Origin of the sequence: Pantoea wallisii, from assembly GCF_002095485.1 — a bacterium.
In the GTDB taxonomy this organism is placed as follows: Bacteria; Pseudomonadota; Gammaproteobacteria; order Enterobacterales; family Enterobacteriaceae; genus Pantoea; species Pantoea wallisii.
In genome coordinates this window covers 1-56,576 of record NZ_MLFS01000018.1, presented here as the reverse complement: position 1 = coordinate 56,576, position 56,576 = coordinate 1, and the positions used below count along the sequence as shown (strand labels likewise).

Below are 56,576 nucleotides of genomic sequence, written 5' to 3'. Positions count from 1 at the left end.
GGCAACTACTTACCGGAGCAGGTAATGAAGAGTGAAACCGGCCAGCAAACCGCGGCCGACCTGAATGATAAAGACGAGCCTATCTACCAGGCGTTGCTGAACGCGATTGTTGAGCATCAGCTGCCGCCCGGCAGCAAACTGCCGGAAGAGGCACTGTCGGAGGTGTTTGGCGTCAGCCGCACCGGCATCCGTAAAGTGCTGCAGCGCCTCGCCGCAGTGCAAATGATCACCCTCTCGCCCAGACGTGGTGCACATGTCGCCACACCGGGCGTGGCGGAAGCGCGCGATATTTTCGCTACGCGCAGCCTGCTGGAGTGCGCCAATCTGCCCGCAGTGCTAACGCATCTGCAGCCGCCGCACCTTGCGGCGCTCAGTCACTTAATTACAGAAGAGCAGCAGGCGCATGCGCAGAATGACGGCGCGGCGGCAATCCGTTTATCTGCGGCCTTTCATATTCAGCTGCAGGCGGTTTCCGGTAATCAGGTGCTGACAGAGATGGTCACGCGCCTGGCGCAGCGCTCTTCACTGGTTATCGCCGCCTGGGGAGCTCCGTGGCAGCGCGGCTGTCGCTGCGATCACCACGATCGGCTGGTGGATCTGCTTCGCCAGAGAGATCTTCCGACACTCACCGCGGCGCTGCAGCACCACTTCGAACATATCGTTGCCAGTCTGCACTTTGAGCGCAGTGGCGAAACCTTGCCTGATTTCACCCGACTGTTTGCCGGGCATAAAGGAGCAGCATCATGAGTCTGATCCAGGTGATCAACCCGAATACCAGCCAGGCGATGACCGAAACCATCGGCGCGGCAGCACGCGCTGTTGCGGCACCCGGCACCGACATCCTTGCGGTATGCCCGTCGCAGGGCGTGCCCTCCATTGAGGGACACTTTGATGAAGCCATTGCCGCAGTGGGCGTGCTGGAGCAGGTAAAGCTGGGTAAGGCACAGGGCGTTAGCGGGCACATTATTGCCTGCTTTGGCGATCCGGGATTACTGGCTGCGCGTGAGCTGGCGAGCGGGCCGGTCATCGGTATTGCTGAAGCGGCGATGCACACGGCCACGCTGGTGGCTACGCGCTTCTCGATTGTTACTACTTTGCCGCGCACGCTGGTCATTGCCCGGCATCTGTTACAGCAGTACGGTTTCACGCACCACTGTGCCGCACTGCACGCTATCGATCTGCCCGTGCTGGCCCTGGAGGATGGCAGCGGCGTAGCGCAGGAAAAAGTGCGTCAGCGCTGTATGCAGGCCAAACGTGAAGATGGCAGCGGGGCGATTGTCCTCGGCTGCGGCGGCATGGCCGCGCTGGCACAGGATTTAACCAAAGAGCTGGGCCTGCCGGTTATCGACGGCGTCAGCGCGGCCGTGAAGATGGTGGAGTCGCTGGTGGCGCTTGGCTTCGGTACCAGCAAACATGGCGATCTGGATTATCCGTTACAAAAACCGCTCAGCGGCGCATTTCAGCACCTAAACTAAGGGCAGGTTGAGGACTGATGACAGGAACTTGCAGAATGAGCGACGTATCTGAAAAGAAAGAGTACAGCTTCAACAAAAACTATCCGCGTGATTTAACGGGTTACGCGGGGCAGCCACCGCATGCCCAATGGCCGGGTAAAGCAAAGGTCGCGGTACAGTTTGTGCTGAATTATGAAGAGGGCGCAGAAAGCAGCGTGCTACACGGCGATGCCGGTTCCGAGCAGTTTCTCTCGGATATCATCGGTGCAGCAAGCTATGCCGACCGGCATATGTCGATGGAGTCCCTGTATGAGTACGGATCCCGTGCCGGTTTCTGGCGCATCCATCAGGAGTTTCAGCAGCGCGGCCTGCCGCTGACGGTGTTTGGCGTGGCGATGGCGCTGGCGCGTCATCCGCCTATCGTTGAGGCGATCAAGGCCGCAGACTATGACGTAGTCAGCCATGGCTGGCGCTGGCTTCACTACCAGGGCGTGGATGCCAAAACGGAGCGCCAGCATATGCAGCAGGCGGTGGACGTGCTTACCGATCTCTTTGGCAAAGCACCCACCGGCTGGTACACCGGCCGCGACAGTCCCAATACGCGGCGGTTAGTGGTAGAGCAGGGCGGCTTCAGCTATGACAGCGACTACTACGGTGATGATCTCCCCTTCTGGACGCAGGTCACCTGTCAGGACGGCACGGTAAAACCGCATCTCATCATTCCCTACACGCTGGAGTGCAACGATATGCGCTTCGCAACGCCGCAGGGGTTCAACACCGCGGAGCAGTTCTTCACCTATCTGCGCGATACGTTCGACGTGCTGTATGCCGAGGGTGATACCGCGCCGAAGATGATGTCGGTGGGGATGCACTGTCGTCTGCTGGGACGGCCGGGCAAGTTCCGCGCGCTGCAGCGTTTTCTCGATCACCTTCAGCAGTACGATGATGTGTGGGTTTGTACGCGGCAGCAGATTGCCGATCACTGGATTAAGACGCACCCCGCGCCAGAGGTGTAAGGGGCGGGTGTGAACCCGACCCCGTCAGGATAAGAGTAACGCCGCAGACAGGTTGAGCAGCTTTATGTCATCAAACTCACCTGCGCGGCGACAATCCGCCAGCCGCACGGCAACCTCACCCAGGTCTGCTGCTGGCGTCCGATTTTCTCTACGCCTTCGCGCGTAAACTCGGTGCTGCATACGGCGTAATCCTCGCCAAAGGTGGTTATCACCGTATTGCGTAGCGCACGTGCCAGCCCGTGCGACGGGCGCGCGGCGCGAAATGCGCGAATCGCCTCAATGCCATATAAATTTTCACCCGCACCAAGACGCACAGTGCGCGTATCGTGCCAGAACAGCGCATCCAGCGTGTCCACGTCATTACTCACCAGCGCCTGCTCATAACGGTAAAAAGCGGCGGTCACTTCAGCCACGACTGCAGGGCGATCAATCTGTTCAGGTGTCATCTCGGGCATCCGATAAAGTAGGTTGTGGCAGAGTCAGCCTCTGCTGTTGCAGAGCCCAGGCGGCACGCAGGGCCAGGTGCTCCTTAAATGGCGCGGCGATCAACTGCGCGCCGACAGGCAGACCGCTCGTCGTCAGCAATGGCACCGTACACACCGGTAAACCAAGGAACGATATCGGCTGGGTCAGCATGCCCATCGAGGCGCGCGTCGGCAGATCCTGCCCGTTAATGTGTATCGTCTCCTGACCTATCGTCGTGGCAGTACAGGGCGTGGCCGGAGCAATCAGAATGTCAAAGCGATCAAACAGCGGCAGCACCTGCTGTTGAAAGTAACGGCGGAAGCGCTGCGCCTGCAGATACCACGCGGAAGGGAGCATCGCCCCTGCAAGCAGACGCTCACGCGAATGGGGTTCAAACAGCTGCGGCGTGCGGCGCAGGGCGGGAAGATAGTGATTGCCACCCTCTGCGGCAGTCATGATAAACGCCGCTGAACGCGCCAGTTCTGCCTCGGGCAGCGTCACTTCTTCGATGGCGTTGAGCGCCTGCGCCACCGTGGCCACAACGGTTCGCACTTCATCGGTGCACCAGCGGGAGAAGAAGCCGCCAAGCTGCCCGCAGCGCAGACCTTCAGCGCCCTGAACCAGGGTCGTGCGGGCGGGCTGTACCGGCTGCTGCGCCTGGAACGCATCCTGCGCATCGGCACCCTGTAGCGCATCGTATACCAGCGTTAAGTCGTCGACCGAGCGGGCCAGCGGGCCGATATGATCGAGGCTGGCGACAAACGGATGGCTGCCGCTGCGTGACAGGCGGCCAAAGGTGGGTTTCAGGCCAAAAATACCGCACAGCGAGGCGGGTACGCGGATTGAACCATTGGTATCGGTGCCCAGTGAGAAGTGCACCAGGCCCGCCGCCACCGCAGCGGCCGATCCCCCAGATGATCCCCCCGCCACGCGGGTCAGGTCATGCGGGTTACGCGTTGCGCCAAAATGGGTGTTTTCCGTGGTAAAGCCGTAAGCGTAGGCATCCATATTCAGCATGCCGGTAAGCAGGGCACCTGCGCGACGCAGTCTGTTTACTGCCCACGCATCCTCTGCGGCGGGCGTGCGCGTACTGAAGAGTTGCGCGCCCGCTAACGTACTGTGCCCGGCAACATCGAACAGATTTTTCACCGCATAGGGAATGCCCGCCAGCGCGGGCAGGGTTTCGCCGCGCTGCCGCTGCACGTCAATCTGCTCTGCCTCCTGCAGCATGCGTTGAGCGGTGATCTCCGTCCAGGCATTGATGGCCGGGTTGTGTTGTGCAATAGCCTGCAGCGTCTGTTGCGCGACGTCACGTGCGCTGATCTCACCCCGGGCGAGTGCCTGTTGCAGTTGCGTAATCGATAGGGCGGCCAGCGTCATGGATGAAATACTCCCGCGACTTCCAGCCGATCATCCAGCGGTAGTGCCATCAGGGGTTGCGCCAGGGCGGCAATACGGTTGAACTGTATCTGCAACGCGGCGCGGCGCGTATCGTCCAGCTCCAGCGCCAGAATCTGCTCCATTTGCGCGATATACTGCGCCCAGTCTGGTTGTTCACTCATGATGTTCTCCCTTAAAAACCGGCAGCGCTGCCGTTACTGCGCGGATCGAACGCGCCTTCCAGCATGCCGTTAACGTGTCTGACAATGGCACCTGCGTGACCGACCACTTCGCTGAAGTCGGGCAGCAGCTCAACCTCATGGCCCAGCTGGCGCAGCCGCTCAACCGTTGCCGGCGCAATGCGGGCTTCCAGCTTGAGCGAATCTGAAGATTGCCCCCATGTGCGGCCCAGCAGCCAGCGTGGTGCGCTTACCGCCTGCTGCAACGGCAGGCCCTGAATAACGTGGCGGGTAAAAATTGCCGCCTGCGTTTGCGGCTGGCCGTCACCGCCCATGGAGCCGTATACCAGGGTGCGGCCATCTTTCAGGCGTGCGGCAGCAGGATTCAGGGTGTGGAACGGCTGTTTGCCTGGCGCCAGCGTGAGCAGATGATCCGGTTGCAGGCTGAATGCTGCACCGCGGTTTTGCCAGGTAATACCGGTGCCGGGTAGCACCACGCCGCTGCCAAATTCGTGGTAGATGCTCTGGATAAACGACACCGCAAGGCCACTGCTGTCCATGACGCCCATCCAGACGGTATCGCCCGGCCCGCGTCCGGTTCCCCACGGCGAGGCCTGCTCATCGCTTACCTGCGCGGCCAGCTCGTCAAGGTGAGCGGCATCCAGCAGCGACTGAATATCGATATTCACGTGACGCGGATCGGTGATATGCCGGTCGCGCAGCGCAAAGGCGCGTTTGGTGGCTTCTGCGATGCGGTGCACGGTTTGCGCTTCGTCCGCCTGCGCCATCTGCAGCCGATCGGTGATCCCGAGGATGGCCAGTGAAACCAGCCCCTGCGTGGGGGGCGTCATGTTCCAGATATCGCCTTCGCTGTGTGCCAGATGCAGCGGGGTGCGGCGGCACGCGCGATGCTGCTGTAAATCCTCCAGCGTAACCGGCATACCGAGCAGGTGCATTTCGCGCGCCAGATGGTGTGCCAGCGCGCCGCGATAGAAACTCGCCAGCCCCTGCTCGCTGAGCAGGCTCAGGGTGTGCGCCAGCGCTGGCTGAGTGAAACGGCTGCCGGCAGCGGGCACGTAACCATCGGGCAGAAACGTGGCGGCAAAACCGGGTTGATGCTGTAGCTCCTGCTGTTTAGCCGCAGTGGCCGCGGCCTGGGAGGCGGTGACCGGGATGCCATCGGCGGCATAGCGAATTGCATCGCGCAGCAGACGCGACAGAGGCAGGGGAGCGGCACCCCGTTCGGCCGCCAGCCTGAGCGCCTCCTCCCAGCCGCTCACCGTACCGGCAACCGTCAGCGCGGCTTTTGGACCGCGGTGCGGAATATGGCTCTCCCCGTGATAGAAGTCGCGATGCGCCAGCGCACCGGCAGCCCCGCTGGCATCGATGGCAATCGGGTCGCCGTGCGGCGGCACAATCAGCCAGAATCCGTCGCCGCCTAAGCCATTCATGTGCGGATAGACCACGGCAATAGTGGCAGCCGCAGCCACCATGGCTTCAATCGCGTTGCCCCCTTCGCGCAGCACCGCTAAGGCGCTTTCGCTGGCGAGATGGTGTGGCGTGACGGCCATCCCCATCGGGGCCATGTTGCTCTGAATCATAAGGCACTCTTGGTTAGTTAATGACGTTGCTGGCGATCGCCATGCATGGCCCTGTCCACACCAGCAGGCCACGTGTCTTTCGTAGGGTGCGCATTCATGCGCACCAGGAACCCGACTCACTTAAGCAAGAGCCGTTCCACTTTTTGCGACACGCCACGCGGGGACGATCTGTGCTAGCTTGTGATGAAACAAAAGTTACAGGACCCACCATGAAACAGCTTGATGAACGCCTTCGCAGCCACTATGCGCACCTGTCACCGCAGGAGCAGCGGATCGCCGACTTTGTGTTTGACCACTTCGACGACCTGATCAGTTACAACAGTGCAGAGCTGGCGCGGCTGAGCGGGGTATCGAAGGCGACGGTCAGCCGCCTGTTCAAACGGCTGGGTTATGAGAAATACAAAGACATGCGCGATGAGCTGCGCGTACTGCGTCAGAGCGGCATGCCGCTTACTGATAACCGCGACGCAGTGCAGGGCAACACGCTGTTATCGCGGCACTATAAGCAAGAGATGGCAAACCTGACGCAGTGGGTCAACAGCATTGATGCCCGGCAGTTTGGCGAGGTGATCCAGGCGCTAAGCACCGCCAGACGCATCTTTATCATTGGCATGCGCAATGCCTATCCGGTGGCGCTGCACCTGCGCCAGCAGCTGTTACAGGCGCGGGCACAGGTCCAGGTGCTGCCGCAGCCAGGCCAGACGCTGGGTGAAGAGCTGGTGGATATCACGCCGGAGGATGTTGTGGTCGTCATGGCCTTTCGGCGTCGTCCGCGCCTTATCCGGCCGCTGATGCAGCAGCTACAGCAAAACGGCGTGCCGGTGCTGGCGCTCTGTGAACCTCAGGCGCAGGGCATCATTAGCCTGGCTCGCTGGCAGCTGTGCGCGCCGCTCGACAGCGTCTCTGCCTTCGATAGCTATGCTTCCGCCATGAGCCTGATCAATCTGCTGGCAAACGCCCTTTTACACGAAATGTTGTCGCACGGGCGGCAGCGCATCCACCATATTGCCGATCTCTACCAGCAGCTTGATGAGCTGGAACACCGCTAATGGGCACCATTTTGGTGCTTTGCACCGTTTCTGCGCGCGTGCAATGACCGTGCTTCTTGCGGTTTAAACTCTGTTATTCCCTATTTCTCGCGGTGATTGCCGCGTCGCTTAACCATCGGCCCGGTTGGCACATTAGTTGCAAATCATTCGATCAGGAATCTTTTGTTTCATGTTCAACTCACCGGGGTGCATAATGAAAAAACGTTTACTGGCGCTGGCTGGCGCAGCATTACTGATGGTGCAGATCGGCAGTGCGATGGCCGACCAGCTGCAGGATATTGAAAAGCGCGGTGTGCTGCGCGTGGCCGTACCGCAGGACTTCCCGCCGTTCGGGTCGGTCGGTACCGATCTGCAGCCGCAGGGCTACGATATCGATATGGCGAAGTACCTCGCGCAGCAGATGAAACTGAAGTTGCAACTGGTGCCGGTCTCCAGCGCCAACCGCGTACCTTATCTGCAAACGGATAAAGTTGACCTGGTGATCTCCAGCATGGGCAAAAACGCGGAGCGTGAGAAGGTTATCGATTTCACCCGCGCTTATGCGCCGTTCTTCCTCGGCGTGTTCGGACCGAAAGGGGAACCGCTCAAAGATGCAGCCGCGCTGAAAGGCAAATCGATTGGCGTGACGCGCGGCGCGGTAGAGGACATGGTCCTGAGCGATGTGGCGCCGAAAGAGGCGCAGGTCAAACGGTACGAAGACAACAACACGACGCTGTCGGCATATCTCTCCGGTCAGGTGCAGTATGTGGCGACCGGTAACCTGGTGGTTGCGGCGATAGCCCGGCAGAACGCGGAAAAAGCGCCGGTGCCGCAGTTCATGCTGAAAGATTCACCGTGTTTCATCGGACTGAAAAAGGATGAGCCGGCGCTGAAAGCGCGCGTGAACACACTGATTGAGCAGGGCATCAAAGATGGCACGCTGAATAAGCTGTCTGAAACCTGGCTGAAAGCGCCACTGCCAGCCAGCCTCGGCGCATAAATCATGGCGCAACTTAACTTTGCCGAACTCTGGCCGCACTGGCCAGCCCTGCTGGCAGGACTGTGGATCACGGTTCAGTTGACGGTACTGGCAACGGTGGGTGGCGTCAGTCTCGGGATTCTGGGGGCGGCGCTGCGCAGTGGCCAGTCCGGCTGGGCCAGCCGTCTCTGGGGCGTCTATGTCGAGCTGATTCGTAACACGCCGTTTGTGGTGCAGCTGTTCTTTATCGTATTTGGCTTGCCCAATCTGGGGCTGAAACTCACGGCGGGCGAAGCGGCGCTGCTGGCGATGCTGATCAACCTTGGCGCCTACAGCACGGAGATTATCCGGGCAGGCATTCAGGTGACGCCAAAGGGGCAGTGGGAAGCGGGGCGCGTCTTAGGGCTGACGCGCACGCAGACCTTCCTGCGCGTGGTATTGCCGCCGTCGCTGCAGCGCATCTATCCGGCGCTGGTTAGCCAGTGCATCATCGTGATGCTCGGATCGTCGGTTGTGTCGCAGGTCTCGTACGAAGAGTTAACGTTCGCCGCCAACCTGATTCAGTCACGCACTTTTTTGAGTTTTGAAGTCTATCTGGTGACCACGCTGATCTATCTGGCGTTGTCGATAGCGATGCGACAGCTGCTGCTGGCGCTGGGTCGCAAATGGTTGGGAGCGCAGCCGGCATGACAACATTTACGGACTGGGACATTCTGCGCAACCTGCTGCTGGCAGCGCGCTGGACGCTTTTACTGTCGCTGGTGGCCTTTTTCGGCGGCACGCTGGTAACGCTACCGCTGCTGTTTTTGCGCCTGCTGAAGCGGCGCTGGCCGACGCGACTGGTGCGCGCCTATACCGAACTGTTTCAGGGCACGCCGCTGCTGATGCAACTGTTTCTGGCGTTCTTTGGTGTCGGGCTGTTTGGCATTGACGTCGCACCGTGGACGGCAGCCTCGTTAGCGCTGACGCTCTACACCAGCGCATTTCTGGTCGATATCTGGCACGGCAGCATCCGCGCGTTACCCAAAGGGCAGTGGGAAGCGTCACGCTGTCTGGGGCTGACATTCGGCCAGACGCTGTACCGTGTGGTGGCACCGCAGGCGGTTCGCATCGCTATCGCGCCTACGGTCGGCTTCGCAGTGCAGGTGATCAAAGGGACCGCGCTGGCCTCGATCATCGGTTTTATCGAGCTGACTAAAGCCGGCACCATTCTGAATAACGTCACTTATCAGCCGTTCAAGGTGTTTGGCCTGGTGGCGCTGGGCTACTTCCTGATGTGTTATCCGCTGTCGCGCTACAGCCAGTACCTGGAGAAAAAATTCAATGCCGCTCATCACCATTAATCAGGTCCAGAAGTACTACGGCGATAACCATGTGCTGAAAGGCGTCGATCTGGATATCGATAACGGCGAAGTGATCTCTATTATCGGGCGCAGCGGCTCGGGCAAGAGCACGCTGCTGCGCTGCATGAACGGGCTGGAGGGTTACCAGGAGGGCAGTATTAAACTCGGCGGCATGACCATCACCGACCGCGAATCGCAGGCGCGCGAAATCAGCCGCTCGGTCGGGATGGTATTTCAGAACTTCAACCTGTTCCCGCACATGACGGCGCTGGAAAACGTGATGCTGGCCCCGCGCCGCGTGCTGAAGAAAAGCGAGGCCGAATGCCGCGCGCTGGCCACGCAGATGCTGGAAAAAGTCGGTCTCGGTGAGCGCCTCAACTACGCGCCGGCCAATCTCTCCGGCGGCCAGCAGCAACGCGTGGCAATTGCCCGCGCGCTGGCGATGCAGCCCAAAGTTTTACTCTGCGACGAGATCACCTCCGCGCTCGATCCCGAGCTGGTCGGTGAAGTGCTGAAAGTGCTGGAGCAGCTTGCTGCCGAAGGCATGACGCTGATTCTCGTCACCCATGAAATGAACTTCGCCCGCGACGTGGGCGACCGTGTGGTCTTTATGCATCAGGGGCGCGTATGGGAGCAGGGCGACAGCAAAACGCTGTTTGCTCATCCGCAAACCGCTGAGCTGAAGCAGTTTATCTCGACCGTACGTCTGTAAACGAACAAGAAGGAGCCCCTCATGGATATCAGCCAGTTCTCGCAAATCAATCCACCACAACGCCTGCTGATGGGGCCTGGCCCGATCAATGCCGATCCACGCGTCCTGCGCGCCATGTCGAGCCAGCTATTGGGGCAGTACGATCCGGCGATGACGCACTACATGAACGAAGTGATGGCGCTGTACCGGGGCGTATTCCGTACGGAGAACCGCTGGACGCTACTGATTGATGGCACCTCACGCGCCGGTATCGAAGCGATTCTGCTCTCGGCCATCCGCCCGGGCGATAGGGTGCTGGTGCCGGTGTTTGGCCGTTTTGGTCACCTGCTGTGTGAAATTGCCCGCCGCTGCCGTGCCGAGGTGCACACCATTGAAGTGCCGTGGGGCGAGGTATTTACGCCAGATCAGATCGAGGATGCGCTTAAAAAAGTTAAACCGCGCCTGCTGCTGACGGTGCAGGGTGATACGTCCACCACCATGTTGCAGCCGCTGGATCAGCTGGGTGCCCTGTGCCGGCAGTACGGCGTGCTGTTCTACACCGATGCCACCGCATCCATTGGCGGTAACCCGCTGGAGACCGATGCCTGGGGGCTGGACGCGGTCTCCGCCGGCATGCAGAAGTGCCTGGGCGGCCCGTCCGGTACCTCACCGATTACCCTGAGCCCGCAGATGGAGGCGGTGATCCGTCGGCGCAAATGCGTTGAAGCGGGCATCCGCACGGCGGCGCATCAGGATGGTGATGATGAGATGATCTACTCCAACTACTTCGATCTCGGCATGATCATGGATTACTGGGGGCCGGAGCGGCTCAACCACCATACCGAAGCCACCACGGCGCTGTTTGGCGCGCGCGAGTGCGCGCGGCTGATGCTGCAGGAGGGGCTGGAGAACGGTATCGCACGGCACAAGCTGCATGGTGATGCCTTACTGAAAGGGATTCAGGGCATGGGACTGGAGACCTTCGGCAATCTGCAACACAAGATGAATAACGTGCTTGGCGTGGTGATCCCGACAGGAGTGAACGGCGATGCGGTACGCGCCCGGATGCTGGAAGATTTTGGTATCGAGATCGGCACGTCGTTTGGCCCGCTGCACGGCAAAGTGTGGCGTATCGGCACCATGGGTTACAACGCGCGCAAAGATTGCGTGATGCAGACCCTGAGCGCGCTGGAAGCGGTGCTGAACCATAGCGGCTTCCGGACAACGCAGGGCGCTGCGCTGCAGGCGGCGTGGGATCACTACGGGAGCCATGCATGAGTGTAAGCCTGATGAGCGCCTGTGAGGCGCAGTCGGCAGCAGCACGCGTCATGGCGCGCTGCGATGCGCTGGCCGCGATCAGTGAGAGCACCGACGGCCTGACGCGCGTCTACCTGTCGCCGGAGCAGCTGCGCGCCAACGCACGCGTTGCGGAGTGGATGCAGGCCGCCGGCATGACCACCTGGCAGGATGCGGTCGGCAATATCTGTGGGCGCTACGAATCTGCCGCGCCGGGCGCCGCGGCGCTGCTGCTCGGCTCACATCTTGATACCGTGCGCAACGCCGGACGCTATGACGGTATGCTGGGCGTGCTGAGCGCCATCGAAACCGTACAGTGGCTGCACGATCGCCAGATGCGCTTGCCGCTGGCGATTGAGATCGTCGGCTTTGGTGATGAAGAGGGCACGCGCTTCGGCATTACGCTGCTGGGCAGTCGTGGACTCACCGGCAGCTGGCCGCAAAGCTGGGTCACGCATCCGGACGGCAACGGCATTACCGTCGCCGAAGCGATGCAGGATGTCGGGCTGGATGCCGCGCAGATAGCGCAGGCGGCGCGTGCGGTTGAGGATATCGCCGCCTATCTGGAGCTGCACATTGAACAGGGCCCGTGCCTGGAGCAGGCCGATCTGGCTTTGGGGGTAGTGACCGCAATCAACGGCGCGCGTCGCCTGAATTGCTGCTTTACCGGTGAAGCAGGCCATGCCGGAACGGTGCCGATGACGCATCGTAAAGATGCGCTGACGGCCGCAGCGGAGTGGATGCTGTTTGTGGAGCAGACCACGCGAGAGCACGATCCGCAGTTGGTGGCCACCGTCGGCACGCTAAGCTGCCTGCCCGGTGCGGTCAACGTGATTCCGGGCGAGGTACAGCTGTCGCTGGATGTGCGCGGGCCGCAGGATGAAGCGCTGGAGCGCCTGCTCTCCGCCTTGCTGACGCAGGCTGAGGCGATTGCGCTGCGGCGCGGGCTGAGGTTTAGTGCGCATGAATACTATCGGATTGCAGCCACGACCTGCGATATCCGGCTGCAGCAGGCGCTAAGCCATGCGGTGGAAACGGTACAGGGGCGCAGCATTTCGCTGCCCAGCGGCGCCGGGCATGACGCTATCGCGATGGCAGAGCGCTGGCCGGTAGGCATGCTGTTTGTGCGCAACCATCGCGGGATCAGCCACCATCCGGCGGAATCCGTGCAGGCTGCTGATGTGGCGCTGGGCGTGCGGGCCTGGTTACAGGCCATCTGCGCGCTCGCGCAGGGCTAAAATCGGGCGGGATAATGTAAAGCGTCGCCGATGACAACGCTGCGCTTGAAAGACAGCATCTATCAAAACCTTCGGTTCATCCAAATATATTCTTTAACAAGGTGCGGTTATCTTAATCGCACAATGTGAAGCTAACGGAGCCGATAATGAGCACGCCAGAAAATAATGATAATGCAGCAGCGGCAGGAAAATGCCCCTTTCATCACGGGGCCTCTGAAGAGAAGAGCGTTTTAGCGCGCGGCGCGGGTAGCGGTACAAGTAACCGCGACTGGTGGCCGAACATGTTGCGCGTCGATCTGTTAAACCAGCACTCCAGCCGTTCTAATCCCCTCAGTGAAAATTTCAATTATCGCGACGAATTCAGCAAGCTGGATTACTCCGCGCTCAAAGCCGATATCCGTGCCCTGCTGACCGATTCCCAATCCTGGTGGCCAGCCGACTGGGGTAGCTATATCGGGCTGTTTATCCGTATGGCGTGGCACAGCGCCGGCACCTACCGCACCATTGATGGCCGTGGTGGCTCAGGCCGTGGTCAGCAGCGCTTTGCGCCGCTTAACTCCTGGCCGGATAACGTTAGCCTTGATAAAGCACGCCGCCTGCTGTGGCCGGTGAAACAGAAGTATGGACAGAAAATCTCCTGGGCAGATCTCTATATTCTGGCCGGTAATGTCTCGCTGGAAAACGCCGGCTTCCGTACCTTTGGCTTTGGTGCCGGCCGTGAAGATGTCTGGGAACCGGATATGGACGTGGACTGGGGCAACGAAACCGAATGGCTGGCGCACCGCCATCCGGAAAGCCTGGCCAGTGCACCGCTCGGTGCCACAGAGATGGGCCTGATCTACGTTAACCCGGAAGGTCCGGAAGCCAGCGGCGATCCTAAATCTGCGGCACCAGCCATTCGCGCTACGTTTGGCAACATGGGCATGAACGATGAAGAGATCGTGGCGCTGATCGCGGGTGGCCATACGCTGGGTAAAACCCACGGCGCGGCGGCGGCCAGCCATGTGGGCGTCGATCCGGAAGCGTCACCGCTGGAAGCGCAGGGCCTTGGCTGGAACAGCAGCTACGGTAGCGGTTCAGGTGCAGATGCCATCACATCGGGACTTGAAGTGGTGTGGACCCAAACGCCGACGCAGTGGAGCAACTACTTCTTCGAGAACCTGTTCAAATATGAGTGGGTACAGACGCGCAGCCCGGCGGGTGCGATTCAGTTTGAAGCCGCAGATGCCGAAGCAATTATCCCGGATCCGTTTGATCCGGAGAAAAAGCGTAAGCCGACCATGCTGGTGACCGACCTGACGCTGCGCTACGACGAAGAGTTCGGCAAGATTTCCCGTCGCTTCCTGAACGATCCGCAGGCCTTCAACGAAGCCTTTGCCCGCGCCTGGTTCAAACTGACGCACCGTGATATGGGGCCAAAAGCGCGCTACCTCGGTCCGGAAGTGCCGAAAGAGGATCTGCTGTGGCAGGATCCGTTACCGGCGGCGATTCATCAGCCTGTGCCGGATGATATCACTGACCTGAAAGCAAAAATTGCTGCCTCCGGCCTGAGCGTCAGCCAGCTGGTCTCTGTGGCCTGGGCTTCCGCTTCCACCTTCCGCGGTGGCGACAAGCGCGGCGGCGCTAACGGTGCCCGTCTGGCGCTGGCCCCACAGAACGGCTGGGACGTCAATGCCAGCGTTGTTAACGATGTGCTGCCAACCCTGAAAGAGATTCAGCAGGCGTCTGGTAAAGCCTCACTGGCGGACGTGATTGTGCTGGCCGGTAACGTGGGTATTGAGCAGGCCGCAGCGGCTGCGGGCGTGGCTGTGCAGGTACCGTTCACGCCGGGTCGCGTGGATGCGCGTCAGGATCAGACCGATGTTGAGTCGTTCAATGTGCTGCAGCCGCTGGCCGATGGTTTCCGTAACTATCGCCGCGTGAAAGGGGGCTCTTCAACTGAAACCCTGCTGCTGGATAAAGCGCAACAGCTGACGCTGAGCGCGCCAGAGCTGACGGTACTGCTGGGTGGCCTGCGCGTGCTGGGCACCAACTTCAACGGCAGCGCGCAGGGCGTGTTTACCGATCGTGTGGGCGTGCTGAGCAATGACTTCTTCATCAACCTGCTGGATATGCGTACGGCATGGCGCGCCACGGACGAGAGCGCCGAGCTGTTTGAAGGCCGCGATCGTCAGAGCGGTGAAGTGAAGTACAGCGCAACCCGCGCCGATCTGGTGTTCGGTTCCAACGCTATCCTGCGTGCGCTGGCTGAAGTGTACGCCAGCAGCGATGCGAAACAGAAGTTTGTGAATGACTTTGTGGCCGCATGGACCAAAGTCATGAACCTGGATCGCTTCGATCTGTGATGACAAAAGCCGCAGCAGCTCTGCTGCGGCTTCCACCGTTTTTAGTCCTCGCGAAAAGATTCAAACGGCAGATTAAAACGCTTAGCCAGCGCGGCTTTATGTTTGTCCGTCAACTTACGCTCCCCTTTTAATATGCGATTTACATAGGAACGCTGACCGATTTCGTTGACGAAGGATGATTGGTTTAATCCATGCTGATCCATCAATACGCGTAACAGCGCTACGCCGCGCGGTAAGGCGTTGATGCGGGCATTAAAAGCGGCGAACTCCGGGGCATTCTCTTCGTACTTTGCGACCTTGTCTGCCAGCATATCGATCAGTGGATGAGCAGGATGGTGTTCAATCAGGTACCCGACCAGTTCCAGCGCTTGCTCATAGTCAGACTTAGAGCGACTGCCGCCCAGTAACGGAACCGCTTTGATCAGATTATTTGAGGCCTGTATAGCTTCATTGATCATTCTTTATTCTCCCGATAAACCTTAACCAGCTTGTCATACTCTGCATGCGTAACGACATGTTTTATAAAAATTCTGCTGGCCATAAAATCCGCGAAAAACATCACCCTGAGATTATTGCCACCGACATTTATCACCCACCATTTTGCTCTATACTTCATGCGATCAAGACTTGGAAACCACGCCTTCAGTGCATCCGGATCGGCAAAGTGGTTACCGTTTAACGTTCTGTACGTTGCCTCTAATGCTGCTGCGTCATTAGGAAAACGCAGTGCCGCCTCATTGAACATCTTCCTTGAAATAACGTGCATCATTCCCTCGACATGTTCCAACCTGGAAACATTGTAGGCGAATGAGAGCGTGTTTCCAAGCAGGAAACATAAATCAGGTCAAGTTAACCGCGCCGGCTGACGCAGCTTGAAAATTAAGTCAGCGTAAACCCATCGGCATCGCGCCAGGCCGGGAAGCGCTCGCGGTAAGCCTGCAGCTCCTCCAGCGACAGCGTGGCATCCAGGCGCTCACGGGAGAAAGGCTCGCCGGCGGCCAGGATCTCGCCCTGTGGTGAGATAATACGGCTGTCACCGCTGTATTGATGCTGATTACCATCATGGCCCACGCGATTACAGCCCGCGACGTAAGCCTGATTTTCTATGGCGCGCGCCAGCAGCAGCGACTGCCAGTGCAGCGCACGTGGTGCGGGCCAGTTGGCGACGTAGAGCGCAAGATCGTAATCGTTATGGTTGCGGGAGAACACCGGGAAGCGCAGGTCATAGCAGATCTGCGGCAGAATGCGCCAGCCGCGCCAGTGAAACACTTCGCGCGTTGCGCCCGGGATATAGTGCTGGTGCTCATTGGCCATGCGGAACAGGTGACGCTTGTCATACTGATGCAGCGTGCCGTCCGGTTCGACCAGCAGGAAGCGATTAACCGCACCATCCGCAGTCTGGATGGCGGCGCTACCGCCGATCAGGGCATGGGTGCTTTTGGCATGGCCATGCAGCCAGGCAACAACCTCATCCTGCGGCAGCGAGCTTTCAGCAGCCTCCATGGCAAAGCCGGTAGTGAACATCTCCGGCAGCAGAATAATATCGCGCCCTTCAATGCCTTTCAGGACGCCATCAAAATGGCGCAAATTGGCCGGGCCATCCATCCAGCTCAGGGTTTCCTGCAGTACGGTAATTTTCAAAGCTGACATAAACGCTCCGCAGCGGCGTCAAGCGTCGCTTCCTGTTTGGCAAAGCACAGGCGAATGAGCTTGTGCGGGAAAGGTTCGGCGCAGAACACTGACAGCGGAATGGTCGCCACGCCCGCTTCGCGCGTCATCCACTGGCAGAAGCTAACGTCATCCAGATCGGAGATGGCGCTGTAATCCACCAGCAGAAAATAGGTCCCTTCACACGGCAATACGCTAAAGCGGCTGTTGGCCAGCGCCTGTGTCAGGCGATCGCGGCGCGCCTGGTAAAACGCCGGCAGCTGCCGGTAGTGCTCCGGTTCGGCGCGCAGCATGTCCGCGAGCGCCAGCTGCGCCGGAGTGTTCACCGAGAAAGTAAGGTACTGATGCACTTTACGGATCTCTGCGCTGATGGCAGCAGGCGCAATGCAGTAACCCACTTTCCAGCCGGTCATGTGAAAGGTTTTACCGAATGACGATACGGCAACGGCGCGCTGGCGCAGATCCGCATGCGCCAGTACGCTGGCATGCCCACGGGCATCAAAGCAGATGTGTTCGTAGACCTCATCGCTCAGCACATAAATCTCCTGCGCCGCGATAGCCTGCCACAGCGCATCGAAGTCGCTGCGCTGCCAGACAGTGGCGGACGGATTATGCGGTGTGTTCAAAATGACCAGCCGGGTTTTTTCGCTGAGCAGATGGCGAAACGCCGCCCAGTCCACACGAAAACCGGGCGGCTGCAGCGCAATGCGTTTCAGCACGCCGCCCGCCAGCTCTACCGCCGGCGCGTAACTGTCGTAGCTCGGGTCAAAGCAGATCACCTCATCACCGGTACGCACCAGCGCGGTGATCGCCGCATAGAGCGCTTCCGTCGCCCCTGAAGTAACGGTAACGTCGCTATTCACATCGGGCCGGTGGTCATAGCGCGCCGCGGTTTTATCCACGATAGCTTCGCGCAGCGGCAGAACACCGATCATGGGTGCATACTGATTAGCGCCCTGGCTAACGTGAAAGGCCAGGCGCTCCTGCAGATAGGCGGGGCCGCTAAAATCTGGAAAACCCTGCGACAGATTGATGGCGTTATGCTGGGTGGCGAGGGCGCTCATTTGGGTAAAAATGGTGGTACCGAGCGTCGGCAATTTGCTCTCGGGAATCAGGTTGGGCTGCGTCATCGTTAAATAGCCTTTAGCGCGAAGAGTATGGCGGAGTAACCCTGTGTTGCTGCCACTATAAACAGGATGTTAACATTTGGCAATCGAGACGCTTAGACGTCTAAACTGACCGTAATCAGGAGCTGACTATGACGCAACTTCATGACGTCGCCAGGCAGCCTGCGCTGGCAGGTGAAAAACTGGCGCAGGATCTGTTTGACCATTCAGTATGGCGCGCTGTGCCGCCGACGGTCACGCTGCCCGGTGCGCAGGCAGAGGCGCTGTTCTGTTTTGCCCGCGCCGCGCAACTGCAACAGGACAGGGCGCTGAGCCTGCGCATCGCCAGCCTGAAGCTGCACTTCCTGACGCACGCTGAAGCGCGCTTAGCCCATGGCGGTTACGGCCCTCTCGGATTTGATGTGGGCAGCGTGCTGGCGCATCTGTTGATCAACTACTGTAGTCTGCCCGGCTTACTGCCGCCGCGCGAAGCGGCAGATGGCCGCGAGCAGCGCTTAAGCGACGTCCATGCGGTGTGGGACGGCTTCGCCCACCGTTTTCAGGCGCTGAGTGCGGATACGCAGGCGGAGAGATTTGCCTGTCCGGGATTTATGGCGCTTTTCCTGCAGAAGGTTTGGGCGGATGCCATCGGTTACTGCGGCATCGCCTGGTACGCCATAGCGCAGCGGCAGAAGAGGTCAGGGATTTCCGCGAGATTGCGGATGACGCCATGCGCGCCGACTGTATCAGCAACAGCCGGACGCTGGGCTGCACCCTGATTCTGGCGGCGGAGCATATTGCGGATGCGGATGCACTGATTGCCCGTATACGTCAGGCGGGATAAAAAAAGCCTCCGGCTGGAGGCTTAAGCGGTATCAGGCAGCTTCACTGGCGCGCGCGCGGGATTTACTTTGCGGCTTCGGCGCGGCCAGCGCTTCCGGCGCAAAATCATCAACGTTAATCGCCTTAAGCCGGCTGGCCTCGGCGCGGGTCAGTACGCTGGCTTCAGCTTCATCAATCCAGCCCTCTTTCAGAGCACGCTGCGCCAGCGCATCCAGTCGGGTAAATGACAGGTGTTTTTTCTGCTGCTGGCACAGACGATCGTGGATGACTTCGGCCGCCATGACATCCTGCAGCGCCTGCTCCAGCTGACCGGCCGGGTTGTGCTCGCTCGGCGTCAGATACTGGCCACGGCCCAGACGGGTGCGCGTCGCGGAGGGCAGCTGCAGCAGTTTTGCCAGCTTGTGGTCCAGTTTATCGGATGGCGCCGGGCAGTGTTTGCCACCGGCAAAGATCACCATGCGCAGTGCGCCGGCCACGAAACGGTTCGGGAAGTTACGCAGCAGATCGTCCATCGCGACTTCTGCCTGATGCAGGGCATCCTGCACGCCCCAGTGCACCAGCGGCAGATCGGCTTCGTTACGGCCTTCGTCGTCGTAACGCTTCAGCGTTGCGGAGGCCAGGTACATCTGGCTCAGCACATCACCAAGGCGTGCTGAGATGCGTTCGCGGCGTTTCAGGCTGCCGCCGAGCACGGCCATAGAGACATCCGACAGCAGCGCCAGGCTGGCGCTCAGGCGGTTGATCTGCTGGTAGTAGCCGCGCGTGGCATCACGGGTTGGCGTGGCGCTGGTGCGGCCGCCGGTTAAGCCGAGCCACAGGCTACGTAGCGTGTTGCTGCCCACGTGGCCGATATGGCTGAAGAGTGCGCGATCGAAGGCGGCAAGATCGTTCTTCGCTGCGGCATTCATCTCCTCCAGCACCCATGGATGGCAGCGAATCGCGCCCTGGCCAAAGATAATCATGCTGCGCGTCAGAATGTTAGCGCCTTCGACGGTAATGGCGATGGGCGCGCCCTGATAGGCACGGGCAAGGAAGTTGTTCTCGCCCAGCATAATCCCTTTGCCCCCGGCGATATCCATTGCATCAATAATGGCGCGCTGGCCGCGATGGGTGCAGTGATATTTAACAATAGCGGACAGAACCGCCGGTTTCTCACCCAGCATAATGCCGCTGGTGATCAGCGTTGCCGCCGCATCCATCACGTAGGCATTGCCGGCGATACGCGCCAGCGGCTCCTCAATCCCTTCCATTTTGCCAATTGAAACTTTGAACTGACGGCGGATGTGCGCGTAAGCACCGGTCGCCAGCGCCAGGCTCTTCAGGCTGCCGGTGGCGTTTGATGGCAGCGTAATACCACGGCCAACTGACAGACACTCAACCAGCATACGCCAGCCCTGACCAGCCATCGCCGGGCCACCAATGATGAAATCAATCGGCACAAAGATGTCGTTACCGCGCGTTGGACCATTCTGGAACGGGACGTTAAGCGGGAAGTGACGCTTACCGATCTCCACGCCCGGCGTATGGGTAGGGATTAGCGCGCAGGTAATGCCGAGCGCTTCCGTCTCACCCAGCAGATGATCGGGATCGGAGAGCTTAAACGCCAGACCGAGCACGGTCGCAATCGGTGCCAGCGTAATGTAGCGCTTGTTCCAGGTTAAACGCATGCCGAGCACCTGCTCGCCTTGCCATTCGCCCATGCACACCACGCCGGTATCGGGGATGGCGCCGGCATCAGAACCCGCTTCCGGGCTGGTCAGCGCAAAGCAGGGGATCTCTTCACCGCGCGCCAGACGTGGCAGATAGTGGTTTTTCTGTTCGTCAGTACCGTAGTGCTGCAGCAGTTCGCCCGGGCCCAGAGAGTTAGGCACGCCGACGGTGATCGCCAGAATGCCGGACACGCCCGCCAGTTTTTGCAGTACGCGCGCCTGAGCATAGGCAGAGAACTCCAGCCCGCCGTACTCTTTTTTAATGATCATGGCAAAGAAGCGATGCTGCTTCAGAAAGGCCCAGAGTTCTGGCGGCAGATCGGCCATCTCATGGGTGATCTCAAAATCATTGGCCATACGGCAGGCCTCTTCCACCGGGCCATCCAGAAACGCCTGCTCCTCTTCCGTCAGACGCGGCTGTGGATAGTTGTGCAGCTTCTGCCAGTCTGGCTTACCGCGGAACAGATCGCCTTCCCACCAGGTGGTGCCGGCATCGATCGCCTCTTTTTCGGTGCGCGACATCGGCGGCATCACTTTTTGGAAGCCGTGCAGTGCAGGCTTCGAGAACATACTTTGGCGCATCGCCGGCAGGTTAAACGGTAGCAGGATAATCGCCAGCGGCAGCAGCAGCCAGGGCGTCCACAAGCCGGTAGCGGCCAGCGCAGCCGTCCACACAAGAAGTATTGCGCTGCTCAGGCGTAGCGAAACCTGATGGTAGAAGAGGGCGCCGATCAGTATCAGCGTCGCGATAATTGAGGCAAGCAACATAATGAACCGCTCCGTAAGTAGTAAGAGGTCTGACCTGTTATGAGGTTAGGTTTAGAGCAGCGGGCAGGATTTAGCAATCTGTTTACATCACAATTACAACAGATCTCACAAAAACGGGATGGCACAGGTCGGGACCCGCGGGCTAAGCGTTGGCGGCGCGCTTTTCCTGCGCACGGGCGCTTTGCGGCCTTGCCCCATTCCGTTAAACTTGCTGAGTCAATTTTTCCTCTAAAGGATATCCCTATGTATCAGGACATTATTCGCGCAGAACTTAATGAAGCAGCCGATACGCTCACTAAATTCCTGAGTGATGAAGCGAACATCCATGCTATTCAGCGCGCGGCGGTGTTGCTGGCTGACAGCTTTAAGGCGGGCGGCAAAGTCCTCTCCTGCGGTAACGGTGGCTCACACTGTGATGCCATGCACTTCGCCGAAGAGCTGACGGGGCGCTACCGCGAAAACCGTCCGGGTTATCCGGCCATTGCTATCTCCGATGTCAGCCATCTCTCCTGCGTCAGTAACGACTTTGGCTACGACTATGTCTTCTCACGCTATATCGAAGCGGTCGGTCGTGAAGGGGATGTGCTGCTCGGTCTCTCTACGTCCGGTAACTCCGCTAATATCATTAAAGCGGTAGAGGCCGCACGTGCGAAGGGTATGAAGGTGATCACCCTGACCGGTAAAGATGGCGGCAAAATGGCTGGCACTGCGGATATCGAGATTCGCGTACCGCACTTTGGCTACGCCGATCGCATTCAGGAGATTCACATCAAAGTGATCCACATCCTGATGCTGCTGGTTGAAAAAGAGATGGTTAAAGCGTGACGTGCTCCTCCCGCAGCGGCGGGAGGTTCTGATAAGGCGGTTGCTATGTGCGAATTGCTCGGGATGAGCGCCAATGTCCCTACGGACATCTGTTTCAGTTTTACCGGTCTGGTGCAGCGTGGCGGTGGAACCGGGCCGCACAAAGATGGCTGGGGCATCACCTTTTATGAAGATAAAGGCTGCCGCACATTCAAAGATCCGCTGCCGAGTTTTAACTCACCCATCGCCCGCCTGGTGCAGGAGTATCCCATCAAGTCGCACTCGGTGGTGGCACATATCCGCCAGGCGAACCGCGGCCAGGTGTCGCTGGAAAATACCCATCCGTTTACCCGTGAGCTGTGGGGGCGCAACTGGACGTACGCTCACAACGGGCAACTGAAAGGCTATCGTCAGCTGGAGACCGGCCACTTCCGTCCGGTCGGAGAGACCGATAGCGAAAAAGCATTTTGCTGGATCTTGCATAAGCTGGCTGAGCGTTATCCGCGTACGCCAGGCAACTGGCCGGCGGTGTTTCGCTATATAGCAGAGCTGGCGGCAGAGATGCGCGAGAAGGGCGTCTTTAACATGCTGCTGTCGGACGGCCGCTACCTGATGGCGTTCTGCTCAACCAATCTGTACTGGATTACGCGCCGGGCGCCGTTTGGTAAGGCGAAGTTGCTTGATCAGGATGTGGAGATTGATTTCCTGCAGCAGACCACACCCAAAGATGTGGTCACGGTCGTCGCCACCCAGCCGCTGACCGGCAATGAGACCTGGCACCGCATAGCGCCAGGCGAGTGGGCACTATTTTGTCTGGGTGAGCGCGAGGAATGATTTTGAGGCCGCGTCAGGTGTGCTCATCACCGGCGTGTTATTTACCGCATACTGACCGGTAGCCGTCACATTCACCGTTGGCGGCACGCGGTACTTCGCAAAGTACGCATAGCCCGGCTGCAGTTCACGCCAGAAGTTGATGTACGTTGAGTAGCGGTGACGCTGCATGTTGCTCTCGGTCATGCGGAACGGATAGATGTTAACCTGCACGTCCTGCTGGCCATTGCGCAGCGCGGCATTCACGTAGGTAAAGATCTCATCCATCGATGCATTAGTCATGGCGTAGCAGCCCACGGAGACACAATCGCCGTGAATCATCAGATAGTTACCGTTATAGCCTTTGGCACGATCGTACTGATTCGGGAAACCGGTATTAATTGCGCGATAAAAACGGCTATCCGGCTTTAACTGGCTCTGCTTCACGTTATAAAAGCCTTCCGGACTTTTAAAATCGCCCTGACGACGTTTAGGACCTAATCCGCCGGAAAAATTACAAATGCGATAGCTATCCAGCAGACGGAATTCATTACCGATTTTGCCGTACAGTTCCAGCGTACGCTCTTCCTTGAAGATCTGAATAAAAACAGGTGTGCCAAGTAATTGTTTCTTTAACTCTTTGCTCACCGGAGCCAGCGGTTGTGTCGACTCAGGATTGATTGCCCAGCTAAGGGCCGGCATAAGAATCATCGCAAGCAATAATGCGATTCTGCCCATTCTGTGTGTACCTTGAAGTGAAGAGGAACTCTGACGCAGCGCGTCGCTGTATTGCATTATCGGAAATATCCGCTACCGCAGCGCAACATTATCATTGTCTGGCTTTTAATCAAGCCGGAGTCCGGGAAAATGGCGCATTCTTAAAGAGAATACGACGACAAATTTGTAAACTTTAATCCGGCTCGCAACAATTATTGCCGAAGCAGTTTGCTGCTGTATACTTATCCAGTGTTTCGGAGGGCATATGCGCAAAATCATTCACGTTGATATGGACTGCTTTTTTGCAGCGGTTGAGATGCGCGATGATCCTTCGTTACGTGATATTCCCATTGCCATTGGGGGCAGCCGCGTGCAGCGCGGAGTGATCAGCACGGCTAACTATCCGGCGCGCAAATATGGCGTGCGCAGCGCAATGCCCACCGCAACCGCACTGCGCTTATGTCCTCATCTGCGTCTGTTGCCTGGCCGGTTTGATGCGTATAAAGAGGCATCACGCCAGATCCGCGAGATCTTTACGCGCTATACCCCCTTTATCGAACCCCTTTCGTTAGACGAAGCCTATCTGGATGTCACCGACAGCCCGCACTGCCAGGGCTCCGCCACGCTGATGGCGCAGGCGATACGGGCGGATATCGAACGCGAAACCGGGCTGACCGCCTCTGCCGGCATCGCGCCGATTAAATTTCTCGCCAAGATCGCCTCCGATCTCAACAAGCCCAACGGCCAGTACGTTATCACGCCCCAGGCGATGCCGGATTTTCTGCTGACGCTGCCGCTGAGTAAGATCCCTGGCGTGGGCAAAGTCGCGACCAAAAAGCTGGAGGAGATGGGCATGCACACCTGCGCCGATGTACAGCGGGCCGATCTGGCACAGCTCCTGAAGCGCTTTGGTAAATTTGGCCGCGTGCTGTGGGAGCGCAGCAACGGCATTGACGATCGTGATGTCATTGTTGAGCGCGAGCGTAAATCACTGGGCGTGGAGCGGACGCTGATGGAGGACATTCACCAGTGGGAGCAGTGTCTGGAAATTATCGATTTCCTCTATGCGGAGCTGGATCGCCGGCTGACGCTGATTCGTCCGGACAAGCAGATTGCCCGCCAGGGCGTAAAGCTCAAGTTCAATGACTTCCAGCAAACCACGCAGGAGCATGTATGGCCGGTGCTGAATAAAGAGGACATGATTGCGGTGGCGCGTAAAAGCTGGGATGAGCGTCGCGCCGGGCGCGGAGTGCGGCTGGTGGGATTGCACGTCACCCTGATGAACCCGCAGCTGGAGCGCCAGCTGCTGCTGGGGCTGTAGCGGCCAGCGTGGTGAGGCCGTTCCACCACGTCAGAGGGTGGAACGGCCGCCATTGCTGGCCAGCGATCGCTTAACTACGCGGCCTTACGCTTTTTCCGGTACCACGTTCAGCAGGGCGGTCAGCAGTTTCCAGTACAGACCGACGCTCTCAATATGGACCTGCTCATCCGGCGAGTGTGGACCGGTGATGGTTGGTCCGATAGAGACCATATCCATGTTCGGATAGGGCTTCTTGAACAGACCGCACTCCAGACCGGCGTGAATCACCTGAATGTTCGGCGTTTTGCCAAACAGCGCTTCGTAAGTCTTACGCGTCAGCGCCATAATCGGCGAATCCGCGTCCGGCTGCCAGCCAGGGTAGCCACCTTTCGGTGCCGTCTGTGCGCCAGCCAGTGCACCCAGTGAGGTCAGCGTCTCGACAACCCAATCTTTACCGGTATCGATCAGAGAACGGATCAGGCAGATGATCTCTGCATGGTCCTGCTCCATCGTCACTACGCCAACGTTAAGCGAAGTTTCAACTACGCCTTTTGCCACGTCGGAGTTACGAATCACGCCATTTGGCGTGCTGTTCAGCAGGTTAATGAAGCGATCGCGACTGTCAGCGGTCAGCGCCTGGCCCTGATGCGCCAGCGGCTCGCTCAGCACGCTTACGTTCTTCTCTTTAACGCCCAGCTCATTCTGCAGCGTAGCCTGGAAATGGGCGGCAGCCGATTTCAGCGCATCCACTTTATGGCTGTCGATCGCCAGCGTCGCGAACGCTTCACGTGGAATCGCGTTACGCAGCGTACCGCCGGTGAATTCGATCAGGCGGATATCCAGCTCGGCAGCGTGCGCCGCAAAGAAACGCGCCAGCAGTTTGTTGGCGTTGCCCAGGCCCAGATGAATGTCTGCGCCGGAGTGACCGCCCTTCAGGCCTTTCAGCGTCAGCTTCAGGGTTTCAAAGTTAGCGGGCACTGCTTCACGCTGCAGCGGCAGGGTGGTGATGAAGTCGATACCGCCGGCGCAGCCATGTAGATCTCACCTTCCTCTTCCGAGTCGGTGTTGATCAGGATATCTGCCTGGAGCCAGTCTGGCTGCAGGCCAAACGCGCCATCCATTCCCGACTCTTCGGTCATGGTCAGCAGCACTTCCAGCGGACCGTGCGTCAGCGTGTTGTCAGCCAGCACCGCCAGCGCAGACGCCATACCGATGCCATTGTCGGCACCCAGCGTGGTGCCGCGCGCTTTCACCCACTCGCCATCAACGTAAGGCTGGATAGGATCTTTGGTGAAGTCGTGTACCGTGTCACTGTTCTTCTGCGGCACCATATCAAGGTGCGCCTGCAGCGCCACCGGGGTACGGTTTTCCATACCTGCGGTCGCAGGTTTACGAATCAGGATGTTGCCAACCCGATCGCGCTCTACCCAGAAACCTTGCTCTTTTGCCCAGCCAACGACATATTCGGCCAGCGCTTCTTCATGGTAAGAAGGGTGCGGAATCGAACAGATTTTTGCGAAGATATCCCACAGCGGCTGCGGGGAAAGTTGAGACAATTCAGACACAACGCGTCTCCTGTGTCAGCGCGGCGGACATACCGCTCACACGCGGGTTTCCAGTGAAAGATCGCCGTCAGCACATCTGACGTGATGGGCCAGAGAATATCACTGTTTATCGCCGGGTGCGTCATCGGGCGCGTTAAAAACCTGCAACCAGTGTGACGGGTGCTGGTTTTTAACGCGTCAGATCCTTATAATCTCGCGCAACCTTTTCCCCCTTGCATATTTTTAAGCCAATTTTATTGGCCGGGATTCCTTTTATGAGCGAAAAATACGTCGTTACCTGGGACATGTTGCAGATTCATGCCCGTAAACTGGCCCAGCGCCTGCTTCCTGTGGAACAGTGGAAAGGTATCATCGCGGTCAGCCGCGGTGGTCTGGTTCCGGCATCGCTGCTGGCGCGTGAACTGGGTATTCGCTACGTTGATACGGTGTGCATCTCCAGCTACGATCACGATCACCAGCGCGAAATGAAAGTGCTGAAGCGTGCAGAGGGCGACGGTGAAGGCTTCATTGTTATTGATGATCTGGTGGATACCGGCGGTACTGCGCAGGCGATTCGCGACATGTATCCAAAAGCGCGTTTCTGCACCATCTTCGCTAAGCCTGCGGGCCGTGCGCTGGTTGACGATTACATCGTTGATATTCCGCAGAACACCTGGATTGAACAGCCGTGGGATATGGGCGTGGTGTACATCCCGCCGATTGTTAAAAATTAATTGATATATTGCAAACAACGCCCGGTTATGCCGGGCGTTGTGCTTTTTGCGCCTCGCGCCCGTCACCTGCGTGCAGTACACTCTTAGCCATTGCCGCGTCTGCCGCAGGAGACCTCTAACATGGCCGGGAAAAACCTCAGCGAAGAACTCTTCAAGCCCCGCTTCAAACACCCTGAAACCTCTTCTCTGGTGCGTCGTCAGCATCATCAGCCGGCGCAGGTACACAATGCGCTTGAAGGTGATACGCAGCGCAGCTGGTATCGCATGCTGAATAAGCTGCTGTGGGCGTGGCGCGGTCTCTCGCCGCAGGAGATCAGTGAAGTACTGGCGCGCATCGCCATCAGCCAGTTTGAACATACGGATGAGACGCTGCTCGATACGGTCATTGGCTACCGCGGCGGTAACTGGAACTACGAGTGGTCAAAGCAGGCGGCGCTGTGGCAGCAAAAAGCGCTGCAAAATGAGAACCACGATGAGGCCGGTCAGCAGTGGCTGCACGCCGCCAATCTCTTCAGTCTGGCGGCCTATCCATATATTAAAGGCGACGAGCTGGCTGACCAGGCGCAGGTGCTGGCGAATCGCGCTTATGAAGAGGCCACGCAGCGCCTGCCCGGTGAACTCAAATCGCTGACCTTTCCCATCAGCGGCGGCAGCCCGGTAACCGGCTTTCTGCACATGCCCGCCCAGGCACAGGCCCCGTATCCGACGGTGCTGCTGTGCGGTGGGCTCGACTCCCTGCAGAGCGATCACTATCGCCTGTTCCACGACTACCTCGCCCCGCGCGGTATCGCCATGCTGACGCTGGATATGCCATCGGTTGGCTTCAGCAGCAAATGGACGCTGAACCAGGACACCAGCCAGTTGCATCAGCAGGTGCTGCGTGAACTGAGTAATGTGCCGTGGATTGACCACACCCGCGTGGCGCTGTTTGGCTACCGTTTTGGGGCCAACGTCGCGACGCGGCTGGCGTATCTGGAAGTACCACGCCTGCGGGCGGTGGCTAACCTTGGGCCGATGGTGCACAGCGTCTTTGTCGATGCGCAGCGCCAGCAGCAACTGCCGGATATGTATATGGACATGCTGGCAAGCCGGCTGGGGATGGCGGTGACATCGGACACGAACCTGCGCACCGAGCTCAATCGCTACTCGCTTAAGGTGCAGGGTCTGTTAGGGCGCCGTACGCCGGTGCCCATGCTGGCGGCTTACTGGCCGAACGATCTCTTTAGTCCGGAAGAGGAGGCGCAACTGATTGCCAGTTCATCGGCCCAGGGTAAAACCCTGGCGATTCCGGGCACGCCGGTGTTCGCCAGCTTTGAGAAGGCCCTCAATCAGATTTGTGACTGGCTGGCGAAACAGTTGCAGGTTTGACTGGCAAAAATACAAAGCTCTGCTACAACTTATAGCCGGGAAAGTGCACGCTGCGCTCGTTTAGCGCAGCGCTAAGTTTTTTACGGTTATTTTGAGGGAGAGAATTAGCATGACGTTACCGAGTGGTCACCCCCGTAGTCGCCTGCTTAAGCGCTTCACCGAACTGGGGCCGTATATCCGCGAAGGAAAATGCGAAGAGACGCGTTTCTTCTTTGATTGCCTTGCCGCCTGCGTCAACGTCAAACCCGCGCCGGAGAGCCGTGAGTTCTGGGGCTGGTGGATGACGCTGGAAGCGTATGAAGATCACTTTACGTATGAATATCACTTCGGTCTGTTTGATAAAGACGGTGACTGGGGCGTTGCGACCATTAAAGGCAAAGAGAACAACGAAAAAGTGGAAAGCACGCTGCGTAATTTCCATGAACGCCTGAAAGCCATGCTGCATGAGCAGAAGCTGGATCTCAAACCCGCCGCCGGATTTAAAGAAGAGCCGGTCAAACTGAGCGCGTAATAGCCCGCTTCTGGCCCCCAATAAAAAAGAGCCGGTGATGAGCCGGCTCTTTGTTTACAGACACAGGGGGTAAATCAATCCGCGATACGCAACTTTGCGTATATCAGAACTGATACGTCAGACCAACCGCCACGACATCATCGTTATTGATGCCTAACGGGTTGTTGTCATCCAGCTGGTTAATTTTGTAGTCAACCATGGCTGACATATTCTTGTTGAAGTAGTAAGTCATCGCCACATCAACGTATTTCACGATATCCGCATCGCCAATACCTTCAATGTCTTTACCTTTGCTCTGAACATAGCCCAGAGACGGACGCAGACCGAAATCAAACTGGTACTGTGCAACCACTTCAACGTTCTGCGTTTTATTCGCCACGCCGCCGGTGATTGGCGTCATGTTGCGGGTTTCAGAGTAGGTTGAGGCCAGGTAGATGCTGTTCGCGTCATATTTAATGCCGGCGCCCCAGGCTTCGGCTCTCTCACCGCTGCCCAGACGGCCCGCCGTATCCTGCGAGTTGGTGCGATCGGCAGAGGAGATGGCGCTCATCAGACTGATGCCGGTATCGCCAAGGCTATAACCGAGTGACGCACCGTAACCGTCGCCGTTCTGTTTACCCGTCTCTGAACGACCGTTGGCGCTGGTGGCGTCATTTTTGCCCTGATACTGCAGCGCAAAGCGCAGGCCATCTACCAGACCAAAGAAGTTGCTGTTACGGTAAGTTGCCACGCCAGACGTACGGCCCAGCATATAGGTATCCGTGTAGGCGCTGTCGCCACCAAACTCTGGCAGGACGTCGGTCCAGGCGAGAACATCGTAGACCACGCCGTAGTTACGGCCGTAGTCGATTGAGCCATAGTTGCCGAACTTCAGACCGGCAAAGCCCAGACGGGTTTTGTTGCCGATATTGGCATCGGTGTTAGTCTCTGCGCGGTTGCCCTGGAACTGGTACTCCCACTGGCCGTAACCGGTCATCAGGTCGTTAATCTGCGTCTGGCCCTTGAAGCCTAAACGAATATAGGTTTTGTCGCCGTCAGCACCCGGGTTATCACTGAAGTAGTGCATGCCTTTAACGCGACCGTACAGATCCAGCTTGTTACCGTCTTTATTATAAACTTCAGCGGCTTGTGCAGTGGAGGCCAGTGCCAGCGCGGAAACAACCAATGCCAGTGTGCTCTTCTTCATTTGCTATCAATCCCAATGAGTAAAATTTGTTGTACCCGTGAAAGGGTTTGTAAAACAGGGGACTTTTTACCGATTGGCGATGAACTTTTTATGACAGTTTTTCTGTTTTCTTGTTAATCGCGAACTTTTGGTCTACCGCACTGTCCGGGGATTTTCGTGCTTTTCCCCTTGCTGCTGTTGGCTTCCTTGCTGACTCCTGATAAAACGTCCGTTCGCAGATTTTTTTCTTACATGGCAGGAAAAACATGAGTGGCAGTCAGACCCTGGTGGTCAAATTGGGGACCAGCGTCCTTACCGGCGGTTCACGCCGGCTAAATCGGGCGCACATGGTGGAGCTGGTTCGTCAGTGTGCACAACTGCACGCGGCAGGCCATCGCATTGTTATCGTTACCTCTGGCGCGATTGCCGCCGGGCGCGAACACCTGGGCTACCCCGAACTGCCACCGACCATCGCCTCAAAGCAGCTGCTGGCTGCGGTGGGGCAGAGCCGCCTGATCCAGCTGTGGGAACAACTGTTCTCTATCTATGGCATTCATATCGGACAGATGCTGCTGACGCGCGCCGATATGGAGGACCGTGAACGCTTCCTCTACGCGCGCGATATGCTCCGTGCGCTGCTCGACAACCACATTGTGCCGGTGATTAACGAAAACGACGCGGTAGCGACGGCAGAAATCAAAGTGGGTGATAACGATAACCTGTCAGCGCTGGCCGCCATGCTTGGCGGGGCCGACAAACTGCTGCTGCTGACCGATCAGCAAGGGCTGTTCACAGCCGATCCGCGCACCAATCCGGAGGCGGAACTCATCAGCGATGTGCACCAGATTGATGATGCGCTGCGCACCCTGGCTGGCGGCAGTGTCTCCGGTCTGGGCACCGGCGGCATGGCAACCAAGTTACAGGCGGCTGATGTCGCCTGCCGCGCGGGCATTGAGGTGATTATTGCTGCCGGCAGCCGTCCGGACGTCATCGGCGATGTGCTGAACGGAAAACCGGTCGGCACGCGTTTTCATGCGCAGCAGTCACCGCTGGAGAACCGCAAGCGCTGGATCTTTGGCGCACCGCCGGCGGGTGAGATCACCATCGATGATGGCGCACTCGCCGCCGTGCTGGAACGTGGCAGCTCGCTGCTGCCGAAAGGGGTGCGTGAAGTACAGGGCAACTTTTCGCGTGGCGAGGTAATCCGCATCCGTAACCTGCAGGGGCGCGACATTGCGCATGGCGTCACGCGCTATAACAGCGATGCGATGCGCATGATTGCCGGCCATCACAGTCAGGAAATTGGTGACATTCTCGGGTATGAATATGGCCCGGTAGCGGTGCACCGTGACGACATGATCGTCAGCTAAGGAGCAGATAATGTTAGAAGAGATGGGGAAAGCGGCGCGTGCTGCGTCGTACAAACTGGCGGAGCTCTCTACCGAACAAAAAAATCAGGTCCTGCTGACTATCGCTGAGCAGCTGGAAGCAGAGAGCGCGGCGATCCTTGCCGCCAATGAGCAGGATCTGGCCGATGCGCGCCAGAATAGCATGAGCGTTGCGCTGCTTGATCGCCTGACGCTAACGCCACAGCGCCTTGAAGGTATTGCGAATGATGTGCGCCAGGTGTGTCGCCTGGCCGATCCGGTCGGTCAGCTCATTGACGGCGGGATGCTGGATAGCGGCCTGCGCATCGAGCGGCGTCGGGTGCCGTTGGGCGTGATTGGCGTGATTTATGAAGCGCGGCCAAATGTCACCGTGGATATTGCCTCGCTGTGCCTGAAAACCGGCAACGCAGCGATTCTGCGCGGCGGTAAAGAGACCTGGCGCACCAATGCGGCGACGGTAGGCGTCATCCAGAACGCGCTGGCGAAACATGGCTTACCGGCGGGCGCAGTACAGGCGATTGAGAATCCGGATCGTGAACTGGTTAATCAGCTGCTGAAGCTGGATCGCTATGTCGATATGCTGATCCCACGCGGCGGCGCGGGGCTGCACAAGCTGTGCCGTGAAAATTCAACTATCCCGGTGATCACCGGCGGTATCGGCGTATGCCATCTCTATCTGGATGAAACCATGGAGACCGAAGCGGCACTGGAGGTGATCGTTAACGCCAAAAAGCAGCGGCCGAGCGCCTGTAATTCGCTGGAGACGCTGCTGATCCATCGCGATCAGGCGGATCGTTTCATCCCGGCTTTCCTGCAACGCATGGCACAGGAAAATATTCCCCTGCATGCCGACGCCAATATACTGGCGCTGCTGCAAAACGGGCCTGCCAGCGTGGTGGCGGTGCAGGCGGAGAATTACAACGACGAGTGGCTGTCGAACGATCTCAACGTCAAGCTGGTGGCGGATATCGATGAAGCCATCACGCATATCCGCGAGCACGGCACGCAGCACTCGGATGGCATTCTGACGCGCAGCATCCGCAACGCAAACCGCTTTGTAAACCAGGTTGATTCCTCCGCGGTATACGTTAACGCCAGCACGCGCTTCACCGACGGCGGCCAGTTTGGTCTGGGCGCTGAGGTCGCGGTCAGCACGCAAAAACTGCACGCGCGCGGGCCGATGGGGCTGGAAGCGCTCACCACCTATAAATGGATTGGCTGGGGCGACGATACGCTGCGCCGTTAATTTTCTCTCCCGCATAACAATGGGCATCGTCAGCGATGCCCATTTTTTGGCTTTCGATCCACTTATTTCCAGAGCTTTTTGATTTATTACTGTCATTAATGGCGCGTATGCCGCTTTTCACCCATTTTTTCCTGTAGGCGTGCGGCCCGACGCTACAGAACAATCCTGAAAACCCCTGTCAGAACAAGCTGTCAGGTATTCAATACTGGTTTCCACCAGACCGAAGAGGATAATGATCGTCCAGCTTTATTGATAAAAGCGGTTGGGTAGTAAACTGGCGGTAATATAAAATGAACTGGTAGCAAAAACGAAAATAACATTCAGTCTTTTACTGATGGCAGACTATTAACTGATGGTTAAAAAAGAGAGTACGAGACAAGCTTTTACTGCCAGGCTGATTGCCGCATGCGATAGCGCGGGAATTGTCGGACATGGACGGAACAAACAGGTTGCACAGGCACTGCAGAAAAGGGGATGCAGGATTTCAACGCCGGGGGTGTGGAAGTGGTTTAACGCCCAATCAATTCCGGATGATAACAACTTGCTGGCGCTCAGCCAGCTGTTAGATGTACGCGTAGAGTGGTTGCAGTTCGGGATGGAGAAACCGGATGCGGCGCTCGGCCAGCAACCGTTGGTCGATCCCCAGCACATGTTCCGCGTGGAGAGCCTGGATATTGGGCAGCGCAGCGCCCACGGCATTGCTGCGCGCGACGAACTGGTGGAGACCATTCAGGCGATTGAATATGGTCTGGATGAGGCGCGCGTGCTGTTTAACGGCCGGCCGGCAAAAAATATTCGCTTAATTGCGCTCAACAGCGACTCCATGGCGGGCACCTTTGCGCCGCGCGATCAGCTGTTTGTCGATATCAGCGTACACTGCTTCGACGGTGACGGTATCTACCTGTTTACTCTGGATAACCAGCTCTACCTTAAGCGGCTGCAGCTCCAGCATAAGAAGGTGGCGGTGATCTCCGACAACAAGCGTTATGAAACCTGGTATCTGACGCTGGACGAAGCGGCATCACTGCAGGTGATTGCACGTGTCATCATGAGCCAGGCACGCGATTACCAGATTCTTGGCTGACCGCGAAATGCGACAGGCAGTCAAAAAAATAATTTAGCTGAAATCATAAATTTAACTGATGGTAAATAAAAAATTAACCATTGGTGTTTGCCAATGCATTAGAACCTGTTAATAATTTGACCATGGATGGACAACATCACTGCTCATGGATGAGCCCGCTCTTAAACAATTGAGGCGCTGCACAAGCGCGAGACAACCCACCCAAAGTCAGTGGATTTTGGGATGGGGTGGAAACGCATCTTGCAGCGTCATCAGTTGTCCTCTGCCTTCATTTCTCTCTGCTTTCTCCTGGCCGTTATTTAACGGCCGGGCGAGCCGATTGCGAGTGATTTCAGTGGCACCACGGATGCTTCGGCCCTTGCCGGAACGCCGCGTTCGCCACCCCATCGCCAAAAACTCATTCACAGGAGGAGTTATGGCGATTATTCAATATGGCAAGTCAGTCTTCACAGGGAATGCACGCACCCGTCGCCACCGGCGACGCCAGTCGCTCAGCCGCCTGAAGCGCAGCATTGATAACGCATTAGGTATTGAGTGTGACGACGTAAATCTGCGCACCGCCGAGCGCATCTGTCAGCGAGAAATCCGCTCACGCGTGGACCGCGCTGTACTGGCACCCACCCGGGTTGACGCAGAGAGCGCAAGTTTCGATAACTGCTGTTTGCCCCACGTTCATCTGTACGCCGTGCGCTAAATCCTCTTTATCACTCCCCCAGTTCTGAACGGAACGTTTCATTTCTGCTCACTGTTTAATCTTGCTTGAGCGTTGCGCTTTGCTGGCGTGACGCCCGATGCGGGAACGATCAGGGGGCTTTAAGTGTTTGGGTTATTTACGCCGCCATTTTCAGACAGTTTCGCCCGTTAAAGGAGTAAGGATATGAGCCAGATTATTGCCATTCTGAATTTTGAAGAGGGGTATCGCGAAGCGCCTTACCTGGATACCCAGGGATTTCCTACCGTTGCGGGCGGTATTCGCATCGGGCCGAAGGGCGCTTCACTCAGTAATTACATCTTTCAGGTGCCACGCCGCGTCGGCGATGTGTGGAAGCAGTGCATCGTGGAAAAAAAAGTGCAGGAGATGAACCAGCGGGAGCTGGTCCGGCTGGCACTGAGTAAATGCAACGAGGCGCGCTGTGATGTGCTGATCAGCATGGCGTACCAGATGGGTGTTGATGGTCTGGCTATGTTCCGCAGCATGCTGACCGCCGTCACGCAGGGTGATTATGATGCGGCCGCCAACGCTATGCTGGATAGCCTGTGGGCGAAGCAGACCGCCGGACGCGCGCGGCGCCATGCGGAAGCGATGCGCAGCGGCACCTACGACATCTATCGGGGGCTGTTATGAACATGAAATGGCTGCTGTTCATTATCGCCGTGCTGGCAGCAATCATCCTGGTACTGCTGCTGCAGCGCTTTACCACACTGGAGTTTGTTAAACATGCGCGGCTGTTATTCAGAACCTGGTCAGTGTGGCTGGCTTCGCTGGGATCGATGCTCAGCGCCTGGGTACAGTCGTTCCCCTCATCGGCGCTGGATGCATGGACCGCGCTGCCCCAGGACGTCAAAGATATTCTGCCGCATAACTACCTCGGCATGATCGGCGCCTTTATGGTGGCGATGGGCGTGCTGGCGCAGTTTGTCCGGCAGAAAAGCCTTGCTGAACAGAAAAAAGTGCTGGAGGCAAAACCATGAGCTTTCTTCTTTCACTGCTCGGCGGCAGCTGGCACTGGCTGGCAGCTATCGGCGGGGTGCTTGCCGCGCTGGCGGCCAGCTATTTTGGCGGCAAAAAGATTGGCAAGGTGCAGCAGCAGGCCAGAGCCGATCGCGTAAACGCCGAGAAGACCGCGGCCCAGGCGGTAGCGGTTAATCAGCAGCAGCAGCAGCTGCGTGAGGAGGCCAAACGTGTGGAAACCAGCAACAGTAATCTTGATGATGCTGCCGCTCGTGACAAGCTGCAGCGGTCCAAATATCACCAACCCTGAGGCACCTGTCGTTATCGACTCTGCCTGTACGCTTTTCTCCCCGATTTACACCCACGGCAATGACGCCGAACGCATGGACATTCGTACCGTGCGCGCCATTAACAACCACAACGACCTCTGGGACCAGCACTGCAGCCAGCCGGCGCGGTAACGCTGTTCTCTCGCTTTGTATTGCAAACCTGAAAGGCCGAGGAGGCTAAAATGATCGAAGTTAACTCTTTCGCTGAACTGCGTACCACTGCACCTGCTAAAAACGGCGACCTGGCGTTTTTACGCCGCTATAACGCGGACTCCAACTTCCGCGGCGGCGGTGATTTTACCGGTTTTATCGGCTCCACCACGGCAGCCGATGACGGCGGTACGCTGGCGGTCGGGAACGGGTTCTACTGGAAACGTGTCATTAACGATCCCGCAGATCTCAACGTGTACCACTTCGGTGCTAAAGGTGACGGTTACGCCAATGATACCGACGCATTCACCCGCATGCTGGCGTGGACGCAAAACTACAGCGGCAACATTCGCGACCTGCCGGTACGCTTCCCGGGGGGCAAGTTCCTGATTAACCCCATCGATATCAGCGCCACTGAAATCGCCTTCTTCGGCTTACAGGGGGATGATGTGGATCTGGGTTCGCTGCCGCGCACGACTATTATCTCCAACAAGAGTGCCGATACGGTATTCAAGGTGAAGGCGCGTCGTACCGCGATCAAAGGCATCACCTGGCACGGTCAGTCGTCCGCCGACGTCACCACCAACAAAAATACCATTACCCCCGATCTCTGCACCAACGCGCAGCCCTTCTTCGAAAACACCTGCATCGAAGGCACCACGTTAAATATCTACTGTTTCCGCGCGCAAAATAGCGGCGGCACCGTGATCAAAGCGCTGGATACCCTCGACAGTAAGTTTGAGCAAATTTATACCCTGTGGACCTACGGGCGCGTGTTTGATATTGGCTGGTCAAACTCGCCGAACGGTAAGTGGGACCACTCCACCGCGATTGAGATCTGTAACTGTAACTTCCAGACCGGTTACGGCGATGCCACGCTCTATATTCCCCGCACCACACAGGGGATTATCCGCAACGTCTGGATTGAGCATACGCGTAATCCGGGCGATCTCTCTGATGGGGCCTGGAGCATCGATACGCTGAACATTGAGGATTGCGGTACGCCGCTCAACCTCAATAACGCGCGCGTTATCATGCGCCAGATCGGCCTGCAGTCGGGGGCCAGGATCTCCAACGATCTGGCTGGCACGCGCTGGCTCTCAACCTTTGATTACGGTTACCGCCGTGAAGAGCATCACGGTACGCTGATCACCGGTTCATTCCGCGCGGGTTACTACAGCGGGCATAAGGTTACCAATAATACCGATACCGACAACTGGTATCGCCTGGGGCAGCTGTTCTTCCCGGTGGCGAATCAGCAGTGGGTGATGGAGCTGATTGGTAAAGCTGATGCGACGCAGCCAACCGGTACGGCAGCTTCGCCGGTCAACGTGGCGGGGACGGGCAGAACCTTTATCAACCTGCAGCGGCTGGAGACCGTCTGGGCAGATGCCTACCACATGGGGCAACCCGCAGTACTGGATATGCGCTACAGCCGGGTGGGTACCACGTATGCGGTGGTATGGGTGAAACTGCGCGCCAACAGTGGCGATACGCTGATTAACCTGAAAACCACCGGTCCGACGCGGTTCGAGGCGGGTTCCTGCTCGCTGTTCCAGACCGATTTTTCGGTGGTGACCGATACCACCAAAATGGGCACGTTGAAACCCGCCGCACGCTTTGGCATGCACAATGGTGTCGCGGGCATTGGTGCCAATGAGAAAGGCGTACTTACCGTCGCGACGGCGGCAGGTACGCCAACCAATAAAACGGCCCCTTCGGGCTTTGTGCTGGTCAATATCAACGGTGTCGATCGTAAGCTTCCTTATTACGATTGAGGCCAGCACGTTTTTGGCGAGGCTGCGGCCTCGCCTTTTTTTTTGCTGCCACACAGGCGCAATGCCACCGGAAGTGCTGAAAAACACAGCACTTAATCCGCACTGGCTTGACTCAGCCGCACGATTTTTTTATGTTACTCCCCGCAGTTCCCGCCTCAATGCCGGTGTAGCTCAGTTGGTAGAGCAGCGCATTCGTAATGCGAAGGTCGCAGGTTCGACTCCTGTCTCCGGCACCACTCTGAAAAATCCTTTAAAATCATCAAACTAGACTAATTTATCAGGTCTGTTTTGACTACGTTTTATCAGGGGTTTTCTGACCAAATGTTGCCGTCATGGTTAACAGTGGCAATTGGGATGTCAGCATGTGACGGCTTGTAGTTACCAGGCTCAAACAAGCACTATCAACTTGAAGCCAGAATACTCTGCATACGTCTTTAAACATCTCCCAAGAACAGTTTGATCATACGCATTTAAGCCCGATGTGAGGCGAAGTACAGCCCTTAAACAGGTTAAAGGTGGTAAACGTACCTGCACACGAAATGCAGGCTCTACCAGCGATTCAGCCACGCTCCCGCAAGGGTACACGGTTATCCTGATAAGGTGTAATCACTCTGGACATTTGATGAAGTCGCTACGTTGCCTTGTTGTTAGTACCACCAACGGGCTTTATGGCTTCTATTGATTTTTTACAGACTTAAGTCAAAAGGATTAAACAAAGGTTTCTTAGAGGGCTTGAGTTTGCGAACCGTTACTTGAGATTCTTCTAAAATTTTGCTTCTTAATGAAGGATCTTCTGAAGGTGTATAAATCTCCTTATTCACTGCATTGAAGATACGCATTAGCTCCCTCCCTGCCCCTTGGTGTTTCAAACCCAAAAGTTCGGAGCTTAAAAGAGGCAGTTCTTTTACTCTTTCTGTATTGTGAAAGTAGTTACCTTTGGGGCCAAGGGTATCTATAGTCCGTATAATACGTAGCGCTTCTTTTTTTAAGTTCGAAAACGCTACCGCCTTCGATACAACTATCCCCATGTATCCCCCCGTAACCAAACTCATAATAAGATTAGTTAAGAATTCGGACATTTACTTTTCTCCAGAAAAGGGGGGCTATAAGCCCCCACATTGTTAGTGCAAGTAGCGGTCAAACATCCACTTGAACAAGCTACTTAACGCTACCCTGCAAACCCAAATAAGAGGAATCAGGTAGGGCTTAGGCTTGCCGTTTCGGTCATAGATAACTGATTTTGATCGCATAGGTTTTCCTTTTTGCGACTTTACAGTGAACCGAAGCTGCCATTACAATGACCTTGACGTGATCGTCAGTAAGGCAGTTCGGCAACGGACAACGCTTGTACTGATAGCACCTTCTGGTGCGGGTTAAGCTGGAAGCATGGCCGTGCTTTCCAGCTTTTCTTTTCATAGATACCTCATAAAGTTTTAAACCTCATTTCAGATAGTCTTTGCGTAAATCTTTTAATTTCATTGTCTCACAACTCCTGCTCTTGTCTATGAACATGCAAAATAGCTAAAAAAATTTTATTCACATGTTATTAAGTAGGGTGTGAGTCCTGAGTGCAAAAGCTGTCAATAACAGGGCGTAGGCTAGGCTACATGCACTTCTCAGACTATGTTAGTGAGTATTCTAATCAGCAATCTCTACTTCACAAGAGTTGATTTTCACGTAAATCACATATTGGAGAGAGTACGAAATTGCAACACCAGAAGCCGCAAGGCTTACACCTAGTGTCAATGAAGAAGAGGTTTTTTTTGAATTGATGATCGAGCGCGTATTTATTGCTCAGTAAATATTATTAAAAGAGAATTATTTAACAGTTTATGGCTGATCATAGTACTAAAAAAGCCTTAAAAATTTTCTAATCAGTATCAAAGGTCATAGCCGCCTTGCAATTCTGGCTTGCTGGAACCTCAATAGTTCAGGTTATGTCATGCCCTGTGTAAACGCATAGGGCAGATCTCCCATTCTCCACACGCTCAACATCAGTAAGCGTCACCTGCACGGCTGTCGCCTTCGCAGATACTAAGCACAGTAAAGTCGTGGCTATCATTTTATTCATTTCAAGTTCCCCCGCCGTGGGCGACTCTATAAGGCCATGCCTCCACTCTACAGCTGATCTGACCTGCACCCAGTATTGAATACAGCTTCAAAAAGAGAGGTGCCATAAACGGTAAACGTTATTCCGAAAATTTTAAAATTGAAGCGATTGAATAAGTTTTTGATTGTGCCTATTCCATTGCCCGCCTCGCCACCCGTTCTGATATCATTACGAACTCCATCTATTGCCAGGCAAAAGAAATCTCCTGGTTCATCAGACATTAAACGCTGTCTGAGCTTCGGCAACACCAGAAAGAACTTAAGCGGATTAGCGATGAGAGAAGCGTACTAATAAACCACGGCTTACTTCACACTGCCCGCTTTAGTTCACATCACTCACAAACCCCTTCAAACGTCGCAATCACCCGATCGATATGTTTCTTCATCGCCGCCCTGGCCGCTCTGGCATCGCGCTTCTCCAGCGCGGAGAGAATCGCGAGGTGCTCGGTCTCTGAAATGCCCGGCATATCGCTCGGCGTATAGTGCGCCTGCAACATGCGGAACATACTGCCGTAGCGATGGCCGAGCAGGTGGCCGATGATAAAGCCATAGGCCGGATTACCGCTCGCCTGTGCGATGCGGATATGGAATAAACGGTCGCCAGGATGGGTACGCGACTGCACGCGGTTATCCTCGCAGTTCTGCTGGTAGGCGGCGCGGATCAGCGCCAGCTCCTCTTCGCTGGCATGGACGGCAGCGAGTGCGGCGGCTTCCGGCTCAATCAGGCGACGCGCCTGCAGCAATGAAAAGGGCGGCAGCTCAGTGGAGAAGTCCAGTTTGATGCCTAACTCATCGTCCGTTTCCACCCACTGATTGCGGCCAGCCTGGGTCATTACCGGTTCCGGATTGCTCGGGCGCGCTTTCACAATCACCCCATTGCCCACCTTCACATCCACTAAGCCAATCACCTCCAGCGCGATTAATGCTTCGCGTACCGAAGCGCGACTCACCTGAAGCTGTTCAGCCAGTTCGCGCTCCGCTGGCAGACGGCTACCGGGAGGAAATTCATTGTTGTCGATAAGCTTGATGAGCTGGTCAGCTATCTGTCTGTAAAGCCTGGGGTTTTCCATCTTCTTTATCGGCATGGCACAGCTACCTGTTCGAATAAATTAAGTGACCAGATGCACAAAAAAACGTCAGAACGCTTGTCAATGTTACGTATTTGTCAATAAAACGTAATGCGTCAGCGACAAAGTAGCCAGCGTTATTTTGCCATCTCGCAGAGTTAAAACACACTCTTATTGGCCTGACCATTAGATCTTTGAACCAGAGGAGATGCAATGAATTTACACGGAAAACGCGTGCTGATCACCGCCGCCGGGCAGGGCATTGGCTTTGCCAGCGCCCGCTATTTTGCGCAGCAGGGCGCAGAGGTGATTGCCAGCGATATCAATACTGCGGCACTGCACGATTTACCTGGTATCCGTGCTTATCAGCTGGATGTTACCGATCGGCAGGCGATTCAGGCTGCGGCGCAGGAGATCGGCACGCTGGATGCGCTGTTCAACTGCGCGGGCGTGGTGCACAGCGGCAGTTTGCTGCAGTGCAGTGAGGCGGAGTGGCAGTTTGCGCTTGATCTCAATGTCACCGCGATGTTCCACATGATTCAGGCATTTCTGCCGGCGATGCTGGAGCAGCAGCACGGCTCAATCATCAATATGTCCTCGGTGGCTTCAAGCGTGAAAGGCGTGGCAAACCGCTTTGCCTACAGCGCCACCAAAGCGGCGGTGATCGGCCTGACGCGCTCGGTAGCAGCGGATTACATTCGTGACGGCATTCGCTGCAACGCGATCTGCCCCGGCACGGTGGATTCGCCGTCGCTGCGTCAGCGTATTGCAGCGCAGGCGCAGGCCGAAGGACGGAGCGAAGCCGAGGTGTATGACGCCTTTGTGGCGCGCCAGCCGATTGGCCGTATCGGCACGGCAGAGGAGATCGCCTGCCTGGCTGCCTATCTGGCCTCGGATGCCAGCGCTTATACCACCGGTACCGCACAGATTATTGATGGCGGCTGGAGCAACTGATACAGGAGTGAAGGATGAAATTAGTACGTGTGGGCGAGCCAGGGCAAGAGCGCCCGGCCATCGTCGATCAACAGGGTGAGCTGCGCGATCTGTCGCACTATATCGATGACATTGCCGGCGATACGCTGCTGCCCTCAACGCTGGATAAGCTGCGCCAGCTGTCACTCAACGAACTGCCGGTTATCAGCGGCCAGCCGCGCATCGGTGCCTGCGTCGGGCGCATCGGCAAATTTATCTGCATTGGTCTTAATTACGCCGATCACGCCGCCGAAACCGGCGCGGAGATCCCGTCAGAACCGGTGGTCTTCAGCAAATGGACCAGCGCGGTGGTGGGGCCGAACGATGCGGTGCGCATTCCGCGCGGCTCAGTGAAAACCGATTGGGAAGTGGAGCTGGGCGTGGTGATCGGCAAAGGTGGCAGCTACATCCGTGAAGAGGATGCGCTTTCACACGTGGCGGGTTACTGCGTGGTGAATGATGTCTCCGAACGCGAATACCAGATTGAGCGCGGCGGCACCTGGGATAAGGGCAAAGGCTGCGACACCTTTGGGCCAATCGGCCCGTGGCTGGTGACCGCCGATGAAATAGCCGATCCGCAGCAGCTGGATCTGTGGCTGGAGGTAGACGGCAAGCGCTACCAGAACGGTAACACCCGCACCATGATCTTTAGCGTTGCCCACATCATCAGCTATCTCAGCCGGTTTATGAGCCTGCAGCCAGGCGATGTCATCTCTACCGGCACGCCGCCGGGCGTCGGCATGGGGCAGAAACCGCCGGTCTATCTGCGGCCGGGACAGGTTATCCGCCTGGGCATTGCCGGGCTGGGCGAACAGCGCCAAATCACTGAGGGCAGCGAAGCATGACCAGACTCACGGCACTGCGCGTGGAAGATATTCGCTTTCCCACATCCGAACACCTTGATGGTTCGGACGCGATGAACCCGGACCCGGACTACTCCGCCGCCTATGTCATTATCGAAACCGATAATGCAGCGATCAGCGGTCACGGCCTGACGTTTACCATCGGGCGCGGCAATGAGATCTGCTGTGCGGCGATCCGCGCGCTGGAGCATCTGATTGTCGGGCGTCAGCTGGAGAGCATCACCGCCGATATGGGGCAGTTCTGGCGCGATATAACCAGCGACAGCCAGCTGCGCTGGATTGGTCCTGATAAAGGGGCGATTCACCTGGCGACCGGCGCGGTCGTCAATGCCGTGTGGGATCTATGGGCAAAATCGGAAGAGAAGCCGCTGTGGCGGCTGGTGGCCGATATGTCGCCGCAGGCGCTGGTGCGCTGCATCGATTTCCGCTACCTCACCGACTGCATCACACCGGAGGAGGCGCTGGCGTTGCTGACGGCGCAGCAGGCGGGCAAAGCCGCGCGTATCCGTCAGCTCGAGCAGCACGGTTATCCCTGTTACACCACCTCGGCCGGCTGGCTGGGCTACGACGACGACAAACTGCGCCGCCTGTGTCAGCAGGCCGTGGATGCCGGTTTCTCCCACATCAAGCTAAAGGTCGGGCGTGACCTTGAAGATGATATTCGCCGCGTGCGCATTGCGCGTGAGGTGCTGGGGCCGGATCGCCACCTGATGATAGACGCCAACCAGGTGTGGGAAGTGAAGGATGCGGTGAACTGGGTGCAGAAACTGGCCTTCGCGAAGCCGTGGTTTATTGAGGAGCCGACCAGTCCCGATGATATCGAAGGCCACCGCACCATCCGCCTCGGCGTGGCACCGGTGAAGGTAGCGACCGGTGAAATGTGCCAGAACCGGATAATCTTCAAGCAGTTAATCATGCGGGAAGCGATTGATGTCGTGCAGATTGATGCCTGCCGTCTGGGTGGCGTCAATGAGGTACTGGCGGTGATGCTGATGGCGGCAAAATATCAGCTGCCGGTGTGCCCGCATGCGGGCGGCGTAGGGCTGTGCGAGTACGTACAGCACCTCTCAATGATCGATTTTATCTGTATCGCGGGCAGCCACGAAGGCCGGGTCATCGAGTATGTCGATCATCTGCACGAGCACTTCCTGCATCCGTGCGACATTCGCGGCGCCGCCTATATGCCACCGACGGCGCCCGGCTTCTCAATCGAAATGCACCCGGCCTCCCGGGAGAGATACCGCTACCGCGCGCAGGGAGCTTAAGGTGCGAATCGACGCGCATCAACACTTCTGGCGCTACGAGGCGGCGCACTATCCGTGGATTAACGCGGCGATGACGCGGCTGCAGCAGGATTATCTGCCGGACGATCTGGCGCCGCTGCTGGCGCAAAGGCAGCTACAGGGCTCGATTGCGGTGCAGGCGCGGCAGTGTGTGGCAGAAACCCGCCAGCTGTTGCAGTGGGCGGAGCAGCACGCAGATACGCAGGTGGTGGGCTGGATCGATGTTACGGCGGCGGATCTGGGGGATCAGCTCAGCGCGTTACGGCATCCGCGGCTGCGTGGCTTCCGGCATCTGGTACAGGATGAGGCGGATCCCGCAGCCTGGTTACAGCAGGCGCGCGTGGCGTGCGGCATCGGGCAGCTCCAGAAGCATCGCTACGTGTGGGAGATGCTGGTGACCTGGCGGCATCTGGCGGAGACGACACAGTTTGCCGCGCAGCACGATCGTCACTGGCTGGTACTCGACCATCTCGGTAAGCCGGACATTGCCCGTGGCGCCCGCGTCTGGGGCGAACAGGTGGCGGCGCTGGCGGCCCTGCCACACGTGGTGTGCAAGCTGTCCGGGCTGGTTACCGAAGCGCCGCACGGATCCTGGCACAGCGCGCAGCTGCGGCCGTTTATCGAGGAAGCGCTGGCGCGCTTTGGTCCGCAGCGGCTGATGTTTGGCTCGGACTGGCCAGTGTGCCTGCTGGCGGCGGAGTACCACGCGGTGGCGCAGCTTATTGATGATGCGGTCAGTGCGCTGTCCGCTGACGAACAGGCCGCCATCTGGGGTAACACGGCGGCACAGGTATATGGCCTGACAGGAGAGAATAATGAATCTGTTTTTGCAGGATAAAGTGGTGATCGTCACTGGCGGCGGCTCGGGGATTGGCGCCGCCATCACCCATCTGCTGGCGGAAGAGGGCGCCATTCCGGCGATCGTCACCAACGCGCAGCCGGATGAGATGTGGCTGGCGAAGGTGCGCCAGCTGCAGCCGCAAACGGAGGTTTTACTGGCCGATCTGTGTGATGAACAGCAGTGCCGGCAGGCGGTTGAGCGCGTAGATCAGCAGTTCGGACGCCTCGACGGGTTGGTAAACAACGCCGGCGTTAATGATGGCGTAGGGCTGGAAGCGGGGCGCAGTGCGTTTGTCGCCTCGCTGGAGAAGAACCTGCTGCACTACTACCAGATGACGCACCTATGCCAGCGTGCGCTGGAGCAGAGCCAGGGCGCAATCGTGAATATCGCCTCGAAAACGGCCCTCAGCGGACAGGGCGGCACCAGCGGCTACTGCGCGGCGAAAGGTGCCATCCTGGCGCTGACGCGCGAGTGGGCAGTCTCGCTACGCAGCAGCCACGTGCGCGTTAATGCCGTGGTGCCCGCCGAAGTGATGACGCCGCTGTATGAACGCTGGATTAGCACCTTTGCGGACCCGCAGCACGAACTGGCGAAAATTACCCGGCGCATCCCGCTCGGTCAGCGCATGACCACACCGGAGGAGATTGCTAACACCGTAGTGTTTTTACTCTCATCGCGGGCATCGCATACCACCGGTGAGTGGCTAAGCGTGGATGGCGGCTACCTGCACCTTGATCGGGCGCTGTGATGAGCGGTGCCACGCAGTTCCACTATCTGGCGCTGGACCTGATCGATGCGCCCGAAAAAATTGCCGAATACCAGCGTCTGCATCAGCGCATCTGGCCGGAAGTGGCGGAGCATCTGCGCCAGCAAGGTATTGTCAGGATGGAGATCTACCGGCTCGGCACCCGACTCTTTATGGTGATGGAGGTGAATGACGCGTTTAACCCGCAGGATTTTGCACAGGCCTCTGCGCAGAATCCGCATATTCAGCGCTGGGAAGCGCTGATGTGGCAGTTTCAGCAGCCCACGCCCTGGACACCCGCAGGCGAAAAATGGGTGGCGATGGAGCAAATATTCTCTTTGCAGGACCAATAACCACACTGACCGACTGTAGCCCACGAGGATATAACCATGTCAACACAACGCGTTGAGACGCCAGAGAATATGGGCGTCGGGGGAACGATCAGCCTGCGCTGGGCGTTCATGCTGATTACCACGCTATTTTTTATGTGGGGCGTCTCATACGGCCTGCTGGATGTATTAAATAAACATTTCCAGGAGACATTAAACGTCACCAAAGCGCAATCGGGTCTGTTACAGGCGGCCTATTTTGGCGCCTATTTTATCGTTGCGCTGCCGGCCGGTTACTTTATGAGTCGTCACGGTTATAAAGCCGGCATCCTGGCGGGCTTATCGCTATACGCGATTGGCGCACTGCTCTTTGTGCCGGCGGCCATGATGAATAACTTCCCGGCCTTTCTGTTTGCCCTGTTTGTTCTGGCATGCGGGCTCGGCTGCCTGGAGACCGCGGCAAACCCTTATGCCACGATACTGGGTGATGTGCACGGCGCTGAGCGGCGGCTGAATCTGGCGCAATCCTTTAATGGCCTGGGGCAATTTGTCGGACCGATGATTGGCGGCACGCTGTTTTTTACCCACGCCAGCAGTGATGCCGCGCAAAATAGCGTGAAAATGACCTACGTGGTTATTGCGTTTGTGGTGATCGCGATTGCGCTTTTATTTAAACGTACCCCTTTACCGGATATTCGCGAAGCCGCCAGTGAGCATGTGCAGCAGCGTGGCGCAACTTTATGGCAGCAGAAGCACTTTGTCGGCGGCGTAATTGCGCAGTTCTTTTATGTGGCCGCGCAGGTGGGCGTGGGGGCGTTCTTTATCAATTACGCCACTGAACACTGGCAGGGTGTCACCAACCAAAGTGCGGCTTATATGCTCTCGATCGGGATGGTGAGCTTTATGATCGGCCGCTTCTTTTCCACCTGGCTGATGGGCAGAGTTAAGCCGGCGGTCATGCTGGCGCTCTATGCGCTGATCAATATCGTGTTATGCGCGATAGTGATGCTGGGTGCAGGCGATGTCTCGGTTATCGCACTGATCGCCATCTTCTTCTTTATGTCGACCATGTTTCCCACCATCTTCGCGATGGGGGTAAAAAACCTCGGTCATGCCACGAAACAGGCCAGCTCTTTTATGATCATGGCGATCGTGGGCGGCGCCATTATGCCCTACTTCATGGGGCTGATTTCGGACAACATCAGCACTGCCGTGGCCTACGGTCTGCCGCTGGTATGCTTTGGCGTGGTGCTGGTATACGCGCTGAGCAGCGTAAATCTGCATAACCGGCGTTCTGGCGGCCCGGTGGGATAAGGTGCACGGGATGCATCTTGCCTTATCCACCGGGCAGCGAAAGTCTACAGGTGGGCTGGATACGCTGCGGCAGTCGATGCTGTAAGGCTGCCGCAGCCCGAACAAGGTGCCGGGACCGGATCGCCACCCTGCTGATCCTTCGCCAGTAAACCTAAAAAATTTTTTTATTTTCCTTAAGAATCGTCTTTATTGCGTCGTCCTGAAAATGAGAGTTTTCTTAGTGCGGTGAGTGTGGAGATGATGGCAGTAAACTGGCAGACAATAGATAAGGTTGTATATATCAACCTGAATAAACGCAAGGATCGCAGGGTGCGTATCGCTCGTCAATTAAAAGCAATTGGCGTACCACGTGAAAAGATTGTCCGTTTTGAGGCTATTGAAGAAACGCCAGGCTATATCGGCTGTATTAAATCACACATTCTCGTGCTGCAAATGGCTCAGCAAAACGGCTGGAAAAATGTATTAATTCTGGAAGACGATATGGTTTTCCATGATGATATTCAGACCAAAAAGAGAATTGATCTATTTCTCTCCTCTTTACAACATATCAACTGGCATGTCGCGCTGCTCACTGCCCACTATGATAACGTCGTACCGTTAAAAAGTGTGGACTTTATTGTTAAGCCGCAATATGCATGGTGCGCTTGCGCTTACATCGTAAACGGTGATTACTACGCCACCCTCATTGATAATTATGCAGAAAGCTTGCAGGGGTTACTGGCTGGTGGCGTTCCTCAATGCTGGGCTTTAGATGTACGCTGGAATAGTTTGATAAGACGTGACCGCTGGTTGGGTATCTTTCCCAATGCGGGCTATCAGGCCGCTGATAAAAGTGATATTGAAAACCAAATTGTTGATTACCGGGCTCTTTTCGCTAAAAAATTAGAAGAAATAGTCTGGCCAGACTATCAACCGTGTAAAGAAAAGATAAAAGTGGATATCTTTTTCCAGTGGGCTCCCGGCTGGACTAACTTTGAGTCGGTATATCGTGCTATGCAGGCCAAACCTCATTTTGATTGCCAGATTATTCTGGTGCCATATCTCAGTCGGGGCGTAAAAGCACCGGATTACACTGCACAGCGTGATCTCTTGAATGATAAGGGTATCCGCTATACCGAGTATAATGAGTATGAGATTACTGCGCGTAAACCGCATGTGGTTTTTTTGCAAAATCCTTATGATGATGGACGGCCCCATGCACTGCAAAGTTTGACGCTTAAGCAACGCAATATTTCTGTCGCCTATATTCCTTATGGGTTAGATATGGGTGATGGCGAGAGAAACCGTGTTTATCAGTACAATCTTCCCTGCCAAAATGTTGCCAGGTGGGTATTTGTTCGCTCTCAGCGGCATAAAGATGAGTTTGCTAAATATTGCGAAAATGGCAATCAACACGTCTATGTTAGCGGACATCCAAAACTTGATGATTATTCATCACGCTTTGGCGTTCAAGCCGATGCCAGAGTCAATAAAGGCAAGCCAACGCTATTATGGGCACCGCATTTCGTCATGCCTGATGATGAAAAGATGTGGTCTACATTTAATATATACACACAGGCCATGCTCGATATCATCAAACGTGACGACGTTAATTTGATTATTCGGCCACATCCGCTTTTCAAACAATTTCTGGATATTCGTAAAGAGCGCGGAACACACAGCGAAACTGCTCATAACTGGCAAATGCTGCGCGAATGCTCTCATCTCAAATCACATGTGGAGTGGGATTTTTCTGCTGATTATCGCTACGCCTTTTCACAATCAGATGCACTGATGGCAGATGCAGGATCGTTTTTGCTGGAGTATTTACCTTCACGTAAGCCAATTCTTTTCCTGACGCATAAAAACTGTCTCGGTATTAATAGTAGTGCTGAATTTATTTATGACTCTTATGACGTTGCGAATGAAGCCGCAGAAATTAAAAATTTCGTAGATAACCTTGTTTCAGGCAAGGATCCCATGCGTGATAAGCGACTGCAAGTTTTGCGTGATGAACTTCATATGCCAGGGCAGGGAGCGGGCAGTGAGATTGTAAAAATCATTGAAAAAACCCTTATGCCCGCTGGAGTTCATAACAATGTCTTCTAAAAGAGCCGCAATATTACTGGTTGCTGGTCAGGGAACAAGAATGGGGCACCTGACCATTAATTACCCTAAATGCTTGCTGCCCGTCGGTGAAATCACCGTGCTGGATACGTTGCTGACTGAACTATTAAAATGCGGCGAGCGTGAAATCGTACTGGTTACAGGTCACCAGTCATCAGTTATAGAAAGCTGGATTGAAGAGAATTATGCTGAAGCTAATATTAAATTAGCGCACAATAATAATTATAAAAATGATGTAAATATATTATCCGTTGAAAAAGGTGTCAGCGCGCTTAATAATCCTGAATATGGCTATACCATTATCGAAACGGATGTTCTGCTGGATCCACGTGTGTGGCCGCTGTTAGCGCAAGCGGAAATGGGCAGTGAGAGTTTTTGGCTCACCCATGGTTATTACAGTCCTTGCCTTACTGGCGGTATTGTCGAAGCCAGTAAAGCTGAACCGACAGTAAAAAATATTGCCTATGTACCCCATTACGACTCCGCATTTGATGGCTGGATGAAAATGGTCGGCTTGTTGAGTGTGTCTCCGGAACAGGTGGACAACGATCGACGCCTGCGGCAGATATTTTTGCAGAAAAGCACCCAACAATATTACATGGCTCCATGGATTGTACACCGCTCTTCCTTACCTTGCCGTGCTGTAGACATTACGGATTTTTTTGCAAGATCTTTCAACGAAGAGGCCCATTACCGGCAGGCGGTTGAAGAATATATTTTATTATTAGAAAATTTTGAGGCACTAAAATGAATGTAGAATTTTTTGAACCACAAAAATTGCGCCATATTGAAAAATTCAGTTCACGCCGCGTTGAATGGTTGCGTGATAAAATTATTCAGGAAGGCGTATGGGTAAAACCTCTGGCGCTTGATCTACAACATAATCTGGTACTGGACGGGCAGCACCGTATGGAGGTCGCGCTCAGGCTGGGACTGAAAAGAGTGCCGGTCGTACGATTTGATTACGCCTCGGTGCCATTAAGATCGTTGCGCGAAAATCATCAATTTGACTGGCAGGAGGTGGCGAGGCGCGCGTTAATCAATGACATCTACCCCTATAAAACGGTAAAGCATGATTTCGTTGTACCAATGCCGGTATGTCAATTTTCGCTGCAGGAGTTAGGCTATCATGGTTGAACATGCCATCATTCTGGCAGCCGGCAGAAGTCTGCAACTGGATGGTAAAAATAAGGTTTTAATTCGCCATCCCAAAACGCGGAAAACCATTCTGGATTATGCTATTGATGCCTTTCATGGAAAAAAAATTACCGTAGTCATTGGCTTTGGCGCGTTACAGATTATGGAGTCCTACCCTGATCTGAACTACGTTATCAATGACAACTGGGCAACGACTAATAATGCAATGAGTCTGGGATTGGCCCTGAATCAGGTTAACAGCCCCACGTATGTTGTCTCGGGAGATATCTTTTTTTCTCCTCAACTTATCAATGAAATGGATCTCGGTGAGGAAAATCTCGTACTGACTCATCAGCGACATAATCGCATGCTGACCTCCATTCATTGTGATGTAAATCGCCAGGGCCTCGTGGCGGAGACATATCTGGGACCGATACGCGCTGCAGAGCATCCTGAGGCTATGGGGCTGTTTAAAGTCAGTGATATGACACTCCTTAATCAGTGGCATAAGGAATGTCTGCGTTATGGTAATTTGTTTGCCGCCCAAACGTTACCGTGTCAGAAAACGACAGCACTCTACGCTCACGACTTAGGTGAGCATGCATTTAATGAAATCAATACGCTGGCAGATTACTGGCGTCTGATGCAGGAGGATCACGGTTAATGATACGGGCTATTACGCTGGGCACTCCTTATTCCGCTATTTCCGACGGGCATTCTGAGTCGCGTTTACAGCACTTTCGCACGTTAGTGATTGATAAACTACAGTCTCGTCGTTGGCCACTGCGAACGTTACGTTTAACCCTGCCACCGTTGAATGAACGCGATGAGGATGAGATTTATACGCTGCCAGCACGAATAAATTCACTCAATGAGATGGCTGAAAGACTTGATATTCGTTGGTTTTGCTTACCGCTGGATTTAACGCATGGCGATAATTACCGTGGACGGTTAGATGCCGCGTTTGCTTTACTCTTCAGGCAACCGCGTATGTTTCTGAATATGATGGTAGCAGATGAGCAGGGTATAAATATTCGTGCCAGCCATGACGTTGCCCGTTTCATGTTGCAGGTAGCACATCGCAGTAATAATGGCTTTGATAATTTCCGCCTGGGAGCCTCATTGCGTTGTCCGCCAAACGCACCGTTTTTTCCTTTTTCCCGGCATGAAGGTGAAACACTGAAGTTTAGTTTTGCCCTCGAAACTACCGATATTGCTTTAGAACTGAGTGAGCAGGTGCGGGAAGGTAAAATGCTGCTGGCGGACTTTGCTGACCAGTTTATTCTTAGACTCTGCGCGCGCTTACGCGAAATTGATGCATTCGGTCATGAGATGGCGTCTGATTCAGGGCTTGACTATGCCGGTCTGGATGCCTCACTGGCACCTTTTCCGGATGGCAGTATTTCTGTCGGCAGGTTAGTTGAAAATCTTGGCGCGCGTCCTGGTGGAAGTCAGGGGTCACTCTTTATAACCAGCATTCTCACGAATGCGATCAAAAGTGCAGTTGCAATCAGTGGTGCACGCGCAACCGGTTTTAATGGCGTTATGTTCTCAGTACTGGAAGATGATGCCCTGGCGAGCACAAATAATCGTCGCGCATTAAGCATTGATACTCTGAATGCGTGGTCAACTGTTTGTGGTTGTGGATTAGATATGCTCCCGGTGCCAGGTTCGACGCTGCCTGAAGATATTACCGCAATTATTCTTGATACGGCTGCACTCGCGGTGCGGTTAACGAAACCGCTCGGTGTGCGTTTATTACCTATTCCTGGCGGAGAGGTAAATGAATTTACACGCTTTAATTATGATTTCCTCTGCAATAGCCGCATTATGAATATTGCAAAAAGTGATGTCAATTTTGCTGGTGATAATGAGCGTTGGACGTATCGTTAAGGTTAGGGTTAATAAAATGTTAGATGCAGAAAAAGTGAAAGATTTTTGGGAACGTCGGCCGGATAATTACAATAAATTGTCGTTTGAAAGTTTAGCAAACCTGGAAAGCGATCCAAAATGCCTCGATATTAAAATCCGCACAGAGATGCAAAAAGTTTTTGCCTGGTTGCCAGCCCTGACAGGGAAAACGGTACTTGATCTCGGCGCTGGTGTCGGGCAGTGGGCCTTTCGCTTTCAGCATGCGGGCGCAAAAAAAATCACCGCTGTAGAATTTTCAGCTGCGATGATCGAAGTTGGTAAGCTTGAAGCCAGCAAACGCAATATCGATAATGTGGATTTCATTCTTTCATCTGCCGAGAATTATTGTAGCGCAGAGCGTTATGATGTCATTTTTATTTCCGGCCTGATGATCTACCTTAATGATGAGCAAGCTGAACAATTGTTAAGAAACTTGCGTACCTACAGTAAACCAGAAAGTATTATATTATTGCGTGACGGTACGGGGGTCGGTGAAAGGTTCGAAATCAATAACCGATATTCTGCGTATCTGCAAACAGAGTATTCGGCTACATATCGAACTGCTGAGCAATACGAAGACATATTTGCGCGGCATGGTTTCAGCTTAACCAGGAGTGAAAATATGTTCCCTGAAGGCCATATGCTCAATAAGTATCCTGAAACCCGATTGCGTCTTTATCACTTTGAGCAAAAAAATGGTTAATATCTCACCTGTATATGACGATGTGAGTTGGCCGGAAGATGAAGGAGTTTTAGGTGTCGTAGGCGTAGCACCCTGGGCAACACTTGATTTTTGCCAGCAGCTATATGGCCTGGTTCAGGCAGATAAAGAGTGGCAGTATCCGCGGCTTATTATTGATAATAATAGTAAAATCCCCAGTCGTGGGCGTCATTTGCAACTGGGCGAACGTGATCCTTCTCCCTGGATTCACGCGACGATTGCAGAACTCGCTGCTGCGGGTGCAACGGTTGCCGTTGTGCCCTGTAATACTGCTCACCTCCTTTGGTCGCGCTGGAGCAAAGACGCAGCTATTCCGGTTATTAATATTATTGATGCAACGCTTGAGCATATTGCACCTCAGGGTAAGCGGGTCGTTGTGCTCGGTTCGCAAATGTTGTACCAGAGCAGGCTGTATCAAGATGCGCTTACACAACAGCACGCCGGGATTGTAAATGTGGCTGCATCCACCCAACAGCTCCTGACGCACTGCATCAACGAGATAAAAGCAACAAAAAGCGTGTCTGCACTATCACTGCGGCAGTTAGCAGATGCCGTAAGTAGCTGGAAGCAACAGGGCGCTACGCACATCATTCTGGCTTGCACAGAGTTGAGTTTGTTAAAACACAGCGCAATCTGGCAGGAAATGACGTTAATTGATTCGAGCGAAGCCCTCGCGCGTGCCGCTTTGCGAGCCATATCATTTCGCCGCCTGCGGGGTTAAGGCGGACGAATTATTTTAACGACGAAGGGCCGCGTATCCTGTTAATTTACCCGCTTCGGGCCTGTGAAAATGCTTCTTCGATTTCCCCCGGGCGTGGTAAACATCCATTTTGTATCACACTGTATCTCCCGCCACACAGCACACACGTCGTTGCATAACCCGCCATTCTGTACATATCCGCTATACATTGCCGTGGTCTTCTGTATGCATCAACCGAATGCATGGAGATACCGCGATGTTAACCCGACTGTTTATTTCAACATTACTGATGAGCGCCTCTGCGACCTGCGCCTGGGCGGAGCGACTGAGCGCTGCTGACGTCCTCGGCCCGGCTGCCGTAGCGCCACTGGATCACCCCCAGCCGCCCGCGCGATTAATTGTGGATGCGCCGCTGGCCGGACCGCTGCGTAAGGGCGCGGTGTTTATCCAGTATCGGGCAGAAAACCTGCGCATCGAGCCGGTGTTCGGCCCGGAAGCGCTGAAAATCACGCCGCGCATCGGCCACATTCACGTCATCGTGGATGACAACCCGTGGCACTGGGCGGACACCAGCGGTGAGCCGGTGATTCTGGTTGGTCTGCCTGTCGGGCCGCACAAGGTCACCATTATTCTTGCCGATCCCACGCATAAACCCATCGACAGCAAAACCGTCACCTTCAACGTGCCCGTACAGATCGTACCGCACTGATTACCCGGAGATAAATTATGAAAACGCTGTTACGTCAAACACTGCTGGCAACGCTGGTTCTCACGGCGGCAAGCACCGCATTTGCCGCCACCCCGGCCTCACACGATTACGCAGCCGACTTCAGCCACGTGCAGCAGATCAACGCGGGCGTACTGAACACAGGCTACGTGGACATCGGCCCGCGTGATGGTCAGGCGGTGATCCTGCTGCACGGCTGGCCGTACGATATCCAGAGCTATGCGCAGGTGGCACCGGCGCTGGCGGCAAAAGGGTACCGGGTGATCGTGCCGTATCTGCGCGGCTACGGCAGCACGCGCTTCCTGTCGGATAAGACGCCGCGTAACGGCCAGCCTTCGGCGATGGCAGCGGACGTCGTGGCGCTGATGGATGCGCTCAATATCAAACAGGCCGTGCTGGGCGGCTTTGACTGGGGCGCACGCACGGCGGACATCGTCGCGGCGCTGTGGCCGGAACGGGTAAAATCGCTGGTGTCGGTCAGCGGCTATCTGATCAGCAGCCAGCAGCTGGGTAAAAAACCGCTGCCGCCACAGGCAGAGCAGCAGTGGTGGTATCAGTTCTATTTCGCCACTGAGCGCGGTCAGCAGGGGTATGCCGCCCATACGCATGACTTCGCGAAACTGATCTGGCAGCAGGCATCGCCAGGCTGGAAATTCAGCGATGCCACCTTTAACCAGAGCGCCAAAGCGTTAGATAACCCGGATCAGGTGGCGATCACTATCAGCAACTACCGCTGGCGCCTGGGTCTGGAAAAAGGCGAGCAAAAATATGCCGCTTATGAGAAAACATTAGCCACGTTACCGGCAATTCGCGTCCCGACCATCACCATCGAAGGGGATAATAACGGGGCGCCGCACCCGGCGCCGGAGACGTACCGCGCCAGGTTCAGCGGCAAGTATCAGCATCGCACCTTCACGGGCAATATCGGGCACAATCCGCCAGCGGAAGCACCGCAGGCGTTTGTGCAGGCCGTTGAGGATGCTGCCGCACTGTAGCGAATTAATTCACGACCCGGACCGGCCATCGCGTGCCGGTCTTTTTTGCATAAGTGGCTGACAGGAGGCTGTTTTGGAGCACGTTGATCACATTCTGGTGGTGGATGATGACCGGGATATCCGCGAACTGATAACCGACTATCTGACGAAGTCCGGTTACCGCGCCACCGGGGCAGCCAATGGCCGCGAGATGCGCGCCGTGCTGAGCAGCAGCCAGGTGGATCTGGTGGTGCTGGATATCATGATGCCGGGCGACGATGGTCTGACGCTGTGCCGTCAGCTGCGCAGCGATCCCCAGCAGAATCTGCCGGTACTGATGCTTACCGCGCGCAGCGAAGAGACCGATCGCATCCTCGGGCTGGAGATGGGCGCGGACGATTATCTGATCAAACCCTTTGTGGCGCGTGAGCTGCTGGCGCGCATCAAAGCGATCCTGCGCCGTACCCGCGCGCTGCCGCCAAATTTACATATTACCGAGGCCGGCCGCATCATTGCCTTTGGCGAGTGGCAGCTGGATACCTCCGCGCGCCATCTGCTGGACAGTGACGGGGTGATCGTGGCGCTTAGTGGCGCAGAGTACCGCCTGCTGCGCGTGTTTCTTGACCATCCGCAGCGCGTGCTGAATCGCGATCAGCTGCTCAACCTGACGCAGGGCCGCGATGCGGAGCTGTTTGAACGCTCGATCGATCTGCTGGTTAGCCGGCTGCGCCAGCGGTTACGCGAAGATGCCCGTGAACCGGCCTACATCAAAACGGTACGCAGCGAAGGTTACGTACTGGCGAGCACGGTGGTGATCAAAGAGGCGCATCAATGAGGCTATGGCCGCGATCGCTGCTGTCACGTCTGCTGATTATCGTGCTGGGCGGGCTGCTGCTGGCGAATACTCTCACGCTGGCAAGTCTGATGATTGAACGCATGAGCAGCGCCAAAACCGTGATGCTGGGCAACCTGGAGTACGATGTGGCGACCAGCGTGGCGATCCTCGATCGTCTGCCGGCGGACGAGCGGCCGGGCTGGCTGGCGAAGCTGGCGCGCGGCAACTATCGC

Annotated in this window: 56 protein-coding genes, 1 tRNA gene and 2 pseudogenes; 45 read left to right on the top strand and 14 right to left on the bottom strand. The window is 56.2% G+C overall.

The features are described from left to right. Positions 1-24 precede the first annotated feature (24 nt). The 3 genes from HA48_RS08850 to puuE are packed head-to-tail and all read left to right on the top strand — an operon-like array spanning position 25 to position 2,470. The gene (locus tag HA48_RS08850) at positions 25-747 is read left to right on the top strand and encodes a GntR family transcriptional regulator (protein ID WP_128600693.1); all 723 of its coding nucleotides are present in this window, start codon (positions 25-27) and stop codon (positions 745-747) included. Beyond that, positions 744-1,475 (top strand): allantoin racemase, encoded by a 732-nt coding sequence (hpxA, locus tag HA48_RS08845; protein WP_128600692.1) that lies wholly within the window; start codon positions 744-746, stop codon positions 1,473-1,475. Before HA48_RS08850 ends, hpxA begins: the two co-directional genes overlap by 4 nt. 35 nt (positions 1,476-1,510) lie before the next feature. Next, the gene (gene puuE, locus HA48_RS08840) at positions 1,511-2,470 is read left to right on the top strand and encodes an allantoinase PuuE (protein ID WP_128600691.1); all 960 of its coding nucleotides are present in this window, start codon (positions 1,511-1,513) and stop codon (positions 2,468-2,470) included. A 62-nt stretch (positions 2,471-2,532) separates the two neighbouring features. On the opposite strand, the gene hpxZ is transcribed toward puuE, so the two are convergent. From hpxZ to HA48_RS08820, 4 genes are read right to left on the bottom strand one after another with little or no spacing between them, the layout of a single operon-like run. After that, positions 2,533-2,916, bottom strand: a complete 384-nt coding sequence (gene hpxZ, locus HA48_RS08835) for an oxalurate catabolism protein HpxZ (protein WP_128600690.1) — start codon at positions 2,914-2,916, stop codon at positions 2,533-2,535. Beyond that, positions 2,906-4,315, bottom strand: a complete 1,410-nt coding sequence (locus HA48_RS08830) for an AtzE family amidohydrolase (RefSeq protein WP_128600689.1) — start codon at positions 4,313-4,315, stop codon at positions 2,906-2,908. Before HA48_RS08830 ends, hpxZ begins: the two co-directional genes overlap by 11 nt. Then, positions 4,312-4,497: an oxalurate catabolism protein HpxX gene (gene hpxX / locus HA48_RS08825; RefSeq protein WP_128600688.1), complete on the bottom strand. Its 186-nt coding sequence runs from the start codon at positions 4,495-4,497 to the stop codon at positions 4,312-4,314. Before hpxX ends, HA48_RS08830 begins: the two co-directional genes overlap by 4 nt. An 11-nt stretch (positions 4,498-4,508) precedes the next feature. Continuing rightward, positions 4,509-6,095: a gamma-glutamyltransferase family protein gene (locus HA48_RS08820; RefSeq protein ID WP_128600687.1), complete on the bottom strand. Its 1,587-nt coding sequence runs from the start codon at positions 6,093-6,095 to the stop codon at positions 4,509-4,511. Positions 6,096-6,304: 209 nt separating this feature from the next. On the opposite strand from HA48_RS08820, the gene hpxU reads away from it, so the two are divergent. From hpxU to katG, 8 genes are all read left to right on the top strand, one after another. Then, positions 6,305-7,144 (top strand): MurR/RpiR family transcriptional regulator HpxU, encoded by an 840-nt coding sequence (gene hpxU / locus HA48_RS08815; protein WP_128600686.1) that lies wholly within the window; start codon positions 6,305-6,307, stop codon positions 7,142-7,144. 193 nt (positions 7,145-7,337) lie between these two features. Continuing rightward, positions 7,338-8,123 (top strand): transporter substrate-binding domain-containing protein, encoded by a 786-nt coding sequence (locus HA48_RS08810; RefSeq protein ID WP_128600685.1) that lies wholly within the window; start codon positions 7,338-7,340, stop codon positions 8,121-8,123. Then, a complete protein-coding gene (locus HA48_RS08805) occupies positions 8,124-8,792 on the top strand; it encodes an amino acid ABC transporter permease (protein WP_128600684.1) in 669 nt (222 codons plus the stop codon). It begins immediately after the preceding gene. Then, on the top strand, positions 8,789-9,445 hold the full coding sequence (locus HA48_RS08800) for an amino acid ABC transporter permease (RefSeq protein WP_128600683.1): 657 nt from the start codon (positions 8,789-8,791) through the stop codon (positions 9,443-9,445). The genes HA48_RS08805 and HA48_RS08800 overlap by 4 nt, the downstream gene beginning before the upstream one ends. Next, positions 9,426-10,157, top strand: coding sequence for an amino acid ABC transporter ATP-binding protein (locus tag HA48_RS08795; protein WP_128600682.1), 732 nt, complete (start codon positions 9,426-9,428; stop codon positions 10,155-10,157). The genes HA48_RS08800 and HA48_RS08795 overlap by 20 nt, the downstream gene beginning before the upstream one ends. 21 nt (positions 10,158-10,178) lie before the next feature. After that, positions 10,179-11,414, top strand: coding sequence for a pyridoxal-phosphate-dependent aminotransferase family protein (locus HA48_RS08790; protein WP_128600681.1), 1,236 nt, complete (start codon positions 10,179-10,181; stop codon positions 11,412-11,414). Beyond that, positions 11,411-12,670, top strand: coding sequence for an allantoate amidohydrolase (gene hpxK, locus HA48_RS08785; protein ID WP_128600680.1), 1,260 nt, complete (start codon positions 11,411-11,413; stop codon positions 12,668-12,670). Before HA48_RS08790 ends, hpxK begins: the two co-directional genes overlap by 4 nt. A gap of 146 nt (positions 12,671-12,816) precedes the next feature. Next, positions 12,817-15,015, top strand: coding sequence for a catalase/peroxidase HPI (gene katG / locus HA48_RS08780; RefSeq protein ID WP_128600679.1), 2,199 nt, complete (start codon positions 12,817-12,819; stop codon positions 15,013-15,015). Positions 15,016-15,056: 41 nt separating this feature from the next. On the opposite strand, the gene HA48_RS08775 is transcribed toward katG, so the two are convergent. From HA48_RS08775 to HA48_RS08760, 4 genes are all read right to left on the bottom strand, one after another. After that, the gene (locus HA48_RS08775; protein ID WP_128600678.1) at positions 15,057-15,473 is read right to left on the bottom strand and encodes a helix-turn-helix domain-containing protein; all 417 of its coding nucleotides are present in this window, start codon (positions 15,471-15,473) and stop codon (positions 15,057-15,059) included. Continuing rightward, positions 15,470-15,781: a type II toxin-antitoxin system HigB family toxin gene (locus HA48_RS08770; RefSeq protein ID WP_128600706.1), complete on the bottom strand. Its 312-nt coding sequence runs from the start codon at positions 15,779-15,781 to the stop codon at positions 15,470-15,472. Before HA48_RS08770 ends, HA48_RS08775 begins: the two co-directional genes overlap by 4 nt. A gap of 113 nt (positions 15,782-15,894) precedes the next feature. After that, a complete protein-coding gene (locus HA48_RS08765) occupies positions 15,895-16,665 on the bottom strand; it encodes an amidohydrolase (RefSeq protein ID WP_128600677.1) in 771 nt (256 codons plus the stop codon). Then, on the bottom strand, positions 16,653-17,813 hold the full coding sequence (locus HA48_RS08760; protein WP_128600676.1) for a pyridoxal phosphate-dependent aminotransferase: 1,161 nt from the start codon (positions 17,811-17,813) through the stop codon (positions 16,653-16,655). Before HA48_RS08760 ends, HA48_RS08765 begins: the two co-directional genes overlap by 13 nt. A gap of 128 nt (positions 17,814-17,941) precedes the next feature. Between HA48_RS08760 and HA48_RS08755 the strand changes: the two genes are divergently transcribed. Continuing rightward, positions 17,942-18,568, top strand: coding sequence for a hypothetical protein (locus HA48_RS08755; RefSeq protein WP_128600675.1), 627 nt, complete (start codon positions 17,942-17,944; stop codon positions 18,566-18,568). A 96-nt stretch (positions 18,569-18,664) separates the two neighbouring features. Here HA48_RS08755 and fadE read toward each other — a convergent pair whose 3' ends face one another. After that, positions 18,665-21,109: an acyl-CoA dehydrogenase FadE gene (gene fadE / locus HA48_RS08750; RefSeq protein WP_128600674.1), complete on the bottom strand. Its 2,445-nt coding sequence runs from the start codon at positions 21,107-21,109 to the stop codon at positions 18,665-18,667. Positions 21,110-21,352: 243 nt separating this feature from the next. On the opposite strand from fadE, the gene lpcA reads away from it, so the two are divergent. Both lpcA and HA48_RS08740 read left to right on the top strand, forming a co-directional pair. Continuing rightward, positions 21,353-21,934: a D-sedoheptulose 7-phosphate isomerase gene (gene lpcA / locus HA48_RS08745; protein WP_128600673.1), complete on the top strand. Its 582-nt coding sequence runs from the start codon at positions 21,353-21,355 to the stop codon at positions 21,932-21,934. 45 nt (positions 21,935-21,979) lie between these two features. Continuing rightward, entirely contained in the window at positions 21,980-22,747 is a 768-nt protein-coding gene (locus HA48_RS08740; protein ID WP_128600672.1) for a class II glutamine amidotransferase, read from the top strand. Here the strand turns inward: HA48_RS08740 and dpaA are convergent. Next, positions 22,718-23,461, bottom strand: a complete 744-nt coding sequence (gene dpaA, locus HA48_RS08735; RefSeq protein WP_128600671.1) for a peptidoglycan meso-diaminopimelic acid protein amidase — start codon at positions 23,459-23,461, stop codon at positions 22,718-22,720. The two genes, HA48_RS08740 and dpaA, sit on opposite strands and share 30 nt — an antisense overlap. Before the next feature lie 244 nt (positions 23,462-23,705). Between dpaA and dinB the strand changes: the two genes are divergently transcribed. After that, positions 23,706-24,761: a DNA polymerase IV gene (gene dinB / locus HA48_RS08730; RefSeq protein WP_128600670.1), complete on the top strand. Its 1,056-nt coding sequence runs from the start codon at positions 23,706-23,708 to the stop codon at positions 24,759-24,761. An 84-nt stretch (positions 24,762-24,845) separates the two neighbouring features. Here dinB and pepD read toward each other — a convergent pair. Then, a pseudogene (pepD, locus tag HA48_RS08725) lies at positions 24,846-26,305 on the bottom strand (beta-Ala-His dipeptidase). A gap of 254 nt (positions 26,306-26,559) precedes the next feature. Between pepD and gpt the strand changes: the two are divergent. The 3 genes from gpt (at position 26,560) to crl (ending at position 28,897) form a co-directional block, all read left to right on the top strand. Further along, the gene (gene gpt, locus HA48_RS08720) at positions 26,560-27,018 is read left to right on the top strand and encodes a xanthine phosphoribosyltransferase (protein ID WP_128600669.1); all 459 of its coding nucleotides are present in this window, start codon (positions 26,560-26,562) and stop codon (positions 27,016-27,018) included. 120 nt (positions 27,019-27,138) lie between these two features. Continuing rightward, positions 27,139-28,386: an esterase FrsA gene (frsA, locus tag HA48_RS08715; protein ID WP_128600668.1), complete on the top strand. Its 1,248-nt coding sequence runs from the start codon at positions 27,139-27,141 to the stop codon at positions 28,384-28,386. A gap of 109 nt (positions 28,387-28,495) precedes the next feature. Next, entirely contained in the window at positions 28,496-28,897 is a 402-nt protein-coding gene (crl, locus tag HA48_RS08710; protein WP_128600667.1) for a sigma factor-binding protein Crl, read from the top strand. A gap of 103 nt (positions 28,898-29,000) precedes the next feature. Here crl and ompC read toward each other — a convergent pair whose 3' ends face one another. After that, positions 29,001-30,083, bottom strand: a complete 1,083-nt coding sequence (gene ompC / locus HA48_RS08705) for a porin OmpC (RefSeq protein WP_128600666.1) — start codon at positions 30,081-30,083, stop codon at positions 29,001-29,003. A gap of 245 nt (positions 30,084-30,328) precedes the next feature. On the opposite strand from ompC, the gene proB reads away from it, so the two are divergent. The 9 genes from proB (at position 30,329) to HA48_RS08655 (ending at position 37,945) form a co-directional block, all read left to right on the top strand. Then, the gene (gene proB, locus HA48_RS08700) at positions 30,329-31,432 is read left to right on the top strand and encodes a glutamate 5-kinase (RefSeq protein ID WP_128600665.1); all 1,104 of its coding nucleotides are present in this window, start codon (positions 30,329-30,331) and stop codon (positions 31,430-31,432) included. A 10-nt stretch (positions 31,433-31,442) separates the two neighbouring features. Continuing rightward, positions 31,443-32,696: a glutamate-5-semialdehyde dehydrogenase gene (proA, locus tag HA48_RS08695; RefSeq protein WP_128600664.1), complete on the top strand. Its 1,254-nt coding sequence runs from the start codon at positions 31,443-31,445 to the stop codon at positions 32,694-32,696. Between the two features lie 352 nt (positions 32,697-33,048). Further along, complete coding sequence (locus HA48_RS08690) at positions 33,049-33,780, top strand: S24 family peptidase (protein ID WP_128600663.1); 732 nt, start codon at positions 33,049-33,051, stop codon at positions 33,778-33,780. Positions 33,781-34,195: 415 nt separating this feature from the next. Continuing rightward, entirely contained in the window at positions 34,196-34,474 is a 279-nt protein-coding gene (locus HA48_RS08685; RefSeq protein WP_128600662.1) for a transcriptional antitermination N peptide, read from the top strand. A 183-nt stretch (positions 34,475-34,657) separates the two neighbouring features. Then, positions 34,658-35,125: a glycoside hydrolase family protein gene (locus HA48_RS08680; RefSeq protein WP_128600661.1), complete on the top strand. Its 468-nt coding sequence runs from the start codon at positions 34,658-34,660 to the stop codon at positions 35,123-35,125. 2 nt (positions 35,126-35,127) lie between these two features. Then, the gene (locus HA48_RS08675; protein ID WP_208613120.1) at positions 35,128-35,472 is read left to right on the top strand and encodes a DUF7940 domain-containing protein; all 345 of its coding nucleotides are present in this window, start codon (positions 35,128-35,130) and stop codon (positions 35,470-35,472) included. Next, a complete protein-coding gene (locus HA48_RS08670; protein ID WP_128600659.1) occupies positions 35,469-35,762 on the top strand; it encodes a hypothetical protein in 294 nt (97 codons plus the stop codon). The genes HA48_RS08675 and HA48_RS08670 overlap by 4 nt, the downstream gene beginning before the upstream one ends. A gap of 201 nt (positions 35,763-35,963) precedes the next feature. Next, positions 35,964-37,709, top strand: a complete 1,746-nt coding sequence (locus tag HA48_RS08660) for an amylovoran biosynthesis protein AmsF (RefSeq protein ID WP_128600657.1) — start codon at positions 35,964-35,966, stop codon at positions 37,707-37,709. Between the two features lie 160 nt (positions 37,710-37,869). Continuing rightward, positions 37,870-37,945: transfer RNA gene (locus HA48_RS08655), tRNA-Thr, on the top strand. A 450-nt stretch (positions 37,946-38,395) separates the two neighbouring features. On the opposite strand, the gene HA48_RS08650 is transcribed toward HA48_RS08655, so the two are convergent. After that, the gene (locus HA48_RS08650) at positions 38,396-38,788 is read right to left on the bottom strand and encodes a hypothetical protein (RefSeq protein WP_128600656.1); all 393 of its coding nucleotides are present in this window, start codon (positions 38,786-38,788) and stop codon (positions 38,396-38,398) included. A gap of 1,362 nt (positions 38,789-40,150) precedes the next feature. After that, entirely contained in the window at positions 40,151-40,903 is a 753-nt protein-coding gene (locus HA48_RS08640) for a FadR/GntR family transcriptional regulator (RefSeq protein WP_128600654.1), read from the bottom strand. A 195-nt stretch (positions 40,904-41,098) separates the two neighbouring features. On the opposite strand from HA48_RS08640, the gene HA48_RS08635 reads away from it, so the two are divergent. From HA48_RS08635 to HA48_RS08550, 18 genes and pseudogenes are all read left to right on the top strand, one after another. Further along, positions 41,099-41,839 (top strand): SDR family oxidoreductase, encoded by a 741-nt coding sequence (locus HA48_RS08635; RefSeq protein WP_128600653.1) that lies wholly within the window; start codon positions 41,099-41,101, stop codon positions 41,837-41,839. A 14-nt stretch (positions 41,840-41,853) separates the two neighbouring features. Next, a complete protein-coding gene (locus HA48_RS08630) occupies positions 41,854-42,702 on the top strand; it encodes a fumarylacetoacetate hydrolase family protein (RefSeq protein WP_128600652.1) in 849 nt (282 codons plus the stop codon). Further along, entirely contained in the window at positions 42,699-43,985 is a 1,287-nt protein-coding gene (locus HA48_RS08625; RefSeq protein WP_128600651.1) for an L-fuconate dehydratase, read from the top strand. Before HA48_RS08630 ends, HA48_RS08625 begins: the two co-directional genes overlap by 4 nt. 1 nt (position 43,986) lies before the next feature. After that, on the top strand, positions 43,987-44,841 hold the full coding sequence (locus HA48_RS08620; protein WP_128600650.1) for an amidohydrolase family protein: 855 nt from the start codon (positions 43,987-43,989) through the stop codon (positions 44,839-44,841). After that, positions 44,819-45,592 (top strand): L-fucose dehydrogenase, encoded by a 774-nt coding sequence (locus HA48_RS08615; RefSeq protein WP_128600649.1) that lies wholly within the window; start codon positions 44,819-44,821, stop codon positions 45,590-45,592. Before HA48_RS08620 ends, HA48_RS08615 begins: the two co-directional genes overlap by 23 nt. Further along, positions 45,592-45,942 (top strand): L-rhamnose mutarotase, encoded by a 351-nt coding sequence (locus HA48_RS08610; protein ID WP_128600648.1) that lies wholly within the window; start codon positions 45,592-45,594, stop codon positions 45,940-45,942. The genes HA48_RS08615 and HA48_RS08610 overlap by 1 nt, the downstream gene beginning before the upstream one ends. A 36-nt stretch (positions 45,943-45,978) precedes the next feature. Beyond that, positions 45,979-47,232 (top strand): L-fucose:H+ symporter permease, encoded by a 1,254-nt coding sequence (gene fucP / locus HA48_RS08605; protein ID WP_128600647.1) that lies wholly within the window; start codon positions 45,979-45,981, stop codon positions 47,230-47,232. 237 nt (positions 47,233-47,469) lie between these two features. Further along, positions 47,470-49,320, top strand: a complete 1,851-nt coding sequence (locus HA48_RS08600; protein WP_128600705.1) for a glycosyltransferase family 25 protein — start codon at positions 47,470-47,472, stop codon at positions 49,318-49,320. Then, positions 49,310-50,089 (top strand): NTP transferase domain-containing protein, encoded by a 780-nt coding sequence (locus tag HA48_RS08595; protein ID WP_128600646.1) that lies wholly within the window; start codon positions 49,310-49,312, stop codon positions 50,087-50,089. Before HA48_RS08600 ends, HA48_RS08595 begins: the two co-directional genes overlap by 11 nt. After that, the gene (locus HA48_RS08590; protein ID WP_128600645.1) at positions 50,086-50,475 is read left to right on the top strand and encodes a ParB N-terminal domain-containing protein; all 390 of its coding nucleotides are present in this window, start codon (positions 50,086-50,088) and stop codon (positions 50,473-50,475) included. Before HA48_RS08595 ends, HA48_RS08590 begins: the two co-directional genes overlap by 4 nt. Then, positions 50,468-51,139, top strand: a complete 672-nt coding sequence (locus HA48_RS08585) for an NTP transferase domain-containing protein (RefSeq protein ID WP_128600644.1) — start codon at positions 50,468-50,470, stop codon at positions 51,137-51,139. The genes HA48_RS08590 and HA48_RS08585 overlap by 8 nt, the downstream gene beginning before the upstream one ends. Continuing rightward, complete coding sequence (locus HA48_RS08580; protein WP_128600643.1) at positions 51,139-52,368, top strand: DUF711 family protein; 1,230 nt, start codon at positions 51,139-51,141, stop codon at positions 52,366-52,368. The genes HA48_RS08585 and HA48_RS08580 overlap by 1 nt, the downstream gene beginning before the upstream one ends. 16 nt (positions 52,369-52,384) lie before the next feature. After that, positions 52,385-53,089: a class I SAM-dependent methyltransferase gene (locus HA48_RS08575; RefSeq protein WP_158086963.1), complete on the top strand. Its 705-nt coding sequence runs from the start codon at positions 52,385-52,387 to the stop codon at positions 53,087-53,089. After that, a complete protein-coding gene (locus tag HA48_RS08570; RefSeq protein ID WP_128600641.1) occupies positions 53,082-53,828 on the top strand; it encodes an aspartate/glutamate racemase family protein in 747 nt (248 codons plus the stop codon). The genes HA48_RS08575 and HA48_RS08570 overlap by 8 nt, the downstream gene beginning before the upstream one ends. A gap of 235 nt (positions 53,829-54,063) precedes the next feature. Then, the gene (locus tag HA48_RS08565; RefSeq protein ID WP_128600640.1) at positions 54,064-54,516 is read left to right on the top strand and encodes a DUF6130 family protein; all 453 of its coding nucleotides are present in this window, start codon (positions 54,064-54,066) and stop codon (positions 54,514-54,516) included. Between the two features lie 17 nt (positions 54,517-54,533). Then, positions 54,534-55,529, top strand: coding sequence for an alpha/beta fold hydrolase (locus HA48_RS08560; RefSeq protein WP_128600639.1), 996 nt, complete (start codon positions 54,534-54,536; stop codon positions 55,527-55,529). Between the two features lie 73 nt (positions 55,530-55,602). Further along, entirely contained in the window at positions 55,603-56,343 is a 741-nt protein-coding gene (locus HA48_RS08555) for a response regulator (protein ID WP_128600638.1), read from the top strand. After that, positions 56,340-56,576: pseudogene (locus HA48_RS08550) on the top strand (two-component sensor histidine kinase); the annotation flags it as partial. The gene HA48_RS08555 and the pseudogene HA48_RS08550, both read left to right, overlap by 4 nt.

What these genes read in the sequence shown, in the direction of transcription:
- HA48_RS08850 (WP_128600693.1), top strand. Translation starts at nt 25, where the DNA reads ATGAAGAGTGAAACCGGCCAGCAAACCGCGGCCGACCTGAATGATAAA.
- hpxA (WP_128600692.1), top strand. Translation starts at nt 744, where the DNA reads ATGAGTCTGATCCAGGTGATCAACCCGAATACCAGCCAGGCGATGACC.
- puuE (WP_128600691.1), top strand. Translation starts at nt 1,511, where the DNA reads ATGAGCGACGTATCTGAAAAGAAAGAGTACAGCTTCAACAAAAACTAT.
- hpxZ (WP_128600690.1), bottom strand. Translation starts at nt 2,916, where the DNA reads ATGACACCTGAACAGATTGATCGCCCTGCAGTCGTGGCTGAAGTGACC.
- HA48_RS08830 (WP_128600689.1), bottom strand. Translation starts at nt 4,315, where the DNA reads ATGACGCTGGCCGCCCTATCGATTACGCAACTGCAACAGGCACTCGCC.
- hpxX (WP_128600688.1), bottom strand. Translation starts at nt 4,497, where the DNA reads ATGAGTGAACAACCAGACTGGGCGCAGTATATCGCGCAAATGGAGCAG.
- HA48_RS08820 (WP_128600687.1), bottom strand. Translation starts at nt 6,095, where the DNA reads ATGATTCAGAGCAACATGGCCCCGATGGGGATGGCCGTCACGCCACAC.
- hpxU (WP_128600686.1), top strand. Translation starts at nt 6,305, where the DNA reads ATGAAACAGCTTGATGAACGCCTTCGCAGCCACTATGCGCACCTGTCA.
- HA48_RS08810 (WP_128600685.1), top strand. Translation starts at nt 7,338, where the DNA reads ATGAAAAAACGTTTACTGGCGCTGGCTGGCGCAGCATTACTGATGGTG.
- HA48_RS08800 (WP_128600683.1), top strand. Translation starts at nt 8,789, where the DNA reads ATGACAACATTTACGGACTGGGACATTCTGCGCAACCTGCTGCTGGCA.
- HA48_RS08795 (WP_128600682.1), top strand. Translation starts at nt 9,426, where the DNA reads ATGCCGCTCATCACCATTAATCAGGTCCAGAAGTACTACGGCGATAAC.
- HA48_RS08790 (WP_128600681.1), top strand. Translation starts at nt 10,179, where the DNA reads ATGGATATCAGCCAGTTCTCGCAAATCAATCCACCACAACGCCTGCTG.
- hpxK (WP_128600680.1), top strand. Translation starts at nt 11,411, where the DNA reads ATGAGTGTAAGCCTGATGAGCGCCTGTGAGGCGCAGTCGGCAGCAGCA.
- katG (WP_128600679.1), top strand. Translation starts at nt 12,817, where the DNA reads ATGAGCACGCCAGAAAATAATGATAATGCAGCAGCGGCAGGAAAATGC.
- HA48_RS08775 (WP_128600678.1), bottom strand. Translation starts at nt 15,473, where the DNA reads ATGATCAATGAAGCTATACAGGCCTCAAATAATCTGATCAAAGCGGTT.
- HA48_RS08770 (WP_128600706.1), bottom strand. Translation starts at nt 15,781, where the DNA reads ATGCACGTTATTTCAAGGAAGATGTTCAATGAGGCGGCACTGCGTTTT.
- HA48_RS08765 (WP_128600677.1), bottom strand. Translation starts at nt 16,665, where the DNA reads ATGTCAGCTTTGAAAATTACCGTACTGCAGGAAACCCTGAGCTGGATG.
- HA48_RS08760 (WP_128600676.1), bottom strand. Translation starts at nt 17,813, where the DNA reads ATGACGCAGCCCAACCTGATTCCCGAGAGCAAATTGCCGACGCTCGGT.
- HA48_RS08755 (WP_128600675.1), top strand. Translation starts at nt 17,942, where the DNA reads ATGACGCAACTTCATGACGTCGCCAGGCAGCCTGCGCTGGCAGGTGAA.
- fadE (WP_128600674.1), bottom strand. Translation starts at nt 21,109, where the DNA reads ATGTTGCTTGCCTCAATTATCGCGACGCTGATACTGATCGGCGCCCTC.
- lpcA (WP_128600673.1), top strand. Translation starts at nt 21,353, where the DNA reads ATGTATCAGGACATTATTCGCGCAGAACTTAATGAAGCAGCCGATACG.
- HA48_RS08740 (WP_128600672.1), top strand. Translation starts at nt 21,980, where the DNA reads ATGTGCGAATTGCTCGGGATGAGCGCCAATGTCCCTACGGACATCTGT.
- dpaA (WP_128600671.1), bottom strand. Translation starts at nt 23,461, where the DNA reads ATGGGCAGAATCGCATTATTGCTTGCGATGATTCTTATGCCGGCCCTT.
- dinB (WP_128600670.1), top strand. Translation starts at nt 23,706, where the DNA reads ATGCGCAAAATCATTCACGTTGATATGGACTGCTTTTTTGCAGCGGTT.
- gpt (WP_128600669.1), top strand. Translation starts at nt 26,560, where the DNA reads ATGAGCGAAAAATACGTCGTTACCTGGGACATGTTGCAGATTCATGCC.
- frsA (WP_128600668.1), top strand. Translation starts at nt 27,139, where the DNA reads ATGGCCGGGAAAAACCTCAGCGAAGAACTCTTCAAGCCCCGCTTCAAA.
- crl (WP_128600667.1), top strand. Translation starts at nt 28,496, where the DNA reads ATGACGTTACCGAGTGGTCACCCCCGTAGTCGCCTGCTTAAGCGCTTC.
- ompC (WP_128600666.1), bottom strand. Translation starts at nt 30,083, where the DNA reads ATGAAGAAGAGCACACTGGCATTGGTTGTTTCCGCGCTGGCACTGGCC.
- proB (WP_128600665.1), top strand. Translation starts at nt 30,329, where the DNA reads ATGAGTGGCAGTCAGACCCTGGTGGTCAAATTGGGGACCAGCGTCCTT.
- proA (WP_128600664.1), top strand. Translation starts at nt 31,443, where the DNA reads ATGTTAGAAGAGATGGGGAAAGCGGCGCGTGCTGCGTCGTACAAACTG.
- HA48_RS08690 (WP_128600663.1), top strand. Translation starts at nt 33,049, where the DNA reads ATGGTTAAAAAAGAGAGTACGAGACAAGCTTTTACTGCCAGGCTGATT.
- HA48_RS08685 (WP_128600662.1), top strand. Translation starts at nt 34,196, where the DNA reads ATGGCGATTATTCAATATGGCAAGTCAGTCTTCACAGGGAATGCACGC.
- HA48_RS08680 (WP_128600661.1), top strand. Translation starts at nt 34,658, where the DNA reads ATGAGCCAGATTATTGCCATTCTGAATTTTGAAGAGGGGTATCGCGAA.
- HA48_RS08675 (WP_208613120.1), top strand. Translation starts at nt 35,128, where the DNA reads ATGAAATGGCTGCTGTTCATTATCGCCGTGCTGGCAGCAATCATCCTG.
- HA48_RS08670 (WP_128600659.1), top strand. Translation starts at nt 35,469, where the DNA reads ATGAGCTTTCTTCTTTCACTGCTCGGCGGCAGCTGGCACTGGCTGGCA.
- HA48_RS08660 (WP_128600657.1), top strand. Translation starts at nt 35,964, where the DNA reads ATGATCGAAGTTAACTCTTTCGCTGAACTGCGTACCACTGCACCTGCT.
- HA48_RS08650 (WP_128600656.1), bottom strand. Translation starts at nt 38,788, where the DNA reads ATGTCCGAATTCTTAACTAATCTTATTATGAGTTTGGTTACGGGGGGA.
- HA48_RS08640 (WP_128600654.1), bottom strand. Translation starts at nt 40,903, where the DNA reads ATGCCGATAAAGAAGATGGAAAACCCCAGGCTTTACAGACAGATAGCT.
- HA48_RS08635 (WP_128600653.1), top strand. Translation starts at nt 41,099, where the DNA reads ATGAATTTACACGGAAAACGCGTGCTGATCACCGCCGCCGGGCAGGGC.
- HA48_RS08630 (WP_128600652.1), top strand. Translation starts at nt 41,854, where the DNA reads ATGAAATTAGTACGTGTGGGCGAGCCAGGGCAAGAGCGCCCGGCCATC.
- HA48_RS08625 (WP_128600651.1), top strand. Translation starts at nt 42,699, where the DNA reads ATGACCAGACTCACGGCACTGCGCGTGGAAGATATTCGCTTTCCCACA.
- HA48_RS08615 (WP_128600649.1), top strand. Translation starts at nt 44,819, where the DNA reads ATGAATCTGTTTTTGCAGGATAAAGTGGTGATCGTCACTGGCGGCGGC.
- HA48_RS08610 (WP_128600648.1), top strand. Translation starts at nt 45,592, where the DNA reads ATGAGCGGTGCCACGCAGTTCCACTATCTGGCGCTGGACCTGATCGAT.
- fucP (WP_128600647.1), top strand. Translation starts at nt 45,979, where the DNA reads ATGTCAACACAACGCGTTGAGACGCCAGAGAATATGGGCGTCGGGGGA.
- HA48_RS08600 (WP_128600705.1), top strand. Translation starts at nt 47,470, where the DNA reads ATGATGGCAGTAAACTGGCAGACAATAGATAAGGTTGTATATATCAAC.
- HA48_RS08595 (WP_128600646.1), top strand. Translation starts at nt 49,310, where the DNA reads ATGTCTTCTAAAAGAGCCGCAATATTACTGGTTGCTGGTCAGGGAACA.
- HA48_RS08590 (WP_128600645.1), top strand. Translation starts at nt 50,086, where the DNA reads ATGAATGTAGAATTTTTTGAACCACAAAAATTGCGCCATATTGAAAAA.
- HA48_RS08585 (WP_128600644.1), top strand. Translation starts at nt 50,468, where the DNA reads ATGGTTGAACATGCCATCATTCTGGCAGCCGGCAGAAGTCTGCAACTG.
- HA48_RS08580 (WP_128600643.1), top strand. Translation starts at nt 51,139, where the DNA reads ATGATACGGGCTATTACGCTGGGCACTCCTTATTCCGCTATTTCCGAC.
- HA48_RS08575 (WP_158086963.1), top strand. Translation starts at nt 52,385, where the DNA reads ATGTTAGATGCAGAAAAAGTGAAAGATTTTTGGGAACGTCGGCCGGAT.
- HA48_RS08570 (WP_128600641.1), top strand. Translation starts at nt 53,082, where the DNA reads ATGGTTAATATCTCACCTGTATATGACGATGTGAGTTGGCCGGAAGAT.
- HA48_RS08565 (WP_128600640.1), top strand. Translation starts at nt 54,064, where the DNA reads ATGTTAACCCGACTGTTTATTTCAACATTACTGATGAGCGCCTCTGCG.
- HA48_RS08560 (WP_128600639.1), top strand. Translation starts at nt 54,534, where the DNA reads ATGAAAACGCTGTTACGTCAAACACTGCTGGCAACGCTGGTTCTCACG.